The sequence below is a fragment of the Candidatus Hydrogenedentota bacterium genome, from assembly GCA_013359265.1.
In the GTDB taxonomy this organism is placed as follows: Bacteria; Hydrogenedentota; Hydrogenedentia; order Hydrogenedentales; family SLHB01; genus JABWCD01.
In genome coordinates this window covers 57,672-115,342 of sequence record JABWCD010000008.1, presented here as the reverse complement: position 1 = coordinate 115,342, position 57,671 = coordinate 57,672, and the positions used below count along the sequence as shown (strand labels likewise).

The following is a 57,671-nucleotide window of genomic DNA, read 5'->3' as shown; positions in this document are numbered from 1 at the left end:
GAAGAAACGCTCCAGGCACTCCGCGAAGCGAAGGCGCAGGAACCCGAGAAGATCGAGCTGTACCGCTCGCCATCCGACGACGCCTACTTCATCGCAAAAGCCGCGGGCGGCGAAAAGGCCGCGGCCGACGCCGAGAAGAAGGGCATGATTGACGAGCAGTTCAATCTGACCCTCATCGAAATGGAGAAACTCGAGACCGAGACCTTGGGCGTCGTATCTGCCGCGCGCGGCAAGCTCGATACGGCAAAGCGGCAGCTCGACGAACTGCGCGCCAAGCAGACCGAACAAGGTACGCTGCTCGCGATTCACGAGCAGACGCAGGACCGGCTTTCGGCAAACGTGAAGGCGGGCCTCGACGCGTACAGCCAGCTCGCCGCGGCCGAACGCGTTTTGGACGCGGTCCACTCCTTCGCCACCGCGACGAACGAAAAGGGCGTGACGCCGCTCGGCTTGAACCAGCTCGAGAAGAAGGTCACCCCCGTGGTCAGCCGCGGCCTGATGGGGCAGGGCAGAAAGCTTTACCTCATGCTCATCGTCGCGATGGCGTTTGTGGTGTCGAGTTTGTACGCAGTCTTTGTGGAAATTGTGCAGCCGGCGCTGCGGCAAGCGGCGCGATAGCGTAGCCGCGTCCGTTGTTCCTGCCCCGGAATGGAACTGTGTAGCCTCTCGGGATATCGACCGCTCGGCAACGCAGTGGAGTGGAGTGAGCTTGGGATGAATTTGTCCGCCGCGCCGTACCGGCGATTGCGGGACGGGTGCGCGTAAATGCCGAAGAACATTTTGCGCTCGATCATTCACGGCGTTACCACCAAGGCGCTGCGTGTCGCGGACCTTCCTTCGCTCCTGGGTAAACTGGCTGCCGCGCAGCGGTACAACGCAGCCCTGCAACTGCGCGCCAACTATCCCGACATCGCCGCGGCGGGCGCATGCCAGCAACCGCTGCACCGGTATGAAGCGAAGGTGTATTCGCAGCACGGCGAGGACGGTATCCTGCTCCACTTGTTCGATGCCACCGGCGTGACCGATCGGCGGTTCGTCGAGTTCGGCATCGAAGACGGACTCGAATGCAACGCGGCGAATCTGGCGCTCAACTTTGGGTGGAGCGGCCTGTTTCTCGAGTGCGACGCGGAGATGGTGCGCAGCGCGCGGCGAAACTACGCGATTCGGCTGAAAGCACACGCGGACCGCGTGCGAATCGAGCAGGCGATGGTCACGGCGGAGAACATCAACGCCACGCTAGAACAGGGCGGCATGCGCGGCGAAATCGACTTGCTGTCCGTCGACATCGACGGGAACGACTATTGGGTTTGGAAGGCCATTACGGCGATACAACCGCGCATCGTCGCGATCGAGTACAATTCGTCGTTTGGGCCGGAGCGTTCGCTTACGGTGAAGTACGATCCGTCCTTCAGCCGGTACGAGAAGCACGACTCCGGCTTATACTACGGCGCGTCGCTCGCCGCGCTGACCAAGCTGGCGGATGAGAAGGGATACCTTCTCGCGGGCTGTGACAGCGCGGGCGTGAACGCGTTCTATGTACGGCGTGACGCGGCCGACGGGCGCGTGCGGGAATTGAGCGTGGCGGACGCGTTCGTTCCACAGTACGTCCGCATCGTCGAGAAGACGCTGGATGAGCAGTTTGACGTGATCAAGGGCATGCCCCTGGAAACGGTTTAGTTTTTCTGGTGACGCGAGTTTCGGTAGGCAGAGCAGGCTGAAATGAAAACAGTTGCATTACGTCTTGTGCGCGCCGCCACGTTTGTGTGGTTGGGCGTTGCCGCGACCGCGGCCCCGGCGAAACCGGGTAAAGTGATTTGGATTTGCATCGACGCGCTCCGCGCCGAGAACCTTCATTTCATGGGATATGAACGCGAGACATCGCCGTATCTCGACGAACTTGCGTCGAAGTCAGTCGTGTTTCGCACGGCCTTGTCACCTTCGAACGCGACGATTCGCAGCGTCCCCGCGTATATGACGGGCATGTTCCCGTCGGAGTTGTTTCACGATCCAATGAAGGACCATTGGCTCTCGAGCAAGTTCAAAATGCTCGCGGAAGGGTTCAAGGAAATCGGGTATGCGACGTATTGGATCACGACAAACGGCAACGCGTCTCGATACGGCAATCAGGACCAAGGGATTGACCACTATTTTGAAGTCAACTCGAGGACCATGGTCACCGCAACGATCGACGAAGTGATCACCACCCTCGAGGCCGTCGAGCAGAAGCCGGCGTCGCCGTCGTTTGTCTACGTGCACTTGAACGACGTGCACGACCCCTATCGACCGCCCATCCCGTTCGGGAGAATGTTCGAGAAGGGAAAATCCTACTCCGGCAAGAATGTTCGCGAGGGGTTCCTGCTGGACGATGACGGCCAGCGCATATTCTCGAACCTTCCCGGAAACATGCAGACCGGGACGATTACGCAAGAAGATATCGATTTCATGGTCGATCTGTACGACGGCTGCATCCGTTACGTCGACAATCGTCTTCCGCGATTGCTCGAAGCGCTGAACTACGACGACGCGAAGGACATGCTAATCGTCAGCGCGGACCACGGCGACCAGTTCTTCGAAGACGGTTTCTGCGGCCACGGCCGGACACTCCGGTCACAGGATTTCCACGTGCCGTTGATCGTCCGCTATTCCGGCTTTCCGGCGCACTGGTACAACGAACCGGTCAGCTTGCTCGACATTTACCCGACACTTGTCGGACTGTGCGGAATCGAAGCGCCGCAGGGCCTGCGCGGCACAAGCCTGATGCCCGCATTGCTTGGCGAAAAAGATTCCGGCGTGACGCCCGGCGCGATCGGCGACCCGGTGGACTGGGCGGGCAGAGGCGTCGTTCTCGCATCGGGCAACTACTGGTACGCGCTGAACACTGAGGCGTTCATGCTGCGCCCCTGGGTATCGACCCCGTATATCGAGTGGCTCTTCGATCTGTCCGCCGATCCGAAGTGCCGCACGAACGTCGCGACCGAGCGCGTTGGTGACTTGATGCAGTGCAACGCACACATGCGGCAACTCTTCGAACGCATGCAACCGTTCACAAGCGAGATTGTGCAGCCTCGCGACGGCGACGACACCTACGGTCCGAACCTGTTGGAAGAGGTTCCCGAAAACCGAACGGCGTTCGAGCATTTCGGCCGTCCGCTTGCACCGGTGGTCGAGACGAACGTGGTCTCGCTGCAGGTCGAGCGGGCGAAAATGGCGCTCATCGCAAAGACGGACCCCAATTATAAGATGCACTTGTTCGAGATGGCGGCAGGATTGGATGGCGCCCACCTTAAGATAGAATTTCAGCGCGCGGATTCCGGGCTGACAACCTGGACGCGCGAATTCCGGAAACCACGCAAGATCACGGACGTTCCCCTGCAACTCGCCGTGAGCACATCGGCGCCGGAAACGCGCATCGTCGTCACGGTCATCGGCGAAGGCAAAGCGAAGATCGGATGGCCGTCGTTTCGCGAATTGGTCTACGACACGATTTATCCGTACAAATGGCCTATCCAGATTGCGCCGCCGGAGGCCGAAGGCCCCACCGAAGGGCTCGATGCCGCGGAACAGGAACGTCTGAAAGCCTTGGGCTACCTGTAACCTGGTGCTATTCGATCCGTAGCGACGCGCCGTCGAAATACACCGCGCCGTCCGCACCGGCGTTGCGAAACACTTCCAGTCGCACATTGGGCGGGGCCTCGCCCGCCGGGAGTGTCGCCGTGGCCGCGAGGCCCTGCCACGTGCCGTCGCCGTTGTGCATTTGCGTCAGCCGTTGCTCGCCGGTGGACAGCGTGTACTTCACCGCGATGCCCAATTGACCCGGCGCGGACGACTTTCCGAGGACGACCACCTTCAGCGTTTTACCCCGCACGCTCGCATCGAGTCCGGACACTGTTTGCACCAGCGACAGCCCGCCGGGGTTTGCGTCCGGTTGCGGCAGGCTCGCGACGTATCCGCGCTCCGGTGACGACGGATCGGTGGTCACCGTCACTGTCTTGCCCGGGTTTCCGCCCCAATTCGAATAGAACCACGGCGCGAAAGACCTCGACCATCCGCGTTCCTCGAAATCGCCGTTCGCCAAGAGTTCGCGCCCCGCGAAGCCCGGCGCGGGCGCATCGGTCGTAATCAGGATCGCGGATACGGTCTTGACCGTCGCGTTTCCTTCTTCGATGCCGCGGCGCAGGACGGAAACCGTGACCGTGGGCGGGACTTCGCCCGCTTGCCAGATTTCTTCGATGGCGACGGTGCGCCACTCGCCGCCGCCGGGAACGGCGCGGATTTGTTCGAGCGCTTCGCCCTTGGATTCGTACTGGACGCGAAACGCCAGTTCATCGCCGGCATCGGCCTTCGCGGTCATGCTGGCCATCAACTTCGCGGGCACGTCGTTGGCGGGAATCGTCGCGCTGCTCTGAGTCAAAACAAAATCCGGTTTGCCGCCCGCGATGACGATCGCGGAACCCGAATAGAGGTCGGACGCCAAAGCGATCTTGCTAATCTCCGAGCGCATCGCGGCGTCACCCGCAAGCGACCATGCGCCCACTTTTGGGACAGTGCCGAGCGCAGATACATCGAGCGCCTCGAACGAAACGTCCGCGATGAGAAGCTTGTTGTACGGCTGGCCCACCCCGCCAAAAACGACAGGCTTGATCGATACAAGTTCGAGCGAACCCGGGGTGGGCGGCGCGCCGGCGCTGTCACCCGTCGCTGTCGCCACGGGCGCTTCCGGACTGCCCCCACCGCATGCCGCGATGAAGACAGTTGAGGCGAGAAATAACGAATCTACTGCGCGCCGGAGGGGCCGACATCTGTGGACGAGCATAAGAATAGTGTTCATTCGTGTACGCTGATTTGAGTGCGGTAATGACGACGGCGTATTGTGCGGCCCCTTTTGCCTGCATGTCAAAAGGGGATACAGCGCATGGTGTTACGTACGTTCATCCGCCGAGAACGGTTGACACGACGAGACCGGCGGAGAGAAGTTGAGGTAAGATAATACGAAGGCAATCGGGCGGCGCCATGTACTCGCAGCAAACCAATTCGAATTATCTCCTCGCTTATCTCCTGAGCTTCGGCATTCTGGTAGCGGCCGCCAATGGCGGGACACCTATCGCCACGGAGCTCGTGGCCGGCGGACTCTCCGAACCGGTCGCGTTAACCGTGCCGAGAAAGGACGAGCATCGGCTCTTCGTCGTCGAGCGCAAGCCCGGGCGCATTCGCATAATCAAGGACGGCACGTTGCGCGCGAAGCCGTTTCTTGACCTCACCGCGAAGGTGAACAGTTCGAACGCCGAGCAGGGGTTGCTCGGCCTCGCGTTCCACCCGAAGTACAAGAAGAACGGCTATTTCTACGTGAACTACACCAACCTGGACGGGGACACCGTTATCGAGCGGTACCGGGTGTCGAAACGGCGTAACTTCGCCGACCCCGACAGCGGCAGGGAAATACTACTTGTCGATCAGCCGCGCGACTACCACAACGGCGGCACCATTGCATTCGGGCCGAACGACAGATATCTGTACGTCTTCATGGGCGATGGCGGCGTCACCTTTGGCGACAATCTGGACATGATGGACCCGCTGGGAAAGATTTTGCGGCTGGACGTCGACAGCGCCTTTCCGTACACGGCGCCGCCGGACAACCCGTTCGTCGATGACCCCGATTTCAATCCGGTTGTGTGGGCGCATGGCGTGCGCAATCCGTGGGGGGCGGCGTTCGATCCGCTCACGGGCGATCTCTGGTTCGGCGACGTGGGCGAAATCGGTCGCGAAGAACTCGACTTCCAACTGGCAATCAGCGCCGGCGGACAGAACTATGGCTGGCCGACGGCGGAGGGGTTCGCGTGCAAGGGCGGCGACGGGACCTGCGGCACTAACCCGGGCCTGACGCCGCCGATTCACGACTACAACCGCGATGTGGGCCGCTGCATCGTCGGCGGGCGCGTATACCGCGGATCGGCGATACCCGAGTTGCAGGGCACGTATTTTTTCGCCGACTTCTATCTTCCGATCTGGTCGATGCGCTACGACGGCGCAACAATCTCCGAATTCACGGACCGCACCGCGGAACTCGATCCGCCGGGAGCCGCAACGTTCAGCCGAATCACCGCGTTCGGCCAGGACAACGATGGCGAAATCTATCTGCTCGATTACCACAGTGGCTCGGTTTACAAAATCGTGCCGGGCGCAAAGAAGGATGTGGCCCTTGCGCGCGCGCCGCAACCGGGTACGTTGCACCGTAACACGGCTGCAGCAGTCGCCGTGGCGGTCGCGGTCGCATTCCTGGGATCATTCGTGACGAAGGGAATCCGAAAACATCCAAAGCGCCGTCTACCCGCCGGCGCACTTCATATCGGATTTATGCGCAGGCCGTGACGCCGCCGGCGTAGTGGCGCATCCACTCTTCGAGAATCACCAGGCTGAACAGGATTTTGTGATTGTCCTCGCGCCCGTCCACGTGCGCGCGCAACAGCGATTCCACGGCGGAATACTCGATCATTGCGTACATGTGCGACTGTGGATCGCGTAGCGCGCCGTCGAGCCGTTTTGACAGCGATTTGCGGAACCATTCGTCCACGACGTTCACCGCAAATCCTCGCTTCTTGCGCTGGACAATCTCTTTCGGCAGATAGTTTGCGCAGACGCGCTTGTGCAGATACTTGCGGTTGAGACCGTGGACCTTGAACGAGGCATCGAGCCGCTCGACGTACTCGACCACGTCCGTGTCGAGATAAGGCACACGCAACTCCAACGAATGCGCCATGGACAGCTTATCCGCGTACAGCAGCAATTCGTCGGGCAACGACGAGCGCACCTCGAGGAAGTTGAACGCGCCGAGCTCGTCGAGATGACGCAACTGCGGCAGCAATCCGTCCCAACATTTCACGATTGTGTCGCCGGCCTTTGCGGGAAGCACGTCTCTTTTGAACAAGCTGTCGATCTGTTGTTCGGGCAAAATCGAGAAGACATTTTGATACCGGCGAATTTGGTCCGCGGTGTCCAGTGATGACATCGCCCTCCGCAGCGTGTCGTTGCGCCGCATGGTCATCAGCAGCGAACCGAGCGGCCCCCGCAACGGCGCGGGGATCGCGCGCCAGTACGCGCCATACCGCACGCCGAGGTGGCGCGTGTAGCCCGCGAACATTTCGTCCGGCCCCTGCCCGCACAGCGCAACTTTCACGTCCTGCCGCGCGCGTTCGGAGACGAAGTAGAGCGGCACGATGGACGGCGTCGCAACGGGCTCTTCGAGTTGCGCGACGATGCGCGGCAGCGCGTCGTCGTAGGTCTCGTACGACAAGCGCACCTGCGCGTTCGGCGCGCCGAGAATCCGCGCGGTTTCCGCCGCGTCGTCGAGTTCGTCGTCGCGATAACTCTCGCCAAATCCGACGGTGTAGGTGTTCCAGCTCGTGCCGAACTCTTTCATCAAGGCAAGCAACATGCCGGAATCGACGCCGCCGCTGAGGAGCAGGCCCAGCGGAACGTCGGCCATGAGTTGCCGTTTCACGGCGTTGCGGTACAGCCCAAGCAACTGTTCTTCGGCTTCGCCAATCGACGGCATGCGCTCGAATGGCTGCGGCGTGAAGGTGTCGTAGCGTTCGATCTCGACGCGGCCGCCGGCTACCGTGATGCAACTGCCCGCGGGCAATTTCGATATGCCGTTGAAGATGGTCAACGGCGACGGCGTGTAGCGGTAGCGCAGAAACAGGTTGATCGCCACCGGATCGATTCCGCGCGGCAGTGCGTCGGCGGCAAGTATCGGCCGCGCTTCCGACCCAAAGTAGAGGACGCCGTCTACGATCGCATAGTAGATGAACTTGATGCCCATTCGGTCGCGCGCAATGAGCAGCTCTTCCTTTTCCGAGTCCCATATCGCAAAGCCAAACATTCCGTTCAGCCGCTCGAGCACGCCCTTGCCCCACTGCTTGTAGCCGTAGATGATAACTTCCGTGTCGGAATTCGTGCGGAAGCGGTGGCCCAACCGCTCGAGCTCCGCGCGGACCTCGGGAAAGTTGTAGATTTCGCCGTTGAAGACGATCCACACCTTCTCGTCCGCGTCGGACATGGGCTGGTGGCCGCCGCCGAGATCGACAATGGATAGCCGCCGATGCCCCAGCCCAACGTAGCGGTCGTAGTAGAAACCGTCGTCGTCAGGGCCGCGGTGGGCCATCGTGTCCGTCATGCGCGCGACGAGCTCGCGCGAGACCGGCTCGCGGTCGCGAAATCGGACAGCGCCACATATCCCACACACGGCAACTTCCCTTTCTCATACTCGACAACAGCCCAAAGGGCGGCCAGTATACCCGGTACTCAACTCTCATTTCAGAATCGCGGACCGTGCGCGACTCGCATTCCGATTTTTCCACCGTGTACGCTCACGCGATGCCACAACAGGTCCAGATTGTTTTCGTCGTGGGGTTTGCCCGGTCGGGCACGACGCTGCTGGCGACCCTGCTCGACCGTCATTCGCAGATGGCCGCGACGCCCGAGACGCATTTCTTCGACGAGGTGCTTCCGCGTGGCGCGCGGCCGGACACTGCGCGCGACGCCGCCGTATTGGTGTCGTCGTTTCTAGGTTCCGCGCGTGTGCGCGACCTCGGTCTGACATCCGAGGACTTTGCGAATCTGGTGGAGCGGCGAACGTGTTCATGGCGGGACCTGTTTTCGCATGCGCTTGCGGTGTATGCCGGACGGCATCGTGCGCCGATTGTGGTCGAGAAGACCCCCGCGCACATGACAAAGGTCTCGCAAATTCTCGAGTGGTACCCGGACGCGAAAGTGATTCACATTCTGCGCGATGGGCGAGACGCGGTGTTGTCCCTCTTGCGCGCGCCGTGGACGCATTCCAATCTTCGCCGTCACGCGCGGACGTGGCGGTGGTGTGTGAAACGCATGGCGCGATCCCAGCGCGCGCACCCCGCGCGGATTTTCGAGGTGCGCTACGAGGCCCTGCTAGCGCACCCGGACGATACGCTGCGCAGCGTCTGCGATTTCATCGGCGTGAAATTCGAACCTGCCCAACTGCGTCCCGCGGACGCGCAACGCACCGTTCCCGAGTGGGAGTCCGAGTGGAAAGCGAAAGCGGCCGCCGAACTGGACCCAGCGCGCATTCAGGCGTGGAAACGAACCGCGACACCGAAACAACGATGGATTATGAACTCGATGATGGGCGGCGCGCTGCGCGAACGCGGCTACGGCGAAACTTCACTTGCGGACTGCCCGCTACCAACGCGCGTGGCGAATGCATTTCTCAACGCCATTTTTCTTGCCGCGTATCACCCCGCGATGAAGCCCGCCTTCGCCGGAGTGAAACGCGCGCTCAAATTCTTTGGCCTTCCAACGGACCAGATCGATCGCCCGGGCAGGGCAGACGACTGAAGCCGCGCGCCATTACAGCCCCATCGCGTTGAGCACCTGGAAGTAAATCCAATGGCCGTAGTCGTTCGGATGGTTGATGTTGTTACCCAGCACGTCCTCGGGCTTTTTGCGCGCGTTAATCGCCTGCCAGTTGGAGAATACGTCTGCATACGCGCACAGCGATTCCTTCGCAACGTTACGCGTTGCCTCCGCGTAGAGTTCCATGCGGTGCGTGCCGAATTTCCATTTCGGGTTCGGGGGAAACGCGGAGAACAGCACGATCTCCGCGTTGGTCTCGGCACGAATGTCGCCGATCATCCGGGTAAGGTTCAGCGCGAATCGATCGACCGGCACGCTGTTGACGTTGTGATCGTTCATGCCAAAGCCGATGAAGACCAGATCGGGCTGCGCATCGAGTACCTTTTCCTTCAGCCGCGCCAGCCCTTGTACGGTCGTGTCGCCGCCGGTCGCGCCGTTGACCGTTGCGATGCGCGCCGCGGGATACTTGCCGTGCAACGCGCTGGCCCAGCGCTGCCAGAAGATGAGTTCCGGCTTCGTCGCATCGCCGCCCGCCGTAATGCTGTCGCCGAACGCGACGATCTTCACGTCGCCGCCGCGCTGCAACTTCGCGCGGGTACCGCGAAGCAAGCTGAACTGCATGTCCTGTTTCGGCCACGGCATGGAAGTCGAGGGCGAATAGTCCACGAACGCGAAGTAGGCGGTGTTGCCGAAACCGGGAAAGTTGTTGTGGTCAAAGTCCTCCTGGCCATAGAGCATGTTGTTGCGAAAGTCGGGAATGCGCGATGTGGACGTGCGGCGAATGGCGCCCGCGGCGTAATCGATCACATAGTCGCGGCCCTCGACGTACTCGATTGTCTCGGGCCCCTTGGCGTACGTGCTGCGCACGCTGATCGGCAAACGGCGTTCCGGTACGGCCGCGAGGCGCGCGGGTTCTTCGCCGGCAAACACGCACGATTCGCCAGCATGCCGCACCAGACGCTCGCGCGAGACCGTCGCGCAACCGGACAAAAGCGCCAATACAAGGCACGAGACCGCAAGCGAGTGCTGTCGATAGGAGGTCATTTGATGAAACTCTTGCACGACATATTGCTGCAATTCAATAGGCAGGAATCGTCGTTCCAGCCCGGACATGCCAATGCGCCGTATTCGTTACAATAGCCGAATGGCGCGATTTCTCCTCATTGGTTTGGACGGCGCCGAGCCGTCGCTGTGCGAGCGTTGGATGGACGAAGGGCGCTTGCCCGCGCTCGCGTCGCTGCGCGGGCGCGGCTGCTATATGCCGTGCCGCAGCGTCGATCCGCCGGTGACGTTTCCGGCGTGGTGCACGTGCGTCACCGGCGTCAACCCGGGCAAACACGGCATCTTTGATTTCACGGAGCAGGTGCCGGGCGAGTACGCGATCCGCTTCCTCAACAGCACGCATCGCCGCGCGCCGGCGATTTGGAACGTGTTATCGGAAGCGGGCAGGCGCGTGTGCGTGCTGGGCGTTCCCGGCACGTATCCGCCCGAATCGATAAACGGCGTGATGGTGTCAGGGTTCGATTCGCCGGTTGCGACGGCCATCGATCGCAGCTTCGTGTATCCGCCCGAACTGTACGACCGCGTGTGCGCGTGGCGCTTTGCCGATTTCCAGGAACACGACATCAGCGACGGCTGGCACGCGATGGCGCTCGAGCGGCTGCGCGCAAAGATCGAAGACAAGACGAACGTAGCGATTAATCTGCTTTCGAGCGAACCGTGGGACTTCTTCATGGTTGTGTTCGGGGAATCGGACACGGTGTCGCACCACTTTTGGCTCTTCCATGACGCAAAGTCGCCGCGGCATCGTCCGGGATTCGAGAGCGCTATCGGCGATGTATACGAGCGGTTGGACCGGTCCGTTGCGCGGCTGATAGACGCGGCGGGCGATGATGTGACAATCGGCGTTTGTTCGGACCACGGGTTTGGCGGTTCCGGCACCGGCGTCGTCCATATCAACAATTGGCTCGCGGAACACGGCCACCTCGCGTTTGCGCCGGCGCGCGAAAGCGTGATGAAACGCGCCGCGCTCGCGTTCACGCCGCAACGCGCGCGCGGCGCCTTGTTCCGTGCATTTCGGGGCCTAGCAACGCGCGCGGAAAGTCATTCGCGGTTTGCGGGCATCGATTTCTCCCGTACGCGCGCGTGGTCGGACGAGCTCAACTATTTTCCGTGCATCCGGGTGAACCTCGAAGGCCGTCAACCGAACGGGCAGGTGCGCCGTTCGGAGTATGATGCGTTCTGCGACGCGCTGTGCGCCGAACTTGAAACGTGGGACGTCGTTGCGCGCGCGCGCAGGCGGGAGGAGCTGTACGACGGCCCGTACGTCGATCACGCGCCTGACATCGTCCTCGAGCTTGCACTCGAGAACGGCTACTCGCATTCGTGCGTGCGCAGCCGCGGCGGCCCCGCGTTCCGGCGATTGCGGCCGGAGGAATACCTCGGCGGCAAAGAACGCGGCATGACCGGAAACCATCGGTCCACCGGCGTGTTGTTTCTGTCGAAGCCCTCGACCTGCGGGGCGGCGTGCCTGCAAGATATCGCGCCGACGGCGTTGGCGGAATTGGGTGTGCCCGGCCCGCGTATGGATGGAACGAGTTTGTTGGGCGAGTATGTTGAAACGGACCGCGCCATCGCGTTTGCCGCGCCCGCCGCGCGCGGTTACGCACCAGAACACGAGCGCCAGATCGAGCAGCGGCTGCGCGATTTGGGGTATTTTGAGTAGGGCGGAAACGATTAGCCGAAGCGGACCGGCGTTTTGCGACGTTTACGATAGGAATCAGCAGTACCATGAAACGGGCATTGAAGTATCTCGCGGCAACTATCCTGGTCCTCGTGCTTCTCGCAGGAGGGATTATCGGGTTCCGCGAGGCGAAGGATTACTACGACGATTGGTATATCGATACCCACCTGGTCCGCACGACGCCGTTTCCCGCGGCGGACGCGCCCGATCAGATCGCCCTGACGTGGAGCGCCGACCCGCGCACGACCCAGACCGTCCAGTGGCGCACGAGCACCGCCATAGGCGACGGCAGCGTCGAGTGGCGCCGCAAAGGCTCCGGATCGGAGGAAGTCAAGGCTGCCAAGGCGTCGCATACCGCGGTCGAAGACAAAATGCTGAAAAACGACCCGGTGGTTCATCGCTTCACGGCAGTGCTCGAAGAGTTATCGCCCGCGACGGAATACGAGTATCGCGTCGGCAGCGCGGCAGCGGGCACGTGGAGCGAGTGGAACTCGTTCACCACCGCGCCCGATGGCCCGGCAAACTTCTCGTTCATCTATCAGGGCGACCCGCAGCTTGGCCTCGAGGAGTGGGGCAAACTGATTCACAAGGCGCAGGAGAACCATTCGAGCGCGGCGTTTCACGTTATCGCCGGGGACCTCGTGAACAGCGGAAGTTGGCGCAATGAGTGGGACCGCTTCTTCGAGGGCGGGCGCGGCGTCTTTAACGCGCGCCCCGTCGTTCCTGTGCTGGGCAACCACGACTACGACAAGAAGGCGAGTCCGTACCTGTACCTTGAATCGTTCGCACTCGGGACGAATGGGCCGGACGGTCTGGCGGAACGCGCATACAGTTTCGAGTACGCCAATGCGTTGTTCGTGATACTCGATTCCAACGACAATCTTTCGGATCAGACACCGTGGCTCGAGGATCAACTCGCGAAATCGAAGGCGGTATGGAAGTTCGCCGTATACCATCACCCCGCCTATTCGTCCGCGCCGAACCGTGACAATTCCTACGTGCGGCAAAAGTGGGCTGCGTTGTTCGACAAGTATCATGTCGACATGGCCCTACAGGGACACGATCACGCCTACCTGCGCACATACCCGCTCAACAACGGCAGGCGCGTCGCGTCCGCGAAAGACGGCACGTACTACGTCGTTTCCGTATCCGGAACGAAGTACTACGAGCAGGAACAGCACGACTATGCGGAGGTCGCGTTCGAGAAGGTCTCGACGTACCAGACGATCGGTATTACGACGAATCCGGACAAACTGGTCTATCGTTGCATCGATTTCGGCGGAAAGGTGCGCGACGAAGTAGTCATCGAGAAATGAGCTTGCGTGTCGCGATCGTGGGCGCGTGTCCCTATCCGGTGCCGCAGGGATCGCAGGTGTTTCTTCGCGACACCGCGCTGGCGCTGCACGATCGCGGGCACGACGTGCATCTCGTCGTGTATGGCTACGGCGATGGCGTCGACGAAAGCGGATTGCGCATCCATCGGTCAGCGCACGTCGCAGGCGGCCACCACACGAAAGCGGGCCCCACGCTGGCCAAACCGCTGCTCGATCTCGCGCTGGTCGCCACCTTGCGCCGCGTCGTGCGCTCGGAACGGATCGAAGTCGTGCAGGCGCACAACTACGAGGGGTTGTTGGTCGCGCTCGCCGCGCGCGTGCGCCCCATTGTGTACCAGGCGCACAACGCGATGGCCGACGAATTGCCGCACTACTCGGGATTCGGCATTGCGGGGAAGCCGGTTGGAAAATGGCTCGACGCGACATTCCCGAGGCGCGCAGCGCAAATTGTTGTGCCACACCCGGCGCTGGCGCACTACCTCGTTGCGTGCGGGTGCGGGCCGGGCAAGGTCTCGGTGATTGCGCCGCCAGCGTCGACGGAATGGTTTGGCGCGCCCGCGGTGGCTGACGCGATTCCGCCGGTCGTTTACGCCGGAAACCTGGACGCCTACCAGAACGTCGTCTTTCTCAAACATATTGTCGAACGCGTGCGCGTACAGGTCCCCGACGCGCGGCTCATTCTCGCGACGCGCGAGCGTGTCGCGTTCGACGGTGCGGAGGTGTTGCACACGCCCGACTTCGCGGCGCTGCGCGATGTGCTGCAACGGGACGTTGTCGTCGCATGCCCGCGCGTATCGTGGTCGGGCTACCCGATCAAGCTGCTGAATGCGATGGCCGCAGGCAAGGCGATTGTCGCGTGCCGCGGCGCGGCACACCCGCTCGAACACGAGCGCACCGGCCTAATCGTCGACGATAACGACGAGGACGCCTTTGCATCCGCAGTTGTCCGGCTCATGCGCGACGCGCCGCTGCGCCTGCGACTCGGCGTGGCCGCGCGGCAAGCCGTCGACGAGCACCACTCGCCTACGCAGTTTGCGGAGTCGCTCGAGCGCGTGTTCGAGCGCGCGCTACTCCACGCCGGTTAGTTTGAACACGTATGCGTGTTGGCATGGCACTTTATCGGGCGTAAGTTGCGGCACCTTGATGACGAGTTTGCCGTCTTCATTCGCGCACGCAACCGGCCCGTCCCAGCCCAACATCGACACGCTCGCGTTCGCGCCCGGCTTCGGTTCGCCCAGCACGAGCGATTCACCCGGCCACTTCAGGCAGATCGCGTAGACCGCGCCGTCCTTCGCGGTGTAGCGCACAAGGTCCCCGTCGGACTGCGCGCGCCACGCCCGCGTGCCGAAGATGGCCTCTCCGTTTACGTCGAGCCACTTGCCCATATCGAGCAGGCGCTGTTGCATGATCACGGGTATGCGTCCGTCCGCCGTCGGACCGATATCGAGCAGCAGGTTTCCGCCCCGGCTCACGCACTCGATCAGCAGCGCGAGCAGTTCGGTTGTGCTTCGGTAATTGTCGGCGTTCTCGTTCCGGTTGTAACCGAACGACCGGCCCATGCCCTGGCATTCCTCGAAGAGGCCCGCGTCCGTCAGGCGGCCTTTCGGAATGTGCCCGTACTCCGGCGTCGCGAACCCACCGTGCACGTTGCGCGTGTCCTTGCCCCAACGGTCGTTCACGACAACGTCTTTCGGTGCGTTCGATTCGTTATAAAGCCACGCGAGGAACTCTTCGCTCTTCCACGTTGCGCTCGGGTGGTCCCACTCACCGTCCGGCCACACGATGTCCGGCTTGTACCGCTGCACGAGGTCTTTCAACTGCGGCAGCATGTGTTGGTCGACGAACTTAGTCACGTCGCTCTTGTAAAGCGGGTTGTACCACTCGTAGATCGAGTAGTAATAGCCCATGCGAAGGCCCCTTGCGCGCACCGCCGCGATCAGGTCCCCCGCGAGGTCGCGGTGCGGGCCCACGTCCACGGCGTTCCAATTCCAGCTCTCCGCGCTTGGCCAAAGCGCGAACCCTTCGTGATGCTTCGAGGTGAGCACAACGTACTTCGCGTTCGATCGCCGGAAGATGTCCGCCCATTCGTCGGGATTGAACAACTCCGCCGTGAATTTCGGCGCGAAGTCCTGATACTGGAAATCTTCGCCGTACGTGTTCACATGAAACTTCCACGTCTCGCCCTCACGGTTGTTCATGTCGTGCCAATACCACTCGGCGTACTTTTCCTTCGGCCCCCACGACGGGACGCTGTACACGCCCCAGTGGATGAAGATGCCGAACTTGGCGTCGAGGAACCATTGCGGCGTGGGCCGGGTATCGAGCGACTCCCAATTCGGTTTGTACGTGGCGTCGTCGGCCATTGCCCCCAATGCCAACGCGCTTGCAAGAACTGCAGACAATGCGGTTTTCATGACAGGTTTCCCTCCCACGGCAGTTGTAATCCTACCGTGGCGGCGAATGCAAAAGGCGGGTCACTCCTCAATGCGATACAGGTGTGTCTTCGTGCGGAGCAGCAGGGCGTTGCCGATGACCGCGGGCGAGGCCCACAGGTCGCCGTCAAGCCGATTGACTGCCAGTTCGCGGTACTCGCGGCCGGTCGCGATGACGGTGGTCGCGCCTTTTCTCCCCGGTATATAGACGCGATCGTTTGTGGCCAACAGCGACGCCCAATAGTCGCCACTCGACCGCTGCGACCACACCTGCTCGCCCGTCGTTGCGTCCGTGCAAATCAAGGTGGCGCCCTCGCTCATCGTGTAGAGCAAATCATCGACAAGCACGGGCGACGATTCGTGCGGCGCATCTTCGAGCATCCTCCAAACGACATGGGTGTCCGTCACGTCTCCCGCCCCGCCCTGCTTAATCGCGAACAACTGTGTCGCGCCGGGAGAACCACCGGTATTTACGAACAGCAAACCGTGTCCGGACACGATGCGCGAGATCGTGCTGTCGTCCCGGTATCGCACACGCCAGACTTCTTTTCCGGTGCGCGGTTCGTGGCCGGTTACGAGCAACGCGCCGTTGCTGATCAACTGCGGTTCGCCATCTATGTCGACAATCACCGGCGTCTGATACGACTTTTTGTACACGCCCTGTATGGCGTCCGTGTACAGATCGGCCGGCCGGTCGTACCGCCACACCGTGTCCCCCGTCATCTTGTTCAACGCCGCCATGAATTGGTTGTCGGTCCCCTCGACGGTAACGATAACGAGGTCCTCGAACAGGATCGGCGAAGAGGCCGGGCCCTGCATGTGATCGCAGTTCAAGTCCGTTCGCCGCCACAGGACTTCACCGGACGCCGTGTCGATGCCGGCCGTGCCTGCGGAGCCGTAATGGACGTAGACACGGCCTTCCTCGATCGCCGGCGACGGCGACGCGTAAGTATTGTGGGGGTTTATCCGCTGCGGCTCCTGCACGCGGAACACTTCGATATCGTGGACGATGTTCCCCGATTTACCGTCAATGCAGACGGCATAGAGTACTGTGCCGTCTTCTTTCGCGGTGGTGAGCCAGACTTGACCGCCCCACACCACGGGAGTCGAATGGCCCAAATCATGGATGGCCGTCTTCCAGACGATATTTTCCGTTTCCGACCAGTGGAGCGGAAGCGCCGCATCGCTTCGCCCGTTTGCCGTCGGGCCTCGCCAGTCCGCCCAGTCTTCGTTAGCGATCGCCGAACTCGTACAAAACGCGACACCAAGTACCAAGACACCGAACCGCATGCAGTAGCTCCGCGCCATTCCGGCGAATTGCGTTTACGTTCAATTGTGGCAATTTGCGGCGCATTCCGCACTTGCGAACGCAATAATATCGTATATGTTACACTACGATCACTTGGCTTTCGGACAGTAAGGTGGTGTCCAAGCCAATTCCACTGTAATCGATCCGAACGCTGGCGCGCCCGAACCAATTAGCTGCAATCCTCCGATCCGTTACCTATCAGCACCGGGGCCGCGAGGATGGTTCGTGCCGGCCATGAGCTTCGTCGCACGACTGGCCCAGATTCGTCGTATGTAATGGGGCCTGTCGTCACGGCCAAGGCAACGCATTCGCTGGGAACTACTTCGTCTATACGGGTCTCATTCGACGGAAGTAATCGATCGACAACGTTTAGCCGTTTCATACAGGAGATACAGTTGAGCATCTCGAATACCGGGATTCGGCGGTGGGCGCTCATGGCGTTCGCCGCGCTGATCGGAGTGGCTGTATTCGCCGTCACGCAGACCAGTTACTGGCTCGTTGAATCAAGCGCGCCCGCCAAACATGTTCCCGCAGGGCTGGTGTCCTTGGCGATGGACATCTTTAGCTACTACTCGTTCATATGGCAGGCCGCTGACGGACATTGGGTCTTCAACAACGCCATGACATCCGAATCATGCGATCGCGTCTTTGTGAATCTCCAATGGCTGGCGTTGGGCAAGTGCATGGCCTGGTTCGGGTGGACGCCAACGATCACGTTTACGCTTTGGCGGTTCGCGGGCGCGATGACCTTAATCATGGGGTTTGCGCTGCTGGCGGCGCAGGTCTTGCCGCGCACGTCGCAACGCGTCATGGCGCTTTTGATGTGCGCGTTCGGCGGGGGCTTCGGCTGGGTCATCGCGATACTTGGCGATCAGGGACTGCTAGACACCAGCGACACACTTGGACTGAAAAACCCAGCGATGGATCTAATAACTCCCGTGCACCCGTTCGGGCAGATTCTCAAGAATCCCCATTACAGTTTGCCCCACGGAACGTTCCTGTTATTTGTCGCGGCGTTTATCCAGGGCGAACGCACGGGCAGGGCCCGGTGGTACGCCGCCGCGGCCGTAATCGGCGTCGTTCAAGGTCTGGTTCGCCCCTATGACGTCATCACGATTTGCGCGCTGGTTCCCGCGTATATTGGCGTCGATGCGGTACGAAATCGTTCGCTGGCCCTTGGCGTTACCCTAAAGCGGACGTTGCCACTGCTCGCGTGCCTGCCGCTCCTTATCTACTTCTACTACATCTTTTCCATCCATTCCGTGTTCAAGTGGTGGGCGATCCAGGGCAAGCAACTGCCCACGCCGGCAACGTGGCACTCATTGGGTCTCGGCGTCGCCGGAATCCTATTCGTCTATCGATTGACCCAATACAAACGACTTCCGCTTACAGACCCTGCTGTTCGATTTCTCGTGGTGCTCGCGGTGACGATTCTCGCGTTGTATCACAGCACCCACATATCGGATGCGCTGTCGTTCTCGCCCCAGATCGGCATACCGGTAATGGCTCCTCTGATACTGGTCGGTCTTGGCGCATTGCCCTATCTGCGCGAGCGGTGGTTCAACAACCGTCCCAGAATGTGGGTCTCCGCATTATGCGTGTTTGTCGTCGTCAACTCGCTCAGCAGCCCGCTGTTTGTCTTGTGGAGCGCGCGCATCGGACACGCCACACCGCGCAATTACGCGCGTCAAACCGATCTCGATGCGATGGATTGGCTCAAGAAGCACGCGGGCGAAACGGACGTTGTCCTATCCAACGACGTCATGGGTGGGCGCATTTCATTCAATGCTGGAACGCGGGTAGCCCTCGGTCACTGGGCCCTGACGCCGCATATAAAGTCGCTGAGGAAACGGTTCGGCCGGCTTGTGTCGGGCGACCTGTCGAACCGGAAGGCAAAACAGTTCATTGCCGAAATTGCGCCCCGCTTTATCTACGTGCCCAAGACGGCGCGGACCGAGCGCCCGCGCTACTTCCGCCACAATCCCGATCTGCAAATCGTATACTCCAACGAGGACGTTGCGATATACGAGTTGCGTCCGCGGCTGGCGCTGGCACGTTGACGGACCATCAATTCTCCGTCGGGGGCTTTTTGGATTCAAATTGGATATCGCGGCTGTAACCCAATGCATTTAGCGCCTTGATTTCTTCGGGCGTCAGCTCCGGCGCTTTCGTACCCGTGGCCGGTTCTGCTTCGTGCCATACGAAGAAAGTTGGTTTGTCCACGGCGGCGGGCAACAGGGGTTTCGCCGGCGGCGACGCCGGGTCGAGTTTCGCCGCAAATTTTCTCCCTTTGACGGGATTGGCGTCGCCGAGCATCACGATGAACGGTTTTGTGGCGGAGATTCGCAGCGAGACCCGTTCGTCCGGTGCACTCGTGCGGAGCAGCAATTCCTCCCGAGCCAGCACTCCCATATTTGCAGTCGCGGTGTGTTTGTCCCATTTGACGGGATCGTTGTGACTGACCGAACCGCCGAGAAGCAGCTTTACGGCCTCGAACGAATCGCCGGTTGTCGCGATCACAGAGCCGTGCCAATTGCGCGCAGGGCGCATGAACGCGATGTGCCAACCCTGGCGGTTCTCGACGAAGAATTGCTCGGTGAGTTCGGCCAACCGCGTCCGCTCGGTGGGATTCTGATCCAAGACGTCGATGCTCTCCGTGGGATCGTTCGCGAGATGATACAACTCCGCAACGCCGGTCTCGATATTTTGCAGGTATTTCCAGTCGTTGTTCCGCACGGCGACGATCGTTTGGCGCCGGATGTACGCCCACGGCGCAGGCTGGCCTTCGCCCTTAATGAGCGGCAGTAGGCTTTGTCCGTCGCTTGCGGGCGCCGCAACACCCGCAACATCGAGTATCGTCGGCATCAAGTCCACGAGCTGAACCATCTCGCGGATTCGCTTTCCGCCGTATTCGCCGTTTGGGAACTTAATCAATAGCGGAACTCGAGCCGCACCCTCGTAAACGTGTTCGTGGACGAACTGATTGTGTTCGCCAAACTGTTCGCCATGGTCCGCGGTAACGATGATCAATGCGTCGTCATATCGATTCATAGCCTTGAGTCTTGCGAAGCATTCGGCCAATCCCGCGTCGACGCCGCGAATCGAATCGTCGTACATCGCGATCATGTGGGCAATGTCCTCGGGTGACAGCACATCTTCCTTGCCACACGCAGCAATCAGATGGTCGGTCGGACTTGGACGGAACCGCTCCCGCAGCGTTTCCGGTTCCAACACGTCTTTCGCGAAATGCAGAGGCGTGTTGGGAGGGGGGTAATACGGCAGATCGCAGTTCTCGCATTGATCCAGGCCGTATTTGCTGTGCAAATCGTAGTTGTGGAAGAAGAGAAAAAAGGGGGTGGCCGTATGGGAATCGAGCCACGCATGGACCAACCCCTTGGTCTCGACCATGTCCCGGACCAACGTTGGCGTCGAATACGTGTCAAATCCGTGCGCGATTCCGCTCGTCGGCGACATCCAAAGTCGATAACCGGTGAATCCGCCCGTGAAGTACCCCGCATCAGCCAGAGTTTCCGGCAAGGTCTGTACGGATTCGGCGAGGTTGGTGCTCGCATTCACGCGATGGCGCGCGGGGTACAGGCCGGTCAACATGCTCGTGTGCGCGGTAAGCGTCCACGTTTCCGGCGTGATCGCGCTTTCGAACAGGACCGCTTCTATTGCGAAGGCGTCAAGGTTGGGCGACGTCTCGCGTTCGTAGCCGTAACACGAGAGATGGTCCGCGCGCATGGTATCGCACGAAATCAAAATGATTGGCGTGCGCGCCGTTTCGCCGCTTCCAAAAACGATTGGATTCCCCCACACTGCGTAATCACCGTGCGCGGAACGCCTGGGGTCTACGTCGAACAACAGCTCGATCGTCTTGCCCGCGTAAGGCTCCAATGGCGCGCGCAGCGCATGCCACTTTCCCCTCTCCTTTGCGCCGATCGGTTTTTCGGCAAACGTGATCGCATTTCCTGAATTCTCGCGCGCGCGAACGCGAAAAACCGCTCCGTCGGACTTCGCGGCCCCAGAATCAAGCAAGGCTACATGGGCTTCAAACTGTGCGCCGGGCTTGACAGCGACGGTCCAGACCGCCGGGATTGGGTCCACCGATTCCATCGTTACGTTGCCCAATGTGATCCGTTCTGGCCCATCGGGTGGTGTACTGGTTAGCGTTATCGATTCGACCTTGAATTCTTTCCCCGGTCCAACCACGCCGACTGCCGTAATTGGGGGCACCCAACCGGCGGCGTCCTGCCCCACCAGCGCAATCGCGTATTCATGCACCTCATCATCGCCCACGACCGTGAAGGGGACGCCGGGATTCTCCGCGATGCCGGGTTCAACCTCGTTCTGCCAAACGAAAGTGAAGCGTCCGGGAATGGGCGAACTCATCCGGATCCGGCATTCGGTGTAGTCGTTTGCCATCGCAGGGTCGATGCGGTGGGTGATTCGGGAAAAGTAGTGTCCCGAAGGCTGCGTGAAGCGTTCGGTCTTGAACCAAGAGTCCTTCACTACGATGGGTTCGGCCCTGCTATTTCGCCGTGCGTCGATTACGAGTGGCGCCAACCGCAAGAGAGTTTGGGATTCGGGGCTGGCGTACACTGCTGGCCCGTTGTGTTGCGTTGGACCCGAATCAGGCCGAGAACAACCCGTCATCACGAGGCAAAGCGTTGCCGCGGCGCATGCCAGAGATCGCATATCCCATAACGATGCCATTTGCTACCGGGGTGGCCGCGTTTCGAGAGCGCCGGCAATGAGACTCGCAACGATTTCGTGCCCTCGGTAGTAGAGATGCGAATCGTATCGCGGCGCGTAGACGAACTCACGCCGCGCCGCGCCATCCCGGAGTGGAGCGGTCGCGTCGATGAACGGAATTCCCAGCTCCGCGCACAGCGCCCCGGCGCGCAGGGCGAACTCGTCAGCCGCGTACCAATCGCCGCCGGGTACATAATCCGTCAATGACGCGTCCGCGCTGAACCGCGAGTACGGACCGTGCACGCGCAACGCTATGGGGAGATACACCACCAACAGCCGAATCCCATTCGCCTGACATAACACGTGGCCCCGGCGCAGCATTTCGGACGTGACCATCCACCCTTGTGGACTCGATTCATCGATGTGCGGAGCGTATTTGTAATCGAACCCAACCTCGGTTACGCCAAACTCCGCGGAATCGAACGTTCCTGTCAAGCCCAACCGTTCGCGCAACTGCGCACGTTGGTGCAACGCCACGTCAACGAGTTGCGCAAGTTTGAGGCGTTCGATCCCTTGCTTCGGCTTGGGCGGATTCGTTGGGCGGCGCAAGACGATGCGAACGTCGTCTGTCTGCGCGGATGTCGTAAACACCAGGCTTACATTTGTCCAGTCGCTCGTCGCAGAAACTCCGGGGGTGAATCGAGTTAACTTAAGCTTATTTTGGGTCCGCTGTTGCACCTCGAGCCGTGCGGGGCCCAAGACGTCTTTCGTGCGAATCCTTCCGGTAAGCAGGTAGCTTGTCGCGGGTTTCAAGTTCTTGGCCGTTTGCGCTATGTTAACGTTTGCATACGCGGGAGCCTGGACCTGTAACGCGAACGCGTTCTTGCGCGCGCGCTTCCCCAGAGACACACGCTGGACCTCACCGCGAAACGCGGGCGCGGCTTGCCACTGGTTCTCCCGGACCTCTTTCTCAAAACCGCCGTTCCGCAGCAGGTCCTGCCCTATGGCGTGACGTTCGGCAAACCGATCCGGCAGATTCAAAAAAGGCGCCGCCCGGTAATACCAGTCGTCGCCGTCCGGCGGGGGCGCCAACTCGCGCAGTTGGATGTCGTCAAACCAGAAAGTCCCCATTTGGAGCCAATTGGTCGCCGCGGGCAGCGTGAGTGTTTTGAACCCGCCGTTGTAGTACATCTGCGCGTCTCGAATGTCGTTGCCTTCGAACAAGGTCCACACGATTGTTTTCGGCCCGTACGACAGCGCGTATTTCCACAGCACGGCGAGTTCCTGTGGAGGCCCGTAGCCTCCCCGGCCCAGGTTCACGATGGGCACGCCAAGCTTCTGTTCGACCAACTTCGGAAACGTCTTCTCCAACGGCATCGTGGCGCCTTCGGTGAATGAGTCGCCGATGAACGCGATCTCCGCCGACTCGATACCGGGCGGGTTGCGGAACCCGTTGGCATCGGTGTTGTACGCGACGGCCGGCGCGAAGCGGTCCGGGTACGGCTTGCGGTGCCATGCAAGGTTGGGCTTGCGCACGTACCCGAGCAGTTGGTCGGATTCGGTCCAGACCGTAGACATCGCCGCGTTGTGCGAATAATCGGCGGCTCGAAAGTTCGTAATGCGAAGATAGGCTTCGCCCGCGGCGAGGGTCGCACTGAAGGCAACAAGCATGAGCGTGCAGTTCACGACAATTCCGCGAAGCCTTCCGTGTTCGCGGCCGCGTTCGGTGTGAACTGCGCTGGTCGTAACTTCAGCCACAGGGACTCCTTCTCGTCGATACAATCGGATACGGTACGAAGTCACATTCGCTGCGCCAATCGAAAAGTTCCGAACATCGTGTCTTGCGGCGCAAGGGAAAGCACCCGCCATGCAGCGCGTCAGTATGCCTCGCAGCGTTTACAAATAGAAATGCTCGCTTTCTGCGTGCAACCCCGCAATGTTGACGCGCGGGATACCATGGCGCGGGCGTCAATTGGATTCAATGCTTGCCGAACGGTCGGCTGCATCGTTACAGTCAATGCGATTCTTGGCCGGCAATAGGAAGGACGGGCCGGTCTCCGAGTGCAGATCGGAGGTCACCGGGCGTCGCAACATCGGGTGGACAGGTTGAGGACCACGCGCACTCTACTTCTCTTCTGTAGTCTTATTACGTGGTGCGGCTGCGTCGTACTCGCCGCACCGCCGGAAGTCATAAAGCCGCAGGCGCCGTTGTACACCGTCGTGCGTGGGGAGCATGGGGTCATTCTGCTCACGAAGAACGGCGATCGATTTGAAGTAATCTCCACTGTCGAGCAGGCCCGCGCGTGGAGCGGCGACGCGCCAAATTTCAAGGTCCCCGCGGGCACGCCGCCGTCCACGCAGTTGCTGCTGGACTCGTCCGGCGTCTTGCACGCCTTCTCGTTGAAAGCTCGCGGCGACGGGCGCAAACCCGCGGTCGATTTCTTCATTGACTTGTGGCACAGCCGTACCGAAGACAACGGCGCGCGATGGAGCGAGTCGAAACCGTACTTCGAGGGTTATGTCGGCGACGTACTCGATTTTGATCAGCTCCCGAACGGGCGCATCGTCGTTCCGTTCGCATATTGGGTTCCTGGATTGGAGGACGGCCCACCGGTCGGATCGAACCGAACTACATCGGTTGTATCGGACGATGGCGGAGCGACGTGGTCGAAGCCGGTGTCTGCGCTGACCTCGCCGTGCTATCCCGATCACAACGGCAGTAACAATGGCGCAGTCGAACCCGGCATTCTGCCGCTGCGTGACGGGCGTATCTGGATGCTGATGCGCACGCAAGCAGGTTTCTTGTATCAGTCGTTCTCGCGCGACGGCGTGAACTGGGCCGAGGCCGCGTCGTCGCGGTTCCATTCGTCATCGGGCCCGCCGAGTCTCTTGCGATTGCCCGACGGGCGCATCGCCGTGTTCTGGAACAACTGCGAGATGCCCCCGCGCGAGCAGGGACAGGGCGTGTATGGCGGGCGCGACGCGATTCACGCCGCGATTTCCGATGACGAAGGCCGTACGTGGCAGGGTTTCCGCGAGTTTTATCGCGACCGCCGCCGCAATGAAACGCCGCCGCACAGCGGCGATCGCGGCACCGCGTATCCTATCAGCGGGTCGTCGAAGGACGGCAAGATGGTGGTGCTGGCCGGACAAGGCGGTTCGGGCCGCAACGTGATTTTTATCGATCCCGATTGGCTCACAGAGACGCATGCATCGGACGATTTCAGTAACGGCCTCGATGCGTGGTCGGTGTTCAAAGAGTTTGGACCCGCGTCCGGGTGGTGGCGCGACCGCTGTCAGGGTCCGGAATTGATCGACCATCCAACAAAACCGGGCGCCAAGGTGATGCATGTCCGCCGCCCGGACGACAAGCACCCGGACGCCGCGGTATGGAACTTTCCAAACGGCAGGAGGGGCGTGCTCTCGGTCCGGCTTATGCCGCGCGAAGGATTCGGCGGCGGCAACCTCGCGCTGACGAACCGCTTTTTCAATCCCAACGATGTTCGCGGCGATTCGCTCGCCATGTTCAGTCTGTCGCTGCCGACAGACGGTCTCCTGGGCAAAAAACCGGCGCTCCGGACCGGGACGATGCACACCATCAAACTTGCATGGGACATCGACCGGCACCGCTGCGACGTGCGCGTGGATGGCCAACAGGTAACATCTCTGGCGTTGTTGAATTCGACAGATAACGGCGTGAGCTATCTGAGACTGGCATCGACTGCTGCTGAAATCGACCCCGCCGGGTTCATCGTCGAATCGGTAGACGTGGTCATCGAAGAAGCGCGGACGCTTCCCGGCGAGCCGGGAATCGACATTCCACCCGAATCGCCATCGCCCGCAACGCACGGAGTACGACATGAATCTCCCTGAAATCGGTATTCGCGTGGCGTGCATCGCGCACGTTGCGCTGGCTGCAATCACGGCAGTCGCGCAGCAATCTCCCGCGCCGCCCACATCCATTGCCGAATTCCAGGAAAAACCGGTGATGGTGCAGCTCAAGGACGGAACACTTGCCGGCTATTTCGTGCGGACGGAAACGGACAAGCAAATTGTTACGGTCCGAACGTCGGGCGATCTCGGCGATACATGGTCTGAAGAATCGCCTGTCCTGGAAATGTCCACCGAGCCCGGCTACTACAATCTCCCCGAAGCGCTCGTCGATCGCGACGGCGAAGTGCATCTGTTCTTCATCAATGCCGCGCGCACGGTACAGGCAAGCGGTGGTGAGGAGAATAGACCCAAAACCGGTGACTGGCGCGACAGCCGGCTGGACATCTGGCACGCGCGCTCGCGCGACGGCCGCACGCGATGGGAAGCGCCGAAGAAGGTGTGGGAAGGCTACACCGGCGCGCTGAATTCCGTCATTCAAATGGATTCGGGCCGCATTCTCCTGCCGTTCTCGTGCCTTACCAAGCGCACGTGGGCCAATCGAGGCGACGGTCTTGCCGCATTCACCTTCTACGGCCAGTTCGATTCGACGTTGATCTATTCCGACGACGGCGGCGACACATGGACCTGGCCGGACGTGCGCCTGAAAGTCCCCACGCCCGACATCGTTGCCGCTTACGGCTCGGTCGAGCCCGTAGTCATTCAACTGAAAGACGGCCGCGTGTGGATGTTGATCCGCACGCAACAGGGCCGCTTCTACGAATCCTTCTCAAACGACGGCGCAACCTGGTCCGATCCGATGCCTTCCGCCATCGTATCATCCGATTCGCCCGCGGGCATCGTACGGTTGACAGACGGGCGCCTGGTCTTGTTCTGGAACAATTGTCAGCGGTATCCATATGCGTATGGAGGAAGGCAAGTGCTGCACGCGGCAATATCCGATGACGATGGCGCGCACTGGCAGGGCTACCGTGAAGTCGCGCGAGATCCCCTTCGCAACGAACCGCCTCCGCCCGGCGGTGATCACGGCACCGCCTATCCGTTCCCGTTCCCGCTCAATGACGGCCGATGCGTGTTCGTCACCGGACAAGGCTACGGGCGCGTCCTCTGCAAAGTTGTCGACCCCGCATGGCTCCTTGAAAAACAACAGCGCGAGGATTTCTCCACAGGCCTCGAAAACTGGTCCGTCTTCGGCACAAAAGGCGTCGAACTTACCGAAGACCCACAACGCAGCGGCGCAAGAGTACTGTCCATTCGTAAAGTGGAAAAAGGTTGGCCCGCCTGCGCCGTCTGGAATTTCCCCGCCAATAGCAAAGGAGCATTAACGATTCGATTGCGCGCCAAGCCGAATTTCCAAAATCTTACCGCCGGTATAACCGACCACTTTTCGGCTCCGTTCGATTACGAAGACCGCTTCAACAATCTCTTCACAATAAATCTCGGTCCGATCGAACTGTCTCAAGACAAAGCGCACACGCTCGAATTCCGTTGGGACTGTCTGAAACGGACCTGTGACGTGAGCGTCGATGGCGCTGTTCTAGCAACTCTTCCGCAAACGCGTTGGAGCCTTACCCCATGCTATTTGCGGCTCCGCTCCGAGACGGAAGACACCAACGACGGCGGCGTGGAGATTCTGGAAGTCTCCGTCGATACTGCATCGTAATGCCCACCGTTCGTATCGAAGCCACGGGCTACGTCTACCGCAATCCCGCGCCGAACGTGTTCGCGCGGCAGGCATATTTTCCATCCATCGTCCAACTTCCCGGTGGCGCGCTCCTCGCATCGTTCGACATGGGCAGCGCGATGGAGAACAGAGACGTCCGCACCTACACCTCGCGTTCGGACGACGGCGCCTCGTCGTGGTCCCCGCCCGCGCTGATTTACGACCCAACCGACCTCAAGTACCCGGCATCCACGCTCGGGCGCATTTCGAAATTGTCGAGTGGCTCGCTTGTGGCGGTCGTTCTCGTGTGCGATCGATCGCGGGTGAGCGAAGGGTTGGCGAACGTCCAGACCGAAGGCTACGTCGAAACGCGCTTCGCCACGTTGACCTCTGACGACAACGGCCGCTCCTGGACCCAGCCGCGCTGGGTAACGCCGCCAATGGACTGGAACGCCTTCGAGATTTGCTCGCCGATTGTCGAAACGAGACCAGGCCGCTGGCTGTTGCCGACGTCTGTCTGGCGCCGTTGGAACGGCGATTGCGCGCCGGGCATGAAAGCTGTCGCGTTTGTGTCTGACGACGCCGGCGCGACGTGGCTACATTGCGCCGAAGTGTTCGACCTCTGGGATAACACCATCACCGCATGGGAGCAGAAACACACGCAACTGTCCGACGGCCGGTGGCTTGTCGTATGCTGGGCCTACGACTACGCACAATCGAAGAGCGCGCCGAATCGCTATACATTCTCGCTCGATCAGGGCCGCACATTTGGTCCGGCCCATGTTGCGCCGATCGCGGGTGAAACGTGCACGCCGTTTGCGCTAACGGACAACCATGTACTCTTCGTGTACCGGCGCGTGGACGAGCGCGGCCTGTGGGCGCAGCTCGCGCGGTTCGAGGACGAACGCTGGATTCCGTTAACCGACGAACCGCTCTGGGGCGCCGGCCGCGAAGCGTACACGCAGAACTCCGCAAATAAAATGGAAGAAATGAGCACGCTGCAGTTTGGCTATCCGCAGTGCGTACGGCTCGGCGACGGCTCGGTCCTCGTCGTGTTCTGGTGCGTCGAGCGGTGCGTGGCGTGCATCCGTTGGCTGCGGCTCCGGGTTTCGCAATGAACAATAGGCAGCGAGGACGAATACGATGACGAGCAGGGGCATGAGCGCTCATTGCGTGCTAACGATGTTGACCGCGCTTAGTCTTTGGGCGCTGCCATCGAGCGCCGAAACGTGGGTTGACGATTCCTTTGAAGATTTCGCGGACGGCACGCTCGGCGAATCGGGACAGAACATATACGTCGCGCGCGACGGAAGCGTCCGCACCATTCATCGATTCGACATCAATCATGACGGCTGGATCGATCTCCTCCTCAACTGCACGCACGACCTCATCGGCATTCTCCCGTCTACGGCCGCGTGGTTGACCCCCGACGGCGGAACGGCCCACGCGCCGCTTGCCGTCGAAGGCGCAAGCGCCGTCGCGACCGGCGACCTGAACAAGGATGGCTACACGGACCTTGTGTTCTGTCCCAATCGCAACGGTGTTCAGTCCGACCGTCGAATCGTGCAAGTGATCTACGGAGGACCTGACGGTTGGCCCGCCTCGCGTAGCAACGGCATCTTGCCGGCTTCTAACGCCACTGCGGTTGCCATCTGCAATCTGAACGCTGACAACTGGCCTGACATCGCCGTGTTGAACGGCAAGGCATGGTTGCCCAAACAGGGCGACGGTCAAATCGTGCGCGTATTCTTTGGCGGCGCTAGCGGCTTTCTCTTGAACAACTACCGGGACTTCGGCATCCCGAATGCCATCGCCGTTCGCGCCGCCGACTTCGACGCGAACGGCTGGGCCGATTTGGCCGTGTTGAAAACGGACCGGTCAATCGAAATTGTGTGGGCCACGCAGGGTACTGACCAGCTTATTCTCGAAACTGCGATGATACCGCTGCCCGGCGAGGGCGCGCAGTGCATGACCATAGCCGACGTTGACTCGGACAGCCAACCCGAATGCATTGTCGGTACGAGTAGCGGCCAGCTATTCGTCGCGGGGTGCAAACCGTCCCGCGAAATTCGTGAACCGATTTCGTTAAAGGCGTTCGAGTCATCCCACATTGCTGCCGGGGACCTCGACGGCGACGGCAGTTGCGATCTCGTACTGACCCAAGTCGCCATTGCGCGCGCCTCCGGAGGCGAAGCGACCGGCGCGGACAAGTCTCGGGAAGCGCACGTCCGCGTCTTGTGGGGCGATCATGGGGCATTCGACGCTGCGCGCATGACGGAGCTGCGGGCGCCGTACGCCACCGCTTCAGCGATCGGCGATCTGAATCGCGACGGGCACGCGGACCTCGCCGTTGCCGTGTATCAGGGCGCCGAATCGTTTTCGACAAACGCCGCGCTCTTTCCTGGAAACGGTACGCGCGAATTCAGGCAAAGCGACTTGACCGTTCCCGTCAGCGGAGCAACCGACGTTGCCATTGTTCCGGCGGAGAATGAACTACCAGCGCGAACGGTGTTCTGCAATAGCGCCGGCGGCACGGTGAACGAACGCGTGCCGTCCTACCTCTACTACAACGGGCCGAACGGCTTCAGCGTCGACAATCGCGTCCTGATTCCCTTCGTCAGCGGCTACGAAGCCAGCGCCGCGGACCTGAACCTCGACGGCTGGACCGACATCATTGCGATGTGTTCCGGTCATCTCGGCCCCGGCGCGGAGAGTCTCGTCGAACTCGGCGCGAACATCTTCTACGGCACGCGCGACGGCATCGACCTCAAAACCAAGCCGACCGTCCTGCGCGAATACAACCTCTACAGCAGCAACGTCGCTGACTTAAACAAGGACGGCTATCTCGATCTCGTCCTCGGCGCCTTCGATCCGCCGAAACCCGGTGAAAAGGATTTGCTCGTCATTTACTACGGCGGCAAAGACGGCTACTCAACCGAACGTCGCACCGCGATTTCCTCGGAGGGCCGATCATCGATCTGCGTCATAGCCGACTTCGACCGCGACGCCTGGCTCGATATCGCCGTGACCTGCTACGGCAAGGACCTCGTCCGCATCTTTCACGGTGGCAAGGACGGCTTCTCCGAGTCGCTCCAGTCGCAACTCGTCGCGCCGCAACCAATCGAAATGGAAACGGCCGATCTGAATGCCGACGGCTTCCTCGACCTCATCGTCGGTAGTTACAACGACAAGGTCACGGGCGATTTCGACACCGGGTCGCTCATCTTCTGGGGCAGCGCCGACGGCTTTCATGAATGGAACGCCCAATGGCTCCCCGGCAGCGCGCCGGTCGGCACCACCGTTGCTGACTGGGACGGCGACGGTCATCTCGACATCTTCGCCTCGCACTACCACGGCAACCGCACGCGCGAGAACCTGCCCAGTTACATCTACTGGGGCAGTGAGCGCGGCTTCGACACGCGCGACCGCACCACGCTGATCTGCGATTCGCCCTCCGACGGTCTTGCCGCGGATTTCGACAAGGACGGCAAACTCGATCTCGCCGTCTCCTGCCATACGCGTGACGGCAACCACTCCGCGGACTCGAAAGTCTATTACAACGACGGCAACCGCTTCGCCAATCCGCGCGTCACGCTCCTGCCCGCCGTCGGCCCGCATTGGATGTGGACCGAAGACATGGGCAACATTTACAACCGCCACTGGGAAGAATCATACGTCTCGTCCGTCATGTCATGGGACGCGGCGCGCTCGAAAGGGAATGTGACCCTCGATGCCGATGTTCCGCAAGGTACGGCGATTGCCATCGAGATACGATCGGCGCCGAATGCCGACGCGCTGAACGGCGCCCCGTGGCGTGCGATCGACGCCTCAGGCGCGTTCCGCGTCGATGCGGCGGACCGCGCGTTCCAGTACCGAGTTACGTTTCACTCGGACAACGGCGACCGCTATCCGGTGCTCAGCCGCGTCTCGATGGACATTACGCCGTAACAAGGACGTCCCATGGCCGCCGGCGATTTCTATTTCGCGATCAACGCCACGTTCCGGTTCATCCTGAACAACTACGGCGAACAGGCGTTGATCGACTACTGGCGTTCCATGGGCGAAGAATACTTTGCGCCGCTCAGCGAACGGTTCCGCTCCGGTGGTTTGGACGAAGTCGAATCGTACTGGCGCACGTTCTTCGCAGCGGAACCCGGCGGCGACGTACACGTTGCACAACAAGACGGCTGCGTGACCATTGACGTCCGCGATTGTCCCGCGATTCGTTGGCTGCGCGCGAACGGACGCGACATCGTCCCGCACTACTGCCGGCATTGCCATCACGTTTCGACGGCCGTCGCATCGCGCGCCGGCCTTACCTTCACGCTCGAAGGCGGCGGCGGGACCTGCAAACAAACCTTCTGTACCGGAGCAACCGCATGATCGGCGTACAGGATTTCTGCGGCCATTACGATTGGACCTTCGAATACATCCGCCGCACCTTCGGCGAAAACGCGCTGCAACGCTACTGGTCCGAGGCTGTCGCGTTCGATTCCCAGTCGCACGCCTTCGACCTTATCAGCCGAAAGGGCTTTGACGGCATGGCGGAATACTGGGGCCACACGTTGACCCAGGAGGAGGCAGGCTATGCGATCACCCGCACCGACGACACCTTCCGCATCGACATGCACGAATGCCCGTCAAAAGGCTTTCTGCTCCAAAACAACCTCGAGGCGTACTACGACTATTGCGCGCATTGTATGGGTTGGATAGCCCCCGTCGCCCAGCGCGCGGGATTCACCATCGATCACGAGCACAACCATTGCGGACAATGCTGGTGGGAACTACGCCGAGAAGGTTCCGCGCCCTCGCCCGACGCCGCGCGCGCCGCGGGCGAGCATAACGTAGAAGCGCGGGAAGACTGGAAGCGCGGCGAGCGCCATACCTATCGGGACTGCAGACAGGTCGACAGTCCGTAGCCATGGCTCATTGCGACTTTCGCTGTCCCCATATCGTGAGCTGCGGATCGACGTTTTTTGCAGAAAGGAAAGCGCTCGCGAATACGGCGATGACATAACAGGACAGAAAGCTGTACGGAAAGTAATACACGAAGTGGACCGTAGTTTTGTTCTGAATCCAAATCGTCGACGGTATGGCAACGGCGAGTCCAATCAACCATCCGGCAAATGAACCGCGCTTGGTCAGGATTCCGAGCAGGAATAGCGCCAGCACCGGCCCGGAAAACAACCCGAGAAACGACTGGGACGTCTTGACGATATCGCCGATGCTCGCCGCGAAGAAGGCGACAAGCGTCGCGAGCCCTCCAAACACGACGGTAAGTACTCGCGCGGTCTTCACGTCGTGTTCTTCGCTTTTCTCCGTGCTTCGCAGGTTCTTGAGGAAATCATGGACGACGACCGTAGAAAGCGAATTGATCCCGGAATCCATGCTCGACATCGCCGCCGCGAAGATGCCCGCGATGACAAGTCCCGATATGCCCTGCGGAAGCGCGTGCACCACGTAATACGGGAATATCTTGTCGCCCTCGGTGCCGTCGGGCAGTCTGTCGGGAAACGCCGTGTGGTACGCAAAAAGCCCAAGCCCGATATACGTCAATACGCCGATAATAACGACGGAGAAGATCGAGTTGCCGATCGTCGCGCGGACCATTCCGCCAAGTTTCGGCGTCGCCATCAGCCGCTGCACCGTCACCTGGTCCACGCCATAGTCGTGCATAAACTGGAAGAAGTACGCGATACACACGGCGCTCATCGTCATGCGCGCCAGATCGAAACTCCAGTCTCCCAGGTTCAGGTGGTTTGTTTCGCGCGCCAGCCGGAATATTTCGGCGGTGCCGCCGGGCACATTCCACGCCAGCGACGCCGCGATGATCAACGCGCCGCCAAACAGGATTAGGAATTGCGCAACATCGGTCCAAATCACCGCGGACAGTCCACCCAGTGCGGTATAGGTCGTTGCAAGCACACCCATCAGCACGATCGCCAGCCACAACGGAATCCCGGTAACTGTGGCGAGTGCCAGAGCCGGCGCGTAGATTACGGTGCCCAACCACCCCATGCGCGCGCATACGAAAAGCGTGGACACGCAATAGCGCGCGCGGCGTCCGTAGCGCCGATCGATGTATTCGTACGACGTGGTGACGCGCAGTTTCTTGTAGAACGGAAGAAACAGCCAAATGATGAACGGGGCGGCGACTGGCATCATGAGTATGCCGACATACGCCGACACGTTCTCGCGGTAGACCAACCCCGGAATGCCCATATACGTGATCGCGCTGGTGATCGTGGCGAACACGCTCATCGCGACCGCCCACCACGGCATGGTGCGGCCGGCGAGGAAGAAATCCTCTGTTGTTCTCTGCTTGCCGGCTACCAGTGCGCCAACGCCGAGCATGGCCGCAAGGTAGACCGTCAGGACGACATAGTTCAGCGCTCCGAACGATACGTGTTCCTCCACCGAATCTCTCCCCATTGATTCCCGGAGCCAGCCGAGGCATTCTCGCACACATTGACGGTATACGCTCAAGCATGATGGAACTTTGGAACAACCTGCCAACGCCCCGGCTGATTCTCGGCACGGTGCAATTGGGGATGCCCTATGGCATCGCGAACGATTCGGGGATGCCGGATCGCGCAGCGGCGTGCGCCATCGTCGAGTCCGCCCTGCGGAACGGAATTCGCCACTTTGACACCGCGCAGGCCTACGGCGCGAGTGAGTCCGCGCTTGGAGAAGCCCTCGCGCAGTTGGGTGTGTCCGGCGAGGTCTCCATTACGACAAAACTCTCAGCCGCATTGAATCCGCTTGATGCCACGCAGGTTCGCGGGTCGATCGAAGAGTCACTTGAACGGCTGAAGGTCGGGCGATTGTGGTGTCTCATGCTGCACGACCCGGCGTGGCTCGTGTCGTGGGAGGCGGGATTGCGCGACGTGCTTCGCGAGCAACAGGCGCTCGGCCGTGTCAATCACTTGGGCGTTTCCCTCCGCACGCCCGAGGACGCGCCGGCGGCGCTGGCCTGTCGGGACATCGCCATCATTCAAGCCCCGTGCAACGCGTGGGACCGTCGCATGGCGGAACGTGGGCATCTTGCAGCCTCCCGCCAACTGGGGAAGCTGTGCTGCGTCCGAAGCATCTACCTGCAGGGACTGCTGACGATGCCGCCGGACCGCGTCCGCGCACGCCTGCCACGCGCGGAGGGTGCGTCTGCGCGGTGGTGGGACCTGGCGAACGAATTCGGCGTGTCCGTCAAAGAGTTGGCAATGCGATACGCGCTTGCGCTGGGTGCACCACTCGTCGTGGGCGCCGAGTCCGTCACGCAACTCGAAGAAACGGTGGCGTTGGCGTCGCTCGAACCCCTGCCGCCGGACGCGTTGGCGCGGATCGCCGAGGCAATGGACCCGCTGGTCAGCGAAGAAATTCTCGAACCCTTCCGCTGGGAACGCAACTGACGTGAACGGGCTACTTCGCGGTGTAGCCACCATCGACGGGAAGGTTTACGCCTGTGATGTAGGAAGACGCATCGCTCGCGAGGAACACCACTGCGCCCATCAGGTCGGTCGCGTTGGCCATGCGGCCTAGAAACGTTCGCTCGGAATACTGCTCGACAAAGCGTTCGGAGTGGTTCGGCGTACGAAAGCCGCCGGGCGAAACGCAGTTGCACCGCACGCCGTTCGCTCCATAAAAACTCGCCACGAAACGCGTGAAGTTGATCATCCCGCCCTTGTGAAAGAAATAGTCGGGGTACCAGCCGTGCATTTCGGTGCCCCTGTAAATCGCGGCGTCGGGCCCGACCATCCCTTGAATGGACCCGATGTTGATGATCGAGCCTTGGCGCTGGCCCGCCATCGCGTCGCCAAAGGCACGCGTAATCGCGAAGAGCCCTGTCGCATTGACGTTCATACTTTCCGAAAACGCATCGACCGAGTCGGCGTACCCTTCTTTCATCGGGCGCAGTACGGCGTTGTTAACGAGAACATCGACGCGGCCGCTGGAATCCAGTACGCAGTCGCGCAACGCAATAATCGACTTCTCATCGCCCTGATCGAAATGCACCGGCGTAATCGTATGTCCGGCGGCGACCAAACTTTCCGCAAGTGCGTGCAGCGATTCGACGTTCCGCGAAGCGACATACACCCCCGCACCCGCTTCGGCCAGCGCACGAACGATCTGCTGTCCATACAGGCCCGCGCCGCCCGTCACCACGGCAACGCGTCCCGCCAACGAGAACGAATCGATCACCGTCATGACGCAATCTCCGACAGAAGGACCGAGCGTCCATTTTCGTCTCTGCTACGAATACCCGCAATCAACATGCGCATCAACTCTTCCGTTTGCGAGAACGGCGCCGGCAACGCGCCGGTCCGCAAATACGCAACCCAATCAAGAAGTTGCGCGCGGAAGGCAAAATAGGTGTCCCCAAACTCGGCGAACGCACTCGACCGTGTACCGCACAACAACAATTTGCCGAACCCGCCCATCATATCGTGGATCGCCGCGATGACCACCTCCGCACCGGTGGCGTGCGCATAGTGCACGATAGCGTGCTCGGGCGTCCCGTTGTGCCGCGCGCTCACGAAACCCGGGCCGAGGATCGGATACACCGCCGATAGCGCGTGGATGCCGTAGCGTTCCCACGATTTCATTGTCGTACACGTGACATACCGCAACTCGCCCAGTTCCTGGGTGGATGCACGAAACGCCTCGAACTCCCGCGCGTACGCCGTGCAACTGCTCGACATGATCGGTTTGCCTTCCGCAACCCATGATTGAAAAATGCGAAGATCGCGCTCGCAATCGGCTAACGGCTTGTCCACAAATACCGGCAGCCCCGCTTCCACGAATGGCCGGCAGCGCTCGACATGTTCGCCGCCGATATCCGTTGCAACGATGACGGCGTCCACCTCGCCAATAACGTCAAGCGCATCGGAGGCGATATTCGGAATCAGCGAAGCACGCGCCACGCGCGGTGCATCGTCGACATTGTCCGTCCAAATATGCGTGACACGCGCGCCATCGATTCCCAACGCGCTCTTCGGTTGTTTGCCGAGATACGCGGGAATCACGGGGTACGGGCATTTCGCCATCTCAACTTCGTCGTATCCATTGAAGATCGCGCTCCACGAATACGGATGCCCGTTGCCTTCCACCATGCCCAGCATGGCGATGCGGAGCTGTTTGTTGCCGTAGCCGGAGAAGCTCACGTCACGATACGTCGACCGCGCGGCCCGATCGCGCGGACTCGTAGCAGGCCGCAAGTACCTTCTGAATCCACAACCCCGCGTCGCCGTCGACGGGCGGCGCGGCATTATCGAGAACGGCTTGCGAAAACGCCTCGACCTCCGCCCGGTACATATTTACCGGCGCAGGCGCGATCGCGATGGTGCTGCCGCCGGTGCGGTTCTGCTGTGCGTCGTATGCGCCCGCCGCCCCCTCGAGGTATGCGTTCATCTCTCCCTGTTCGCCTTGGCCGATGGTGCCTTCGGCAAGAATGCAGCCCTGCGATCCGTACAGCTCGAGCCGATTGCGCGAACTCGCGTCCGGCACGTTGAACAGCACATCCACGACGCCCCGCGCGCCATTTGCGAATTCCGCCAGAACGACCGCCGTATCTTCGCTTGTATACGACTGCACACGGTTCGCGATGGTGCACGAGACGCGCGCAATGCGTCCAAAAAACATTTCGAGCAGGTCCAAACAGTGTGCGCCGAGGTCCATCAAACTCCCGCCGCCGCCCGTCGCGGGGTCCTGCCGCCATGCGCCGGAAATTGGCGGATACCAGCACGACAGTTGCGCACGCGCAAACACCGGCACGCCGAGCGCCCCGTCCTGCACGAGTGTCCGCGCCGCCGCATGTTGCGCGTGAAAGCGCATCATCAGCGCCGTGCCCAAAGTAACGCCGTTCGCGTTGCACGCATCGACCATGGCCTGCGCCTCGGAAACGTTCAATGCCAGCGGCTTTTCGCAGAACACATGCTTGCCCGCTTCGGCGGCGCGCTTCGCCTGCGCGAGGTGGGCGTGTACCGGGCTCGCAATGTAGATGACATCACAATCGCTCGCGAACAGTTCCTGCTCGGTGACGCAGGCCCGCGCGCCGAACTGCGCCGCGACGGCGCGAATCGTCTCGGGGTTGTGCCCCCCGACGGCGCATAATTCGGCGTTCGCCGCGGGCACAATCCCTTCGGGAATCGTGCGCCGCCTCGCGATCCCGCCGGAACCCAGTACTCCCCATTTTGTTTTCATAGCTGACGTCCGCTTCTTTTACTGTCCGCCAAAGAGAATCTATTCCCGCCCGCCCACCGAACCCACATATTTTTTTACTCTAAAGCTAACCAATCATTGGACTGGTCTTTCGCGCCCGGGCTACTCCAGAAATGCCTTTAGCGATTGCCCAATTACGCTATAAGTCGCATAAGTCCCATAGGACTTATAGGTCCTATAGGTCCCATAGGTCCCATAGGTCGCACTTCTCCCATAAACCTCTGCAACGCGCCATTTCCAAAGCACCGTTTCAAACCACCGCGATTTCAAAACTACTTCGCATGCGCCGCGATGACTTTCTTGATTCCCTTGGCGATGCCGCGCATGTGGCTCTCCTCATAAGTCGGGAAGATGAACGTGATAAACGTGTGCGACTGGTGCCACACGGCATTGGGCACTTCTACGTTCGAATAATCGACCGCGCCGCCGCGCGCGTATTCCTTGCTCTCGAAGGGAAACTTCGAGTACCCGAATCCGTGGTGCTCTCGGAACGCGCGCTCCGTGTGGCACTGCGGCCAAAACACCTTCCAGCACGGCGCGCCTTCCGCGCCCAGCGCTTCGAGGAACTGTTCGGTCGTACACGTCATGTTCTCGATGTCCAGCGTGATCGGAAACACGTACCACCCGTTGCGCCGTTCCGGCGTGTCTACGGGCAAGTGCAGTAGCTGCGGAATGCCGTGCAACTCTTCCATGAGGATCCCCGCGTTGCGCCGGCGACGCGGCATGTTCCACGAATCGAGCCGATCGAGTTCCGCCAACCCGATTGCCGACTGCATCTCCGTCATGCGGTAGTTCCATCCGAGCATGTCGTGGATATACGAGAGTTTTTGCTCCATCTCGAGAAGCCGCAGACGGTCCCGCACGTTGTACCCGTGATCGCGAAAGCTCCGGCACCGCCACGCGAGTTCCTCGTTGTCCGTCGTTATCATGCCGCCTTCGCCGCCGGTCGTAAACGTCTTGTTTTGACAAAAGCTGCACGCGCCGATGTCGCCGATAGCTCCCGTCTTCTTGCCCTTGTATTCGCCGCCGTACGCTTCCGCGTTGTCCTCGACCACAAACAGATTGTGCTTTTTTGCCAGCGCAAGGATCGGGTCCATGTCCGCCACGTTACCGTACAGGTGCACGACCATGATCGCCTTCGTGCGCTCGTTGATGAGCTTCTCCGCGGATGCGACGCTGATGCAATGGTCGTCCCGGTTCACGTCCGCGAACCGCGGAATGGCCCCCGCCTGCAAGATCGAAAACGAACTCGCAATAAACGTGTAACTCGGGACGATGACCTCGTCGCCCGGTCCGATGCCGAGCGCGGCGAGCGCCGTGTGCAACGCGCTCGTGCCGTTCGTCGTGCTGATGGCAAACTTCGAGCCTTGCCATTTCGCGAAACGCTCCTCGAACTCCATGCCCTTGTGGCCGGTCCAGTAGTTCACCTTTCCGCTGCGCAGCACGTTTTCCACGGCTTTGATCGCGTTCTCGTCCAAACACGGCCACGGCGGCAACGGCCCTTCAACCGATTTCGGTCCGCCGTCTATCGCAAGTTTCTCGGACATGATAAGCTTCTCCCCGCTGGCCCAAGGCGCTACTGCAACCCCGCCCCGCGTCTGCTCACCTCATTCGTGCTCGTGCTCGTGCTCGTAATCGTAATCGATTGCTCGGCTTTTCGACGGTCTCGACACTTCTCCCAATCGCAACGTTACCGGCGACGTTGCCGTGCGCACTACACCAACCCAACCAGCTCCATATCGCGCCGCAACGCGTCCAGATTCTCCGCCGGAAACGGCGGCGTCGGCCTGCGCGGCGGACCAACATCGTATCCGCGCAACGTCATCATCGCCTTCTCCGTCCCCCGGTTCGCGCCGTGTTTCATCAGCACATCAATGACGCGGTTTACCGCGCCCTGCCATTTCATCGCCTCGGCGAGATTCCCCTGCTGATATGCCCGGTGCAGCGCGACAACGTTTTCCATCTGATAGTTGTATGTCGACCCGATTCCCCCGCGCGCGCCGGTCATCAGTCCCTGCACCAGTTGTTGATCGCAGCCATAGAGCGTCTCGAGTTTCCGTTTCGGCCTGTCCAACACGCCCCACAACAGGTATAGATCGGGCGAAGTGAATTTCAGGCCAACCAGACCGGGCACACGATCGGCCATTTCCGCGATCTGATCGACCGTCACGTCCACGTGCGAGATTACCGGAATGTGGTAGTAATACGTTGGCAGTTCCGACGCCTCCGCAATAGCGCGGATATGCTCGATTATCGCCGGCCACGGCTGCTTGAATACTAGCGGCGGCATACTCGCGACAGCGTGCGCGCCCGCGTCGCGCGCCTCGCGCGCGAGCAACGCGGCTTCTTGCGTTGACATGGCGCCCACGTGCGCGATGACCGCCGCTTGCCCCGCCGATTCGCTCGAAACAAGCGACACCACGCGCCGGCGTTCGTCCGGCGACATGTAGACGCCTTCGCCCGCGCTGCCGCAAACGAAGAACCCAGTGGCGCCCGCGTCAATCTGGTACCGCACGAGTCGCCGCAACATCGCTTCGTCAATTCTTCCGCTCGAATCGAACGGCGTCAACAACGCTGGAATGATACCTTCAATAACCAAAAGTCCCCCTATGGTTTGGTTCAAACCGCAGTGCAATCAGGATGGCGCATTGCCCTCGCGAAATGCGAACGAGTACAACTCGGCGCTTCGCATGTTGAAGCGTATCGAAACGGGCGTCCCCGCCAACGGCGACACGTTTATCGCGGCGTTCCATCGCACAACGTGGCGGAGACTGTCCCCGTGAATGGATTCGGACGCGTGATAACCTTCCAGCGGTTTCCCCGCTGCGTCGGCGAGTTGTACCACAATCGATCCGCCTTCCTTCACCGCGGCATTCAGTTCCAGCCGATCGCCGGTGAAGACTACGGGGATGGTCGTCAACGCCCCGCCTTCGGGCGGGGCGTCCGCGCTTACAAAGCGGTCCAACGGCCAAATCGCGAGGCCAATAGAGCCGGTTTGCTCGGTATGCCGCCCGGTGTTCTCCGCGCGGTACAGGCACGGCGTTCCGTGCGTGTACGTCGATCCGCCGTAATACAGCCATATTTCGTCGCCGACGCGCAGGGCCCGCGACTGCGTAACGAAGAATCCCCGGTCCCACTCGTCGAGTTTGCCGCGTGGCACGCACGGCGTCCGGAAGGGCCGTTCCCAGTTGCGCAGGTCGCGCGAGACCGCAAGCTGCAACTCGCCCGGCCCCTCCTGGTTGCCGTAGCGCGCGTTGTTGTTGATCGTTAGCATCCACAAAAACGCGATCGTGCACGATTCCGCCGGGTACGCGCCGACGCCGTAGAACTCGGTGCGCATTAGCGCCGGATCGTCCGGCACATCCAGTATCGGGCGGACCTCCTCGAGCCGCGCAAGCGACGACGCATCGTCACGCAGATCGGGTGTAATCACGAGCTCGGGCTCGGTCCACGTCTCGAAGTCGGCGCTTGTGATCAGCCAAAACACACGGCGGTCATGTCCGCGTACGCTGTAGCCGATCTTCGGAAACGCCACATAGAGCTTGCGTTGCTCGTCGTAGTACCCGGTAATCACGTCACCGCTGCGGCACAAAGGCTCCCTGCTGAGTGGCGACCAATTCAAGCCGTCCGGCGAAGTCCACGTGTGGTACGCGTGCCGCTTCTGGTCCCACCCAATCATCTTGTAGCGTCGTGCGGGATTCGGATCGTTCTTGTCCTTGATCACGCTCGGCAAAATGATGTCACCGGCGATTACGTTGTGCTTTTCGTACTTCGGCGTTTGCACGGTGCCGACGGGGGGCTTGTCCCAATGCACACCGTCGACACTCGTCGCGTAGTACACCGCGTAATGGGGAAAGGCCTCGTTTTCCTCTCCGAGGTACCACATCTTGAAGATGCCTTCGTCCTCGTCGCGAATCACGTTGCCGTAAATCTCCAACCGCCACCCTTCCCAGGGCCGGTCCGCCTTCACGATTGGATTGGCGGGGTGCTTTCGTGCGGGATGCAACGTAAACGCCACATTGTCCGTGTCCCGCACGAGCACGCGGTCAACAAACAACTGCGCCTTATCTTCGACCGGAAATGGCGACGCGGAACGATAGTCCTCTGCCGCAGCGCACATCAGCCCGAATAGCGCAATAACACCTGCGAGCCGTCTTCGCATATTTCCGTTACCCCTTGGTCGTTGACCTGCACCGAAACCCTGAGCGATTGTACCGAACGCAAAGCCGATGCCGAAATGCGCCGGTTCGCCTTTGATTACAGGGTGTCCGTGGGAGTACAAGACGAACAGGCAGGGTTAATCCTTCGGCAACGTTTTGTCCGCACCACGGTCGCGAAATGCGAATCGCAAAGATGGCTTTCCCTATCGACCCCACATTTGGCGGTACCTGGCCATACGAACCGCAGTGGTTTCACACCGCGGACGGCCGGATGCACTACGTCGACGCGGGTCCCCGCGACGGACCGCCGGTGATCCTTGTGCACGGCAACCCGGCGTGGGGATACCTGTGGCGCAACTTCATCCCACCGCTCGCCGGCGCGGGGTATCGCGTCATCGTTCCCGACCACCTGGGCTTCGGGCGCTCCGATAAACCGGACGACGCCTCGGTCTATCGAATCCCGCGCCACGCCGCGCGATTCGATGAGCTCCTCGAATCATTTGACCTGAGGGACGCCACTATCGTGCCGCAGGATTGGGGTGGCCCCATCGGTCTTGCCTGGGCGGCCCGGCACCCCGAGCGTGTACGAGCGCTCGCAATCCTGAATACCGCCGCCCACCGGCCCCCGAGAAAAGTGGCGATGCCCGTCGCGCTGCGCCTGATTCGCCTGCCCGTGGTCGGCGAAATTCTTGTCAAAGGGTTACACGCGTTCGTCCGCGGTTTCTTGTTCCGAGGCGGCGTGGTCCACCCCGAACGCCTCGGTCCCAACGAGCGCGCGGCGTACCTGGCGCCGCACCCAACGTGGTCCTCTCGAACGGGAATACTCGTGTTCCCCCGGCAAATCCCCGCCGGGCCGGAGGGCGATGTCAGCGACTTTGTCGCGTCCGTACACGACGGGCTGATGGGCCTGCGGCAGAGGCCCATCTTCATCGCATGGGGCATGAAAGACTTTGCGTTCGTGCCCTCGTATCTTGACGAATTGTGGCTTGCCGATTTTCCGCACGCCGAAGTGCTTCGGCTGCCCGACGCCGGACACTTCGTGCAAGAGGACGCGCACGAAACGGTTGTGCCCGCGCTACTGAATTTTCTTGGCCGTGCCTATGGCTCGTCGTGACATTCCGCCGCCGGCCCGCAGCCCTGAACATGCGCCCCGTGACGTCGATGAAACGTCATTTCGCGCTCGCACTGCTCATGAGATACTTGCTCACGGCCCTCGTCGTCTACGTCCTTTTACTCCGCCAATTTCGCCTGTGGATAGCCAAGCTACGCAGGAGTCCGGGCGAGCGTTCCCGTTGTGAGTATGCGCGCGCGCAGACCGCCGCGTTCGCGCATGGCTACTTCGGCCCCAGGGCAAAAGGCGCGGTCCATCCAGTAGCACGGCTTGCACTCGTCGGTACCTTCAAACTGGATGCCTTGTATCTCGAACCGTTTTCCGATGAGTTCGTTCAGGTTTATTCCCGCCGTGATGACATTCCGGCGCAGCGCCGCGGGGGTCCGGTCGTGTACGCCGAGCGAGTCGCACACGACGCGGTAAACGTTCCAGTCGAAGAACGTAACTTGACCCTTATAATTGTCTTCGTATCCGAAGTACCGGTCTCCCTCGAGCCCTTTGCCCGCGACACAGCGAACCGATTCGACCTCGATCGCCTCGTGCGTGCTTGGTTCACGCCCGTGGTGGCCGCGAAAATTGTGGCCCGGCGAAATGTAGATATTCAGCACCGCCGCATCGAGTATGCGAACCGCCGATTGAGCTGCGCGGCAGTCGTTCGTGGAATTCAACATTTCACCTCCGCATTCTTCCGGGCGTAGTACCACCAATTCAGGAAAAGGCACGTGACGTAATAGACGGCAAATCCATACATGGCGTACTCGGGGGTCCCCGCCTTGATCTGCATGGCGAATACCGTCGGGATAAGAAACGCCCCGTACGCCGCGACCGCGGACGTCCACCCCAGCACCGGTCCAGCCTGTTCCTTGGGAAAGATGATCGCGATCATGCGGAAGGTCGAGCCGTTTCCGACGCCCGTAGTCGCGAACAGCAACACGAACAACAGAAGAAATGGAATGAAGTACCGCTCCGGGTGCGGGGACGCGTTCGCAAGTTTGATGATCCATCCGCACGCAACGGCCGCGGCCACCATGATGACCGTGTCCCATTGCGTGACACGCGCGCCGCCAAGCTTGTCGGATAGCCAGCCGCCCACGGGCCGGATTGCCGCGCCCATGGCCGCGCCGAGAAACGCATACTTCAGTATGTCCGGCGCATTCGGGTTCACGATGGCGTCGGCGAGTTTCGCGCCGTGTTCGTCGACGTGGATGTAACCGAAGACGTCTTTGAGCAGCTTCGGAAACGCGCTGGAATATCCGATGAAGCTTCCGAAGGTCATGACGTAGAGGTACGTCATGATCCAGTTGTGTTTGTTGCCGAAGATCGCAAACTGCTTCTGCAGGTTTTCGCGGGTCGGCTTCGGGGTCGCGAACCGCATGAGTGTCATCGTGACCGCAATCGCAACAATGACGTTTAGCAGGGTCGCGAGAAGTTCCATCGAACCGGAAAGGCCCCACGTCTTGCTGCGCAGCAACAGCCAGACAGAAACCGCCACGCCGCCGTATCCGAGCAGTTCGAGCCAAAGGTACTTGCCCACCGCGACCAACGCGGGTCCCTGGTAATGCTGCGGCAGATTGTTCATCGCCATGAATGCAAGCAACCCAAAGAACGCAAGGATCGGAGCCCAAATGAACCCTGCGTTATGCAGCCATACCGGCGACCCTTTCAGCGGATAGGACGTGCCGCCGAAAATTCCGAATGTGATGATCCACGGCGTGACGAGTTGAAAGACCGAAACCCCGAGGTTTCCGAGCCCCGCATTGAGTCCAAGCGACAATCCCTGCATGCGTTTCGGGAAAAAGAAATTTATGTTGGACATCGAGGACGCGAACGCGCCGCCGCCCACGCCGCACATCGCCGCGAGCAACACGTACGTGAAGAACGGTGTGGACGGGTCCTTCAGTGCAGAGCCTGTGCCGAGCGCGGGAAGTATCAGCAACAGCGTCGTCATGAACTTCACGTTGCGCCCGCCGCAGATCGCAATCATGAACGAGTTCGGAATCCGCAGCGTGGCGCCGGACAGCCCCGCGACCGCCGGCAACGTGTAGAGTAGCGCCTGATACGACGGGCCTGTCAGGGGGTTCCCGTCCGGCCCCGTGAAGCTGTAGAGCGTGGCGTCGCCGTCGTGCAGGCCCTGCATGACGTTGATAATGACGCTCCAGTAAATCCACACGCCAAATGCCATGAGCAAGTTCGGAATGGATATCCACAAGTTTCGGAACGCGATCCGTTTTCCGGTGCTTTCCCAGAACGCGTTATCTTCCGGTTCCCACTTTTCGATAACCTTCATCTCGATCTCCTTCGGCGCGGCGCGCGGCTACGCGGGCTGCGCTTCCTGCGCGACGTGTTCGATCCGCTGTGCATGGGCAGCGGCTTCCTTGTTCATCATTTGCTGGACCACGTAGTGCATCCACCACAGGCACACGGCCGAAAGCGCCGCGAAGAAAAACCAGCACGTAATCCACAGCCCGGTCCATTCGAGCATGTAACCGAATACGATTGGGCAGAAGAACCCGCCAAGTCCGCCGAGCACGCCAACAATGCCGCCCGTAACCCCGACTTCCTTCGGAAAATAGTCTGGGATGTGTTTGTAGACGGCCGCCTTGCCGATTCCCATCATGATGCCCACGATGAATACGAGGCCGGTGAACACCCAGACGTTGGCCTGAAAATAAATGTGCGTCATGCCGCTTGCGAGAAGTTGCTTCTTCTTGACCGCGTCGCCGGCGCTGACGATCGGCTCCTGCCAAGTGCTGAGCGTGGGCAGGACCAGCATATTGCCGTCCTTCTCGATCTCGCCGGCCTTGGCGGCGACCTTGTACGTTACGTCGTCGACGACGATTGCGGTCGGGGAAACACTGACGACAGACCCGCCGCGCTTTGCGATGATGCCGCGGCCCGGCGAATGGATGTCCATCCGCGGGACGATCAGCAGCGCACAGCAGACAAGGCAACTGCTGAGCACCCAGTACATCACGCGGCGCGCGCCGAACATGTCGGACATGTAGCCGCCGAGCGCGCGAATCACGCCGGACGGCAGGCTGAATATCGACGCGAGTAAACCTGCCGTCGCCAGCGGCATCATGTACACGCTCACGTAGTAGGGAATCAGCCACTGCGCAAGCGCCACGAACCCGCCGAAAACAAGGAAGTAGTAAAGGCCAAAGCGCCATACGCGGAGATGGCGCAGCGGCGCCAGGCGCTGCGCAAAGGTGGTGATGTGCGAGTCGTCCACCTTTTTTGCCGATGCAAACAGTGCGAAGAGAATGGTCATCGCGATGAGAGCGCCTGCATAGATCTTCGGCATCTGCCGCCAAGCCTCAACGCGTTCGCCGCCATTCGTAAGCCAGTTCAGAAGCGCCGGCCCGCCCATACTCGTCAGCGCCGCGCCCGCGTTGCCCGCGCCGAAAATTCCCAACGCGGTGCCCTGGTGTTCGCGGCGGAACCAAATCGAGGTGTACGCGATTCCCACCGCGAACGACGTTCCCGCAAGGCCGAACCCCAGGCTCGCCCAGAAAAAGTGCGCGTACGTCGTGGCGTAGCTGAGCAGGTACATGGGTACCGCCGAGAAAAGCATCACCGCCGCATATACCCACTTGCCGCCGTACTTGTCCGTGAGGATGCCGACGGGCAACCGGATTAAGGAGCCGCTAAGCACGGGAATGCCCATAAGCCAGCCGATTTGTGAGTCGGTGAAATGGAACACTTGGTTCTCGACGAGAAACGTGACGAGTACGCCGTTGAGCATCCAACACGCGAAGCACACGGTGAAAGCGATGGTATTCAGAACAAGGACGACGTAGGCCTTGCCCGGTTCGTGGGCGTGCATTTCATTCCTCCCCCATTTGTAAGAACGGCTCCCCCGCGCCCCCCCGGGCGCCAAAGACCGTTGCGGCTATTCCAGTGTCCGCGCTTCTCTACGCGCCCGCATTGCCTGGTCGAACCCGTGTAACAGCGCGTTCAAACCGTAGATGCCGAGTGCCGTCGCGATGACCATCATGATCACATTGAACGCGTTCTCGCGCAGGTTGTGGATGAACAGTTGCGACGGCGGACCGCTGCCCTCGTCCAATGGATCAGTACCCGCCAGGAACTCGGCGCTGTCGCTGATGCCGTCATGGTCCAGATCGGTTTCCGGCCCCAGAGCCGCGGGCAACTCCTCGGGATGCAGCCGAATCTGCAAAAACTTGGTCTTGCCCACCTTCTTGATGATCGAGTTGCCGAACGCGTTCAGAATCGGACTCTCCACATTTTGTCCGGGTTCGAATGCCGCACGCGCACGCCCGAGGCGATCAAGTTCTTCCTGTGTCAAACTTCCGATTTGTCCGGGCTTCAATCCCTCGGGGCCATCGGGGTGCGAGTGACACATCGCGCAGTTCACCGTGCGCCCGGATGTCTTTTGAACGTACTGCTGAAATTCCGGATAACCCCACGCAAACGGCGCAGTCGCGCACGCGAATGCAATCCCGATGACCGTGTACCTGTCCATCAGTGGCCCCCTTTGAAGAAGGTGTAGATCGCGTCGCCGAACAACGTAGTGACGATGAGGTAAGCCGACGCCGCGATCGCGATCATGCCCAGCGTCCGGCGGCTCGACCGCCGGAAAATCCACGGCGCGGCGAACAGCCCCGCAATGCCAAGCGTCATGGCGAGCATCACCACCCAGAACGGCAACAACTCGAGCGGATAGTAGAGAAAAAAGAAATACCATTCCGGCTTGATTCCGTCGGGGGTCGACCCCAGCGGATCGAAGGGCTGGAACAACGGGAACGAAAACATCGACTCGAACGGCAAACACAGCGCGACCGTGATTACCGCGAGGAACACGAGGCCCCACAACGTGAAGTCCTTCAGCACGAAGAACGGGAAGAAGCGCTCCGTCTTACCCGTGGGCCGATCGACCCCCTGGCTCATGCCGTGTAGTTGCACGAGAAGGACGTGCGCGCCGAGCGTGGCGAACACCATCAGCGGAAGGATAACAACGTGCAGGGCGTAGAACCGGCTGAGCGTCGCCTGGCCAACGGCCGGCTCGCCCTGAATAAGTTCCTTCATGTTGCGCGGGATTTCACTCAGCGCACCCGGCATGTACTGCCCGGCTTCTTCGATTGACTGAAGTCCAACCTTCGTCGCGTTCACCGCGATTTGGTGCCACGGCAACAGATACCCCGTGAAGCCAAATCCAAACGTGATCATGAGCAGCACGACGCCCGTGATCCACGTGATCTCGCGGGGCTTGACGAATGCCTTCATCGCGAACGTCGTCAACAGGTGCACGAACAGGCAGAAAATCATGCACGATGACGCCCACGCATGAAGGTTTCGAATAAGCGCGCCGCCGCTCACGTGCTTCGTGATGAACTCGACGGATGCGTGCGCATCGCTCACGGTCGGCTGGTAGTAGAACAGCAGCATCACGCCGGTGCCGAGCTGAATCAAAAAGAAGAACAGCGCCAACCCGCCGAAGTAATACGCCCAACTCATCCGGTGCTGCGGTACTTCCTTTTTTCCCACCATCTCGTCGAAGCTAATATGGTGCACGGGAAATCGCTCCCGGATAAACGCACCGGCCGCGTTCATACGCTCGGAACTCATCACGCAATCTCCTCATACCGCTTCGCGATGTACACCTTGAGCGCGTCCAATTGGCCTGCGGGGACCTCGCCCTCGGTCTTGCCTTCAGGACCCTGACTCATCAGGACCTTTCCGGCGTCGTCCATCAGCGCCCACCCCAGGAGCGGAAGCGGCTTCGTCGCCGGCGAACCCGCCTGCGGCGCGCCCGTCTTCAAATCGAAGTACGACATGTGGCACGGGCACAGCACCCGGCCATTGCTATCAACCGTGCTTGCGACCGTGCAACCGAGATGTGTGCACTTTGCGCTAATGAGCAACGGCATTCCCGATACGTCGCGATACGCAAGCGCCGGGCGCATCTGATAGTCGATGAAGTATTTGCCATCTTTCGGCGAAAGGTCTTTCAGGTTGGCCACGAAAATGTACTCGTTGCGCATGCGTTCGAGTTCGAGTTCGCGCTCCTCCGCCGTCATCTCGAGCCGTTGCAGACGTTTCTTCAGCAGCGCGGCTTGCTCGTCGGGCGTCATGTTCGGACCGCTGAAGAACCGAACGAGCTTATCCATCACGCCAAGAGTGAGCAGCCCGCCCGCGGAACCAAGGCCAACCGCCCCCCGAAGAAACAGGCGCCGAGATTCTTGCGCCGTTCGCACCACCGGCGCCAGGTGTTGAATACGGCGCGCATTGGTCCAGATGACTTGTTGCGGCAGCCGCCACAAGTACTGAATGGGAATCGAAAACATGTGCACGAGCCGCGAGTACGGAAACAGCAGCACGATGAACCACGCCACGGCAATGTGCAGTTTCACCGTCGGTGGAAGCGGCTCGACATAGCTGAGGTCCGGACGAAACGTCAGAAGGCTCCAAAGGTATGGCGTTGTTGTTTGCACCGACCACATCGATCCCCAACGGTGCCCGGCGGCGGTCTGAATGCCAATGAGCACCTGCGCAATGAATAGTGCGAGGACAATGAGATCGACCGGCGTTGTAACAGATTGGACGTGGCGCGATATCAACCGTCGCACCAGCAGCACGACGAGTCCGACGAGCGCCATAAACGCCGCAACAACGCCAATGATCTCGACGGCGATCACGAAACCAAAGTGCGCGGTGAAGCTTTGCCACAAGCCCGGAAGCAGGAACGGAATGAGATGCCCGATCAGTACGATCAGGATTCCCGCGTGCCACGGCAGCGATCCCCATAGCAGCTTTTTACTTTCCAGAAACTGCGACGACAACGCGCTGTAACTGAACCGATCGGAGCGGTACCGGTAGATCGACCCCGCCACGAGTGAGAACAGGGCGATGTAGGGCAACCCGATGAAGAAGAAGTTAGTAACCATCCGTATCGCCTCCCGTCGTCAACAGGGCCTGCGCGGCACGCATGGCATGGCGCCACGGACTGCCGGCCGTGTCGAGCGCGGTGAACATCTTGTCCATCGCCGCCTTCAACACCAGCCCCGCCAGATCGGCCCACTCTTCGTCGTCAAACTGCGGCGCGCTCCGAAACAACAGCGCGATGTGGTCCGGGAGTTCTGTGCCGCGGTCGAACCCCGCGCGTTCGTATGTAGCGTTCAGGCCGGTCATCAACTCCGCGCGCTTAAAACTCTCCGCGCCGAAGATATGCACGCTCACGTACGGCACGCACACCGGCGAAAGGTCGAACGAACGCGTGTACAGCTCCTGCGCGTGTTCGGTCGAAAGCCCCGACAGGTCGCGCCAGAAATCCGCGAGCGCGTCGGCGGCGTCGCTTGAAAACGTCCTCACCGCGTCGAGAGCTTCGTCATAACGGTCCTGGAATTCGTCGTCGGGATACTCGAACAGCGGGCCAATGGTGGCAAGTGCCGCAGTCGTGGTTGCAGTAGCATTCATGGTCAGGCCCCCCGCCGCGGCGGTTGCGTGGCGCCGAACCCGCAGGCGCCCTTGCAGAATTCCGGCGAGCATCCGTTGTTCCCCATGCCCTCGATGGCTTCCTCGCGCTGGATGGGCGGCATTACGTAGCGGTTCTCCATATTGCCCAGCGCGGTCATGCGGTAGATGGCTTCCGCCGTTTCCGGCGTGACGTGCGCCTCGCGCAGCACGCGCTTCACTTTTTCCGGGTCCACGTCGTCGACTTCCTGCGCGCGTTTGAAGTAACGCACTGCCATCTGTTTCTTCATGACCAGTCGAACGATTTCCTCGTTGCCCGCGGCAAACAACGCGGCCAGGTACCGCATTGGCAGGCGCGCCTTATCGAGATGAGAAAAGAACTCATCGGCGTCGTGTTCGTAGATGCCGTCGCCCATGCGCCCGGAGATCGGTAACAGGGGCGGCACGTAGTAGAGCATCGGCATGGTGCGGAACTCGGGGTGCAGCGGCAACGCGAGTTCCCATTCCTTTACGTACTTGTACACTGGCGAGCGCCGCGCCACCGCGACGAAAATGTCGCTGACGCCCGACTCCGCCGCGCCGCGAACGACTTCGGGATCGTTCGGATCGAGGATTACGCTTCGTTGCGCCTCGACGAGCGAATGCTCCGGCGCCTTCATCGCTTCTTCGATGCGGTCGGCGTCATACAGCAGCACGCCCATATACCGGATGCGGCCCACGCATGCATGGAAACATGCGGGTGGCTGGCCGGTCTCGACGCGCGGGTAGCACAGGATGCACTTTTCCGATTTGCCGGTCTGCCAGTTGTAGTACATCTTTTTGTAGGGGCAGGCCGACACACACGCTCGCCAGCCGCGGCATTTGTCCTGATTGACCAGCACGATGCCGTCTTCGCCGCGTTTGTAGAGCGCGCCGGAAGGGCAGGACGCCACGCAGCTTGGATTCGCGCAGTGGTTGCAGATGCGCGGCAGGTACATCATCGAGATGTTCTCGATCTCGAACAGCATGCGCCGCTCATCTTCCGTGAGGTGGCGCAGGTTCGGATCGTTTTCGGCGTAGACCGGCGAGCCGCTGAGGTCGTCGTCCCAGTTCGGTCCGGCTTCGATGTCGATGACCTCGCCGGTGATCTGCGAAACGGGGACGGCCGTCGGTTGGTCGTCGCCCGCCTCGGCGTCGAAGAGGTCCTGGTACTTGTATGTCCAGGGCTCGTAGTAGTCGTCGAGACCCGGCTGGTTGGGATTGTAGAACAGTTTCAGAAAACTGCTGACCTTGTTCTGGCACCGTAGTTTCAGTTCGCGGTTTGCAGTGAGTTCCCAACCGCCCTTGTAGTTGAGCTGGTCCTCCCACAGCGTGGGGTAGCCGGTGCCCGGTTTCGTCTCGACATTGTTCCACCACATGTATTCGGCGCCGGGCCGGTCGGTCCAGACGTTCTTACATGCGACGCTGCATGTGTGACACCCGATGCATTTATCGAGGTGGAACACCATCGCAACGTGTGCGCGTACGTCCATGAAAAACGGGCTCCTTTCCTACCACTCGGGCTTTGCGATGCGGCGGACGACCACGTAGGTGTCCCGGTTGACGCCGGTGGGTCCCCAGTAGTTGAACGCATAGGTGAATTGTCCGTAGCCGCCGATCATGAACAGCGGTTTCAGGCGCGCGCGGGTCAGGCTGTTGTGCGCGCCCGCGCGTTTATTGCCGCGGCCTGGCGCCTTCGGCACGCCGACGGTGCGCTCGGTCGCGTGGTAAATGAAACAGATGCCGCGCGGGATGCGCGCGCTGACGCACGCGCGCGTTACGACGACTCCGTGGTCGTTCGTAATTTCGACCCAGTCGTTGTCCTGAATGCCGAGCAGGCCGGCGTCGTCATCGTTCATCCAGAACGGCTCGATGCCGCGCGAAAGCGTTTCCATGCGCAACGTGTCGCCGTAGGTGGAGTGGATGTGCCACTTCCCGTGGGGGGTGAGGTAATTGAGGACGAGCGATCCGTGATCGGACTTCGTGTGTTCGAGGTCGCGCGTGGTGTGACGGTCGGCGCGTGGCTTGAACGTCGGCAAGTGCTCGCCGAACGCGCGGTACGCCTCGTGGTCGAGGTAGAAATGCTGCCGCCCGCTCAGCGTGCGCCATGGCACGAGCCCTTCGATGTTTTGTGTGTACGCTGCGTACGTGCGGCCGTCGTTCACATCGCCGCTCCAATACGGCGTCGTCAGGAACCGGCGCGGTTCGGTGCAGATGTCTTTGAACGACATGCGCACGGCGCGCGTGTGCTCGGCAGCGTGCGTGTGGTCGATGCCGGTCTTCACCGCCTCGGCGGCGTAGGCGCGATACGCGCATTCGCCGTTCGTCTCTGCCGCGAACGCGAGAATGGCGTCGCACACGCTGCGGTCCTCGAACAAGGACGGATAGCTCTTTCCGCCCCATTCCTCGACGGGATGCGTGAGCATGTATTCGTCGTAGAGGTCGGCGACGCTGTAGATCGTCCCGTGCATGCCAATTCCCTTGTCGCGGAAATTCGGGCCGAGGCTGATGAACTTCTGATAGACCTTTGTGTAATCGCGCTCGACAATCGCGAGGTTCGGCATGGTCTTTCCCGGAATGGGTTCGCACTCGCCCTTCGCCCAGTCCTTGATTGACGGCTGCGCGACCTCGGCGGGTGTGTCGTGCGCAAGCGGCGTGGCCACGAGATCCTTAACCGGTTTCGGCAGATATCGTTTCGCCAGTTCTGTTGTGTGGTGCGCGATCTCGCGGAAAATCTGCCAGTCGCTCTTGGACTCCCAGCACGGCGGGACGGCTGCCTGCAGGGGATGAATGAACGAGTGCATGTCCGTCGAGTTGAGGTCGTCCTTTTCGTAATACGTGGCGGTCGGCAGCACGATGTCGGAGTACAGCGCCGACGTGTCCATGCGGAAGTTCAGATCGACGACGAGGTCCATCTTCCCGAGCTCGAGTTTGTCGTGCCAGGTGACTTCCTTCACGTGTTCCTCGGCGACTTCCGTCGCGATGCTGTTGTGGTGCGTGCCCAGATAGTGCTTCAGGAAATACTCGTGCCCTTTTGCGGAGGCTTGCAGCGCATTTCCGCGCCAGATGTACCACACGCGCGGCCAGCACTCGGGCGCGTCGGGGTCTTCTGACGCGAATTTGAGCGAGCGGTCTTTCAAGCGCTGCACAACATGCTTGACGATCTCCTCGTTCGTCTTTGCACCCGCGGCCTCGGCGTCTCGAACGACGTCGAAGTTGCTGCGCGTGAACTGCGGGAAAAACGGCAGCCAGCCGCAACGGACGGCGAGCGCCTGCTTGTCGATCGTGTGGCCCGACGCCATGCGGTGTTTTTCGTCGCCGACGACGCAGATTTCGTTGAACGGCATGTCGTAGCGCCACTGATCGGAGTGGACGTAGTGGAACGACGGAGAATTCTGGTGGCGCGGCGGACCGGCCCAGTCCGCGCCGAATGCAATGGGCGCCCATGATGCCTGCGGCGCGAGTTTCTCCTGGCCCACGTAGTGGTTCCAGCCGCCTCCGTTGCGGCCGACGCAGCCCGTGAGCATCAGCGTGGTGATGCAGGCGCGGTAGATCAGGTTGTTATGGTACCAGTGGTTGACGCCCGCGCCGATGATGATCATGCACTTGCCCTGCGTGCGCTCGGCGGTTTTCGCCCATTGCCGCGCGAAGTTCGTCACGACCGACGCCTTGATCCCCGTGAACTGCTCCTGCCAAGCGGGTGTGTAGGGTTGCGCGTCGTCTTCATAACTCGTGGGCCATTCGCCGGGCTGGCCATTGCTCACGCCATGCTGCGCGAGCATCAAGTCGAACGCCGTCGTCACCCACACCGGGCCATTTACGGTGTCGATTTTCCGCGCGGGCACGCTACGGCGGACGGGCTTGTCATTTGTCGATTGCGAGAAATCCCAGAACTCGACGGTTACGCTTTCGCCGCGGCCTTTGAGCGAGAGCAGTGGATTGATTTGCGCGCCGGTCTTGTCATCTTCAAGCTTGAGGTTCCAGTGCCCTTTCTCTTTCTGCCACCGGTGGCCGACGGTGCCTTTCGGCATTTTGAGTTCGTCCGTGTCCTCGTCGACCACAAACATCTTCCATTTGGCGAGGTCTTCGTCTTTGGTCGCGGCCATCTGCGACGCGCGGAGGTATGCGCCGGCTTTGTACGCTCCGTTTCCTGCGTCTTGGAGTTGCACGACAAACGGCGCGTCGGTGTATTTCTTGAGATAGTCCGTGAAATAGTCGACTCTACGTTCGACGAAGCATTCCTTGAGGATGACGTGGTTGACCGCCATCCAGAACGCGCCGTCCTGGCCTTGATGAATTGGAATCCATTCATCGGCGACCTTCGAGGTCTGGCTGAAGTCGGGCGAGAACACGACCACCTTTGCGCCATTGTGCCGTGCTTCGACGAGGAAGTGCGCGTCGGGCGTGCGCGTCATGAGCACGTTCGAACCGACCGTGGCGATGAATTTCGAGTGGAACCAGTCCGCGCTCTCGGCGACGTCGGTCTGTTCGCCCCAGATTTCCGGAGAGGCGGGTGGCAGGTCGCAGTACCAGTCGTAAAACGACATAGACACGCCGCCCATCAATTGCAGGAACCGCGCGCCGGCCGCGTAGCTGATCATCGACATTGCGGGAATGGGAGAAAAGCCGATCAGGCGGTCGGAGCCGTGATTAATCACGGTATAGATATTCGCCGCCGAGATAATCTCTTTCGCATCCTGCCACGAGGCGCGGCGGAGTCCGCCTTTGCCGCGGGCGGTGTGGTATTTCTTGCGCGACGCCTGATCGGTGACGATCGACTTCCACGCCGCGACGGGATCATTTGGGTATTTGCGCTTTGCCGCGTACCAGAGATCCAGCAGCGCGCCGCGAATATACGGATACTTCACGCGCAGCGGGCTGTAGATATACCAGGAGTATGAGATGCCGCGCTGGCAGCCGCGCGGCTCGTACGGCGCGACGCTGCGATCGAATACGGGGTAATCGAGCGCCTGCATTTCCCACGTAACGATGCCCTGCTTCACGTAGATGTTCCAACTGCATCCGCCCGTGCAGTTGACGCCGTGCGTGCTGCGGACGATTTTGTCGAACGCCCACCGATTGCGGTAGAACTCTTCCCACGACCGCTGTTTCGGCGCGAACAAATCCTTAATCCAACTCATGAACGGCTTCTCCTCATGGCGTTGCGTACAAGCGTCTTTCGCACGCCACGGTTGCGCTTGCGGAAATGCTGGGTCAGGCCGATCACCGAGACCACCGCGCCCACGGTGCCGATGGCGTGCAACGGCGGGACCCGCGCGGGCTCGCCCACCTGTTTGCCCGCCGTCTCGAGATACTTGACGAGGTGGATCGTCTCCTGCTTTGTGATCGCCTTGTCCGCGTAGGCCGCCTTCATAAGGGGGAAAGTCACGCCTTCGATCGCACTGCCCAGCGGGACTTCGCCCATCTTCGCGAAACTGCCCGTGAGGTCGGACGCGAGATTTCCGCCACGCCCGCCCACCGCATGACACGACGCGCACGACAGGCCGCGGTTCGATAGCGGCATGCGTCCGAAGAAGATCGCCTCGCCCGCTTCCGCGTTGGCCGGCGCCAGCTTCGCCAGCTCCTTCAATGAAATCCGCTTCCGCTCGTCCGCGAGACGCCCGGCCGCATCCGGCGCTTGCAGCAGTTCAGTGAGCAGCGCTACGTCCTCCGGCTTCAACGGACCAACATTCTTCTCCATGCGCTGAATCGCGGGATCGACGTTTTGCCGCGGCCACGTCTGCACCGGACGCAAATCCGGGCCCGAAAGCTGGCCGCCGCCAATCGTGTGGCAGCCCGCGCATTTCAACATGTACATCTGCGCCGCCGGATCGGACTTCTCGGGTTCCGGAGGGGCGGAGGGTGGCTCTGGCGGCGGCGCTGCAGCGGCCGGCTCGGGCGCGATCGCCTGCGACGGTACCGCCGTTTGGTCCGGCGTCGGGGGGAGCGGGGCGCTTGTGGGCTCTTGTGCTGCCGCGACGAGGATGCACAGAATCCAGCCGGAAACCAAAACGCTCGCACGCATGCGGTTCACTTCCCCCTCCTCGCGGATCCCCCGATCCGGCCGGTTAAAGTGGACTGTGAAGTCCAATTTATTCTGGATATTAATATCCACATTTTCCCGGGCATTGTCAACCCCCTGCCTGTATCCTCGGTACGCATGGCCCTCTCCTACACCGAATCGAGGTGGGTTCGGCGTTTCCTGCGGCGCGTGCTGTCCGCCAGCTCCCGCAGCGTGCGCCGTCCCAGTTGGGCCGTCAACCGCTGCTTCGCGCGCGCCCAGGTGTCGTGAAGCGGGCACGGGTGCTTCGACCCGCACGCAGGAAACCCCAGCACGCAATGGTCGAATGTGGTGTCCCCTTCGACGGCTTCGATTACATCCAATAATGTGATCTCGCTCGCAGGGCGCGTCAACACGTACCCCCCGTGGGGCCCGCGCACCGCCCGCAGGAAGCCCCCTTGCACCAGCGCCTGCAAGACTTTCCGCGTAAACGATTCCGGAATGTCCGTCTTCTCGCATACGTCCTTCGCGCGAAAACGCCCGTCTTCGCTTTGTGACGCGGCGTAGGTCAGCGCGCGCAACGCGTACTCGCACCCCTTGGAATACAGTTTGAACACGGCGACCCCATTAATGGACTTTTCTATCCACAATATGGCATACTGCCGTCCAGATGTCAACGGCCGCGATCGTGTGCAACGAAACGCCGCCGGGAGGAGGACGATATGAGAGCAGCGGATGTGCTCATCGAAGAACACGAAGTAATCATGAAGGTCGTGCGCGCTGCGACGGCCGAGGCAAACCGAATACGGGCGACCGGAAAGGCGGACACCAGGCTTATTCGCAAAATGACGGAGTTCTTTCGCGATTTCGTGGATTCATGCCATCATGGCAAAGAGGAGCAGGATTACTTCCCCCGGCTCGAAGCCCGCGGAATCCCGCGGCTCATGGGTCCAATCGGGTGCATGCTCACCGAACACGGCATTGGACGCGACGAGGTCTCCGCGATTGCGCGAGCGCTGGCCGCTGTCGAGCAGGGCGATTCGGATGCCGCGCCCGAACTGGCTCGGCACCTGCAAGCCTACTCCGACCTGCTAACCGCACATATCCGGAAGGAAAACGAAGTACTCTTTATTCTGGGGGAATCCGTATTGACCGCCGAAGATCAGTCGGACCTGCTCTATAACTTCAAGATCACCGGGCAGGAATCGATTGGAAATGCCAAGTACGCGCGGTATCAGGATTGGGCCAAACAACTGAGTTCCTGACGGTCAGACCCAATCG

The 57,671-nt window shown here is 60.9% G+C and carries 43 protein-coding genes (1 of these 43 only partly in view); 18 read left to right on the top strand and 25 right to left on the bottom strand.

What is annotated here, in order from left to right; translation table 11 throughout:
* The 3 genes from HUU46_09550 to HUU46_09540 all read left to right on the top strand — a co-directional run.
* Window positions 1-618 carry the end of a hypothetical protein gene (locus tag HUU46_09550; protein ID NUM53874.1) on the top strand. 711 nt of this gene lie to the left of the window's left edge, so 618 of the gene's 1,329 nt are visible here — the last part of the coding sequence; its start codon lies beyond the left edge, outside the window; it ends in the stop codon at window positions 616-618.
* A 147-nt stretch (window positions 619-765) separates the two neighbouring features.
* A complete protein-coding gene (locus HUU46_09545) occupies window positions 766-1,677 on the top strand; it encodes a hypothetical protein (GenBank protein ID NUM53873.1) in 912 nt (303 codons plus the stop codon).
* Between the two features lie 42 nt (window positions 1,678-1,719).
* On the top strand, window positions 1,720-3,594 hold the full coding sequence (locus HUU46_09540; GenBank protein NUM53872.1) for a sulfatase-like hydrolase/transferase: 1,875 nt from the start codon (window positions 1,720-1,722) through the stop codon (window positions 3,592-3,594).
* 7 nt (window positions 3,595-3,601) lie between these two features.
* On the opposite strand, the gene HUU46_09535 is transcribed toward HUU46_09540, so the two are convergent.
* Complete coding sequence (locus tag HUU46_09535) at window positions 3,602-4,708, bottom strand: hypothetical protein (GenBank protein ID NUM53871.1); 1,107 nt, start codon at window positions 4,706-4,708, stop codon at window positions 3,602-3,604.
* A gap of 302 nt (window positions 4,709-5,010) precedes the next feature.
* Here HUU46_09535 and HUU46_09530 point away from each other — a divergent pair, with 302 nt between their 5' ends.
* Window positions 5,011-6,366, top strand: coding sequence for a PQQ-dependent sugar dehydrogenase (locus HUU46_09530; GenBank protein ID NUM53870.1), 1,356 nt, complete (start codon window positions 5,011-5,013; stop codon window positions 6,364-6,366).
* On the opposite strand, the gene asnB is transcribed toward HUU46_09530, so the two are convergent.
* The gene (gene asnB / locus HUU46_09525) at window positions 6,350-8,239 is read right to left on the bottom strand and encodes an asparagine synthase (glutamine-hydrolyzing) (GenBank protein ID NUM53869.1); all 1,890 of its coding nucleotides are present in this window, start codon (window positions 8,237-8,239) and stop codon (window positions 6,350-6,352) included. The two genes, HUU46_09530 and asnB, sit on opposite strands and share 17 nt — an antisense overlap.
* Before the next feature lie 131 nt (window positions 8,240-8,370).
* Between asnB and HUU46_09520 the strand changes: the two genes are divergently transcribed.
* Window positions 8,371-9,366, top strand: a complete 996-nt coding sequence (locus HUU46_09520; protein ID NUM53868.1) for a sulfotransferase — start codon at window positions 8,371-8,373, stop codon at window positions 9,364-9,366.
* Window positions 9,367-9,378: 12 nt separating this feature from the next.
* Here HUU46_09520 and HUU46_09515 read toward each other — a convergent pair whose 3' ends face one another.
* Window positions 9,379-10,428: a hypothetical protein gene (locus HUU46_09515; protein ID NUM53867.1), complete on the bottom strand. Its 1,050-nt coding sequence runs from the start codon at window positions 10,426-10,428 to the stop codon at window positions 9,379-9,381.
* A gap of 100 nt (window positions 10,429-10,528) precedes the next feature.
* Here HUU46_09515 and HUU46_09510 point away from each other — a divergent pair, with 100 nt between their 5' ends.
* The 3 genes from HUU46_09510 (at window position 10,529) to HUU46_09500 (ending at window position 14,546) form a co-directional block, all read left to right on the top strand.
* Window positions 10,529-12,109: an alkaline phosphatase family protein gene (locus HUU46_09510; protein NUM53866.1), complete on the top strand. Its 1,581-nt coding sequence runs from the start codon at window positions 10,529-10,531 to the stop codon at window positions 12,107-12,109.
* Window positions 12,110-12,174: 65 nt separating this feature from the next.
* Window positions 12,175-13,443: a metallophosphoesterase family protein gene (locus HUU46_09505; GenBank protein NUM53865.1), complete on the top strand. Its 1,269-nt coding sequence runs from the start codon at window positions 12,175-12,177 to the stop codon at window positions 13,441-13,443.
* Window positions 13,440-14,546 carry a glycosyltransferase family 4 protein gene (locus HUU46_09500; GenBank protein NUM53864.1) on the top strand — a complete coding sequence of 369 codons (1,107 nt, stop codon included), beginning with the start codon at window positions 13,440-13,442 and terminating at the stop codon, window positions 14,544-14,546. Before HUU46_09505 ends, HUU46_09500 begins: the two co-directional genes overlap by 4 nt.
* On the opposite strand, the gene HUU46_09495 is transcribed toward HUU46_09500, so the two are convergent.
* Together HUU46_09495 and HUU46_09490 are read right to left on the bottom strand one after the other, a co-directional pair.
* Window positions 14,529-15,875 (bottom strand): alpha-L-fucosidase, encoded by a 1,347-nt coding sequence (locus tag HUU46_09495; GenBank protein ID NUM53863.1) that lies wholly within the window; start codon window positions 15,873-15,875, stop codon window positions 14,529-14,531. The two genes, HUU46_09500 and HUU46_09495, sit on opposite strands and share 18 nt — an antisense overlap.
* 60 nt (window positions 15,876-15,935) lie before the next feature.
* Window positions 15,936-17,183, bottom strand: coding sequence for a PQQ-like beta-propeller repeat protein (locus tag HUU46_09490; GenBank protein ID NUM53862.1), 1,248 nt, complete (start codon window positions 17,181-17,183; stop codon window positions 15,936-15,938).
* Between the two features lie 414 nt (window positions 17,184-17,597).
* Here HUU46_09490 and HUU46_09485 point away from each other — a divergent pair, with 414 nt between their 5' ends.
* Complete coding sequence (locus HUU46_09485) at window positions 17,598-19,262, top strand: hypothetical protein (GenBank protein ID NUM53861.1); 1,665 nt, start codon at window positions 17,598-17,600, stop codon at window positions 19,260-19,262.
* A gap of 7 nt (window positions 19,263-19,269) precedes the next feature.
* Here HUU46_09485 and HUU46_09480 read toward each other — a convergent pair whose 3' ends face one another.
* Both HUU46_09480 and HUU46_09475 read right to left on the bottom strand, forming a co-directional pair.
* Entirely contained in the window at window positions 19,270-21,714 is a 2,445-nt protein-coding gene (locus tag HUU46_09480) for a sulfatase (GenBank protein ID NUM53860.1), read from the bottom strand.
* 207 nt (window positions 21,715-21,921) lie between these two features.
* On the bottom strand, window positions 21,922-23,655 hold the full coding sequence (locus HUU46_09475) for a hypothetical protein (GenBank protein NUM53859.1): 1,734 nt from the start codon (window positions 23,653-23,655) through the stop codon (window positions 21,922-21,924).
* Window positions 23,656-23,994: 339 nt separating this feature from the next.
* On the opposite strand from HUU46_09475, the gene HUU46_09470 reads away from it, so the two are divergent.
* From HUU46_09470 to HUU46_09445, 6 genes are read left to right on the top strand one after another with little or no spacing between them, the layout of a single operon-like run.
* The gene (locus HUU46_09470; GenBank protein NUM53858.1) at window positions 23,995-25,770 is read left to right on the top strand and encodes an exo-alpha-sialidase; all 1,776 of its coding nucleotides are present in this window, start codon (window positions 23,995-23,997) and stop codon (window positions 25,768-25,770) included.
* Window positions 25,757-27,451, top strand: a complete 1,695-nt coding sequence (locus HUU46_09465; GenBank protein ID NUM53857.1) for an exo-alpha-sialidase — start codon at window positions 25,757-25,759, stop codon at window positions 27,449-27,451. The genes HUU46_09470 and HUU46_09465 overlap by 14 nt, the downstream gene beginning before the upstream one ends.
* Window positions 27,451-28,569, top strand: a complete 1,119-nt coding sequence (locus HUU46_09460; protein ID NUM53856.1) for an exo-alpha-sialidase — start codon at window positions 27,451-27,453, stop codon at window positions 28,567-28,569. Before HUU46_09465 ends, HUU46_09460 begins: the two co-directional genes overlap by 1 nt.
* Window positions 28,570-28,609: 40 nt before the next feature.
* Window positions 28,610-31,399, top strand: a complete 2,790-nt coding sequence (locus HUU46_09455) for a VCBS repeat-containing protein (GenBank protein NUM53855.1) — start codon at window positions 28,610-28,612, stop codon at window positions 31,397-31,399.
* Window positions 31,400-31,411: 12 nt separating this feature from the next.
* Entirely contained in the window at window positions 31,412-31,834 is a 423-nt protein-coding gene (locus HUU46_09450) for a hypothetical protein (protein ID NUM53854.1), read from the top strand.
* On the top strand, window positions 31,831-32,370 hold the full coding sequence (locus HUU46_09445; GenBank protein NUM53853.1) for a hypothetical protein: 540 nt from the start codon (window positions 31,831-31,833) through the stop codon (window positions 32,368-32,370). The genes HUU46_09450 and HUU46_09445 overlap by 4 nt, the downstream gene beginning before the upstream one ends.
* A gap of 7 nt (window positions 32,371-32,377) precedes the next feature.
* On the opposite strand, the gene HUU46_09440 is transcribed toward HUU46_09445, so the two are convergent.
* The gene (locus HUU46_09440; protein NUM53852.1) at window positions 32,378-33,868 is read right to left on the bottom strand and encodes a sodium:solute symporter; all 1,491 of its coding nucleotides are present in this window, start codon (window positions 33,866-33,868) and stop codon (window positions 32,378-32,380) included.
* A gap of 71 nt (window positions 33,869-33,939) precedes the next feature.
* Here HUU46_09440 and HUU46_09435 point away from each other — a divergent pair, with 71 nt between their 5' ends.
* Window positions 33,940-34,857, top strand: a complete 918-nt coding sequence (locus HUU46_09435; protein ID NUM53851.1) for an aldo/keto reductase — start codon at window positions 33,940-33,942, stop codon at window positions 34,855-34,857.
* A 10-nt stretch (window positions 34,858-34,867) separates the two neighbouring features.
* Here the strand turns inward: HUU46_09435 and HUU46_09430 are convergent, their stop codons facing one another.
* The 6 genes from HUU46_09430 to HUU46_09405 form a co-directional block, all read right to left on the bottom strand.
* Window positions 34,868-35,653 carry an SDR family oxidoreductase gene (locus HUU46_09430; protein NUM53850.1) on the bottom strand — a complete coding sequence of 262 codons (786 nt, stop codon included), beginning with the start codon at window positions 35,651-35,653 and terminating at the stop codon, window positions 34,868-34,870.
* On the bottom strand, window positions 35,650-36,567 hold the full coding sequence (locus HUU46_09425) for a Gfo/Idh/MocA family oxidoreductase (GenBank protein NUM53849.1): 918 nt from the start codon (window positions 36,565-36,567) through the stop codon (window positions 35,650-35,652). Before HUU46_09425 ends, HUU46_09430 begins: the two co-directional genes overlap by 4 nt.
* 43 nt (window positions 36,568-36,610) lie before the next feature.
* Entirely contained in the window at window positions 36,611-37,648 is a 1,038-nt protein-coding gene (locus HUU46_09420) for a Gfo/Idh/MocA family oxidoreductase (protein ID NUM53848.1), read from the bottom strand.
* A gap of 290 nt (window positions 37,649-37,938) precedes the next feature.
* Window positions 37,939-39,213 carry a DegT/DnrJ/EryC1/StrS family aminotransferase gene (locus tag HUU46_09415; GenBank protein ID NUM53847.1) on the bottom strand — a complete coding sequence of 425 codons (1,275 nt, stop codon included), beginning with the start codon at window positions 39,211-39,213 and terminating at the stop codon, window positions 37,939-37,941.
* 167 nt (window positions 39,214-39,380) lie between these two features.
* On the bottom strand, window positions 39,381-40,265 hold the full coding sequence (locus tag HUU46_09410) for a dihydrodipicolinate synthase family protein (GenBank protein ID NUM53846.1): 885 nt from the start codon (window positions 40,263-40,265) through the stop codon (window positions 39,381-39,383).
* Window positions 40,266-40,301: 36 nt separating this feature from the next.
* Window positions 40,302-41,828 carry a hypothetical protein gene (locus HUU46_09405; GenBank protein ID NUM53845.1) on the bottom strand — a complete coding sequence of 509 codons (1,527 nt, stop codon included), beginning with the start codon at window positions 41,826-41,828 and terminating at the stop codon, window positions 40,302-40,304.
* Between the two features lie 191 nt (window positions 41,829-42,019).
* Between HUU46_09405 and HUU46_09400 the strand changes: the two genes are divergently transcribed.
* Window positions 42,020-42,940 carry an alpha/beta fold hydrolase gene (locus tag HUU46_09400; GenBank protein NUM53844.1) on the top strand — a complete coding sequence of 307 codons (921 nt, stop codon included), beginning with the start codon at window positions 42,020-42,022 and terminating at the stop codon, window positions 42,938-42,940.
* Between the two features lie 149 nt (window positions 42,941-43,089).
* Here the strand turns inward: HUU46_09400 and HUU46_09395 are convergent, their stop codons facing one another.
* The 11 genes from HUU46_09395 to HUU46_09345 all read right to left on the bottom strand — a co-directional run bounded on the left by HUU46_09395 (window position 43,090) and on the right by HUU46_09345 (window position 57,007).
* Window positions 43,090-43,560 (bottom strand): molybdenum cofactor biosysynthesis protein, encoded by a 471-nt coding sequence (locus HUU46_09395; GenBank protein ID NUM53843.1) that lies wholly within the window; start codon window positions 43,558-43,560, stop codon window positions 43,090-43,092.
* Window positions 43,561-43,601: 41 nt separating this feature from the next.
* Window positions 43,602-45,224 (bottom strand): NarK/NasA family nitrate transporter, encoded by a 1,623-nt coding sequence (locus HUU46_09390; GenBank protein NUM53842.1) that lies wholly within the window; start codon window positions 45,222-45,224, stop codon window positions 43,602-43,604.
* Between the two features lie 27 nt (window positions 45,225-45,251).
* The gene (locus tag HUU46_09385; GenBank protein NUM53841.1) at window positions 45,252-46,763 is read right to left on the bottom strand and encodes a NarK/NasA family nitrate transporter; all 1,512 of its coding nucleotides are present in this window, start codon (window positions 46,761-46,763) and stop codon (window positions 45,252-45,254) included.
* Window positions 46,764-46,829: 66 nt separating this feature from the next.
* A complete protein-coding gene (locus HUU46_09380; protein ID NUM53840.1) occupies window positions 46,830-47,423 on the bottom strand; it encodes a hypothetical protein in 594 nt (197 codons plus the stop codon).
* Window positions 47,423-48,526: a cytochrome b N-terminal domain-containing protein gene (locus HUU46_09375; protein ID NUM53839.1), complete on the bottom strand. Its 1,104-nt coding sequence runs from the start codon at window positions 48,524-48,526 to the stop codon at window positions 47,423-47,425. Before HUU46_09375 ends, HUU46_09380 begins: the two co-directional genes overlap by 1 nt.
* Window positions 48,526-49,845: a respiratory nitrate reductase subunit gamma gene (gene narI, locus HUU46_09370; protein ID NUM53838.1), complete on the bottom strand. Its 1,320-nt coding sequence runs from the start codon at window positions 49,843-49,845 to the stop codon at window positions 48,526-48,528. The genes HUU46_09375 and narI overlap by 1 nt, the downstream gene beginning before the upstream one ends.
* On the bottom strand, window positions 49,835-50,374 hold the full coding sequence (locus HUU46_09365) for a molecular chaperone TorD family protein (GenBank protein ID NUM53837.1): 540 nt from the start codon (window positions 50,372-50,374) through the stop codon (window positions 49,835-49,837). Before HUU46_09365 ends, narI begins: the two co-directional genes overlap by 11 nt.
* 2 nt (window positions 50,375-50,376) lie before the next feature.
* Entirely contained in the window at window positions 50,377-51,882 is a 1,506-nt protein-coding gene (narH, locus tag HUU46_09360) for a nitrate reductase subunit beta (protein ID NUM53836.1), read from the bottom strand.
* An 18-nt stretch (window positions 51,883-51,900) separates the two neighbouring features.
* On the bottom strand, window positions 51,901-55,530 hold the full coding sequence (locus HUU46_09355) for a nitrate reductase subunit alpha (protein ID NUM53835.1): 3,630 nt from the start codon (window positions 55,528-55,530) through the stop codon (window positions 51,901-51,903).
* Window positions 55,527-56,423, bottom strand: a complete 897-nt coding sequence (locus tag HUU46_09350) for a hypothetical protein (GenBank protein NUM53834.1) — start codon at window positions 56,421-56,423, stop codon at window positions 55,527-55,529. The genes HUU46_09355 and HUU46_09350 overlap by 4 nt, the downstream gene beginning before the upstream one ends.
* Before the next feature lie 137 nt (window positions 56,424-56,560).
* On the bottom strand, window positions 56,561-57,007 hold the full coding sequence (locus HUU46_09345; protein NUM53833.1) for an Rrf2 family transcriptional regulator: 447 nt from the start codon (window positions 57,005-57,007) through the stop codon (window positions 56,561-56,563).
* Window positions 57,008-57,112: 105 nt separating this feature from the next.
* On the opposite strand from HUU46_09345, the gene HUU46_09340 reads away from it, so the two are divergent.
* A complete protein-coding gene (locus tag HUU46_09340) occupies window positions 57,113-57,655 on the top strand; it encodes a hemerythrin domain-containing protein (GenBank protein NUM53832.1) in 543 nt (180 codons plus the stop codon).
* Window positions 57,656-57,671: the final 16 nt, after the last annotated feature.

Coding starts and splice junctions, on each gene's coding strand:
- HUU46_09500 (NUM53864.1), top strand. CDS start 13,440: ATGAGCTTGCGTGTCGCGATCGTGGGCGCGTGTCCCTATCCGGTGCCG.
- HUU46_09430 (NUM53850.1), bottom strand. CDS start 35,653: ATGACGGTGATCGATTCGTTCTCGTTGGCGGGACGCGTTGCCGTGGTG.
- HUU46_09515 (NUM53867.1), bottom strand. CDS start 10,428: ATGACCTCCTATCGACAGCACTCGCTTGCGGTCTCGTGCCTTGTATTG.
- HUU46_09545 (NUM53873.1), top strand. CDS start 766: ATGCCGAAGAACATTTTGCGCTCGATCATTCACGGCGTTACCACCAAG.
- HUU46_09405 (NUM53845.1), bottom strand. CDS start 41,828: ATGCGAAGACGGCTCGCAGGTGTTATTGCGCTATTCGGGCTGATGTGC.
- HUU46_09385 (NUM53841.1), bottom strand. CDS start 46,763: ATGCACGCCCACGAACCGGGCAAGGCCTACGTCGTCCTTGTTCTGAAT.
- HUU46_09490 (NUM53862.1), bottom strand. CDS start 17,183: ATGCGGTTCGGTGTCTTGGTACTTGGTGTCGCGTTTTGTACGAGTTCG.
- HUU46_09495 (NUM53863.1), bottom strand. CDS start 15,875: ATGAAAACCGCATTGTCTGCAGTTCTTGCAAGCGCGTTGGCATTGGGG.
- HUU46_09445 (NUM53853.1), top strand. CDS start 31,831: ATGATCGGCGTACAGGATTTCTGCGGCCATTACGATTGGACCTTCGAA.
- HUU46_09460 (NUM53856.1), top strand. CDS start 27,451: ATGCCCACCGTTCGTATCGAAGCCACGGGCTACGTCTACCGCAATCCC.
- HUU46_09340 (NUM53832.1), top strand. CDS start 57,113: ATGAGAGCAGCGGATGTGCTCATCGAAGAACACGAAGTAATCATGAAG.
- HUU46_09425 (NUM53849.1), bottom strand. CDS start 36,567: ATGCTGGGCATGGTGGAAGGCAACGGGCATCCGTATTCGTGGAGCGCG.
- HUU46_09380 (NUM53840.1), bottom strand. CDS start 47,423: ATGGACAGGTACACGGTCATCGGGATTGCATTCGCGTGCGCGACTGCG.
- HUU46_09455 (NUM53855.1), top strand. CDS start 28,610: ATGAGCGCTCATTGCGTGCTAACGATGTTGACCGCGCTTAGTCTTTGG.
- HUU46_09540 (NUM53872.1), top strand. CDS start 1,720: ATGAAAACAGTTGCATTACGTCTTGTGCGCGCCGCCACGTTTGTGTGG.
- HUU46_09435 (NUM53851.1), top strand. CDS start 33,940: ATGATGGAACTTTGGAACAACCTGCCAACGCCCCGGCTGATTCTCGGC.
- HUU46_09355 (NUM53835.1), bottom strand. CDS start 55,530: ATGAGTTGGATTAAGGATTTGTTCGCGCCGAAACAGCGGTCGTGGGAA.
- HUU46_09530 (NUM53870.1), top strand. CDS start 5,011: ATGTACTCGCAGCAAACCAATTCGAATTATCTCCTCGCTTATCTCCTG.
- HUU46_09505 (NUM53865.1), top strand. CDS start 12,175: ATGAAACGGGCATTGAAGTATCTCGCGGCAACTATCCTGGTCCTCGTG.
- narH (NUM53836.1), bottom strand. CDS start 51,882: ATGGACGTACGCGCACACGTTGCGATGGTGTTCCACCTCGATAAATGC.
- HUU46_09465 (NUM53857.1), top strand. CDS start 25,757: ATGAATCTCCCTGAAATCGGTATTCGCGTGGCGTGCATCGCGCACGTT.
- HUU46_09450 (NUM53854.1), top strand. CDS start 31,412: ATGGCCGCCGGCGATTTCTATTTCGCGATCAACGCCACGTTCCGGTTC.
- HUU46_09415 (NUM53847.1), bottom strand. CDS start 39,213: ATGTCCGAGAAACTTGCGATAGACGGCGGACCGAAATCGGTTGAAGGG.
- HUU46_09400 (NUM53844.1), top strand. CDS start 42,020: ATGGCTTTCCCTATCGACCCCACATTTGGCGGTACCTGGCCATACGAA.
- HUU46_09375 (NUM53839.1), bottom strand. CDS start 48,526: ATGAGTTCCGAGCGTATGAACGCGGCCGGTGCGTTTATCCGGGAGCGA.
- HUU46_09365 (NUM53837.1), bottom strand. CDS start 50,374: ATGAATGCTACTGCAACCACGACTGCGGCACTTGCCACCATTGGCCCG.
- HUU46_09420 (NUM53848.1), bottom strand. CDS start 37,648: ATGAAAACAAAATGGGGAGTACTGGGTTCCGGCGGGATCGCGAGGCGG.
- HUU46_09390 (NUM53842.1), bottom strand. CDS start 45,224: ATGAAGGTTATCGAAAAGTGGGAACCGGAAGATAACGCGTTCTGGGAA.
- HUU46_09510 (NUM53866.1), top strand. CDS start 10,529: ATGGCGCGATTTCTCCTCATTGGTTTGGACGGCGCCGAGCCGTCGCTG.
- narI (NUM53838.1), bottom strand. CDS start 49,845: ATGGTTACTAACTTCTTCTTCATCGGGTTGCCCTACATCGCCCTGTTC.
- HUU46_09520 (NUM53868.1), top strand. CDS start 8,371: ATGCCACAACAGGTCCAGATTGTTTTCGTCGTGGGGTTTGCCCGGTCG.